The organism is Streptomyces sp. 7R007, from assembly GCF_054850255.1.
Genome location: NZ_JBTWMV010000030.1, coordinates 1 through 56,944, shown reverse-complemented (window position 1 = coordinate 56,944; position 56,944 = coordinate 1). Strand labels below are relative to the sequence as shown.

General features: G+C 72.6%; 45 protein-coding genes and 2 pseudogenes (1 of these 47 cut by a window edge). 27 read left to right on the top strand and 20 right to left on the bottom strand.

All coding sequences use genetic code 11. The annotated features are described in order from the left end of the window. Positions 1–295, top strand: a pseudogene (locus ACYF6T_RS31015) (PIN domain-containing protein); its annotated part reaches 146 nt to the left of the window's first position; the annotation flags it as partial. A gap of 330 nt (positions 296–625) precedes the next feature. Here the strand turns inward: ACYF6T_RS31015 and ACYF6T_RS31010 are convergent. After that, entirely contained in the window at positions 626–2,062 is a 1,437-nt protein-coding gene (locus tag ACYF6T_RS31010) for an endo-1,4-beta-xylanase (RefSeq protein WP_461700591.1), read from the bottom strand. A gap of 637 nt (positions 2,063–2,699) precedes the next feature. Between ACYF6T_RS31010 and ACYF6T_RS31005 the strand changes: the two genes are divergently transcribed. Continuing rightward, positions 2,700–4,127, top strand: a complete 1,428-nt coding sequence (locus tag ACYF6T_RS31005) for a non-reducing end alpha-L-arabinofuranosidase family hydrolase (RefSeq protein ID WP_461700590.1) — start codon at positions 2,700–2,702, stop codon at positions 4,125–4,127. 171 nt (positions 4,128–4,298) lie between these two features. On the opposite strand, the gene ACYF6T_RS31000 is transcribed toward ACYF6T_RS31005, so the two are convergent. Continuing rightward, complete coding sequence (locus ACYF6T_RS31000; protein WP_461700589.1) at positions 4,299–4,991, bottom strand: GNAT family N-acetyltransferase; 693 nt, start codon at positions 4,989–4,991, stop codon at positions 4,299–4,301. 208 nt (positions 4,992–5,199) lie between these two features. Here ACYF6T_RS31000 and ACYF6T_RS30995 point away from each other — a divergent pair, with 208 nt between their 5' ends. Then, the gene (locus tag ACYF6T_RS30995; protein WP_461700588.1) at positions 5,200–5,994 is read left to right on the top strand and encodes a methyltransferase domain-containing protein; all 795 of its coding nucleotides are present in this window, start codon (positions 5,200–5,202) and stop codon (positions 5,992–5,994) included. A 4-nt stretch (positions 5,995–5,998) separates the two neighbouring features. Here the strand turns inward: ACYF6T_RS30995 and ACYF6T_RS30990 are convergent, their stop codons facing one another. The 4 genes from ACYF6T_RS30990 to ACYF6T_RS30975 form a co-directional block, all read right to left on the bottom strand. Continuing rightward, positions 5,999–7,375, bottom strand: coding sequence for a glycoside hydrolase family 43 protein (locus tag ACYF6T_RS30990; protein ID WP_461700587.1), 1,377 nt, complete (start codon positions 7,373–7,375; stop codon positions 5,999–6,001). A 168-nt stretch (positions 7,376–7,543) separates the two neighbouring features. Next, the gene (locus ACYF6T_RS30985) at positions 7,544–8,884 is read right to left on the bottom strand and encodes a jacalin-like lectin (protein WP_461700586.1); all 1,341 of its coding nucleotides are present in this window, start codon (positions 8,882–8,884) and stop codon (positions 7,544–7,546) included. A 152-nt stretch (positions 8,885–9,036) separates the two neighbouring features. Next, positions 9,037–10,629 carry an MFS transporter gene (locus ACYF6T_RS30980; RefSeq protein WP_461700584.1) on the bottom strand — a complete coding sequence of 531 codons (1,593 nt, stop codon included), beginning with the start codon at positions 10,627–10,629 and terminating at the stop codon, positions 9,037–9,039. An 87-nt stretch (positions 10,630–10,716) separates the two neighbouring features. Next, positions 10,717–11,199, bottom strand: a complete 483-nt coding sequence (locus ACYF6T_RS30975; RefSeq protein WP_461700583.1) for a MarR family winged helix-turn-helix transcriptional regulator — start codon at positions 11,197–11,199, stop codon at positions 10,717–10,719. 279 nt (positions 11,200–11,478) lie between these two features. Between ACYF6T_RS30975 and ACYF6T_RS30970 the strand changes: the two genes are divergently transcribed. Together ACYF6T_RS30970 and ACYF6T_RS30965 are read left to right on the top strand one after the other, a co-directional pair. Beyond that, the gene (locus ACYF6T_RS30970) at positions 11,479–15,504 is read left to right on the top strand and encodes a molybdopterin-dependent oxidoreductase (protein WP_461700643.1); all 4,026 of its coding nucleotides are present in this window, start codon (positions 11,479–11,481) and stop codon (positions 15,502–15,504) included. A gap of 13 nt (positions 15,505–15,517) precedes the next feature. Next, positions 15,518–16,447, top strand: coding sequence for an XdhC family protein (locus ACYF6T_RS30965; RefSeq protein WP_461700581.1), 930 nt, complete (start codon positions 15,518–15,520; stop codon positions 16,445–16,447). A 49-nt stretch (positions 16,448–16,496) separates the two neighbouring features. On the opposite strand, the gene ACYF6T_RS30960 is transcribed toward ACYF6T_RS30965, so the two are convergent. Continuing rightward, positions 16,497–19,628, bottom strand: coding sequence for an FAD-binding and (Fe-S)-binding domain-containing protein (locus tag ACYF6T_RS30960; RefSeq protein WP_461700580.1), 3,132 nt, complete (start codon positions 19,626–19,628; stop codon positions 16,497–16,499). 1,459 nt (positions 19,629–21,087) lie between these two features. Further along, positions 21,088–21,690, bottom strand: coding sequence for a MarR family winged helix-turn-helix transcriptional regulator (locus ACYF6T_RS30955; protein WP_461700579.1), 603 nt, complete (start codon positions 21,688–21,690; stop codon positions 21,088–21,090). A gap of 121 nt (positions 21,691–21,811) precedes the next feature. Between ACYF6T_RS30955 and ACYF6T_RS30950 the strand changes: the two genes are divergently transcribed. Then, entirely contained in the window at positions 21,812–22,327 is a 516-nt protein-coding gene (locus tag ACYF6T_RS30950) for a YceI family protein (RefSeq protein ID WP_461700578.1), read from the top strand. Between the two features lie 7 nt (positions 22,328–22,334). Here the strand turns inward: ACYF6T_RS30950 and ACYF6T_RS30945 are convergent, their stop codons facing one another. Further along, positions 22,335–24,065, bottom strand: coding sequence for a hypothetical protein (locus ACYF6T_RS30945; RefSeq protein ID WP_461700577.1), 1,731 nt, complete (start codon positions 24,063–24,065; stop codon positions 22,335–22,337). Positions 24,066–24,265: 200 nt separating this feature from the next. Here ACYF6T_RS30945 and ACYF6T_RS30940 point away from each other — a divergent pair, with 200 nt between their 5' ends. The 4 genes from ACYF6T_RS30940 to ACYF6T_RS30925 all read left to right on the top strand — a co-directional run bounded on the left by ACYF6T_RS30940 (position 24,266) and on the right by ACYF6T_RS30925 (position 26,902). Further along, positions 24,266–24,655 carry a cell division protein SepF gene (locus ACYF6T_RS30940; RefSeq protein WP_461700576.1) on the top strand — a complete coding sequence of 130 codons (390 nt, stop codon included), beginning with the start codon at positions 24,266–24,268 and terminating at the stop codon, positions 24,653–24,655. 73 nt (positions 24,656–24,728) lie between these two features. Continuing rightward, complete coding sequence (locus ACYF6T_RS30935; protein WP_461700574.1) at positions 24,729–25,892, top strand: AAA family ATPase; 1,164 nt, start codon at positions 24,729–24,731, stop codon at positions 25,890–25,892. After that, positions 25,889–26,215, top strand: a complete 327-nt coding sequence (locus ACYF6T_RS30930) for a nucleotide pyrophosphohydrolase (RefSeq protein ID WP_461700573.1) — start codon at positions 25,889–25,891, stop codon at positions 26,213–26,215. The genes ACYF6T_RS30935 and ACYF6T_RS30930 overlap by 4 nt, the downstream gene beginning before the upstream one ends. Positions 26,216–26,431: 216 nt before the next feature. Next, complete coding sequence (locus ACYF6T_RS30925; RefSeq protein WP_461700571.1) at positions 26,432–26,902, top strand: DUF6099 family protein; 471 nt, start codon at positions 26,432–26,434, stop codon at positions 26,900–26,902. A 492-nt stretch (positions 26,903–27,394) separates the two neighbouring features. Here ACYF6T_RS30925 and ACYF6T_RS30920 read toward each other — a convergent pair whose 3' ends face one another. Next, entirely contained in the window at positions 27,395–27,565 is a 171-nt protein-coding gene (locus tag ACYF6T_RS30920) for a hypothetical protein (protein ID WP_461700570.1), read from the bottom strand. A 239-nt stretch (positions 27,566–27,804) separates the two neighbouring features. Between ACYF6T_RS30920 and ACYF6T_RS30915 the strand changes: the two genes are divergently transcribed. Beyond that, positions 27,805–28,725 carry an LLM class F420-dependent oxidoreductase gene (locus ACYF6T_RS30915; RefSeq protein ID WP_461700568.1) on the top strand — a complete coding sequence of 307 codons (921 nt, stop codon included), beginning with the start codon at positions 27,805–27,807 and terminating at the stop codon, positions 28,723–28,725. Between the two features lie 78 nt (positions 28,726–28,803). On the opposite strand, the gene ACYF6T_RS30910 is transcribed toward ACYF6T_RS30915, so the two are convergent. Next, the gene (locus ACYF6T_RS30910) at positions 28,804–29,067 is read right to left on the bottom strand and encodes a GlsB/YeaQ/YmgE family stress response membrane protein (RefSeq protein WP_461700566.1); all 264 of its coding nucleotides are present in this window, start codon (positions 29,065–29,067) and stop codon (positions 28,804–28,806) included. Between the two features lie 120 nt (positions 29,068–29,187). Between ACYF6T_RS30910 and ACYF6T_RS30905 the strand changes: the two genes are divergently transcribed. From ACYF6T_RS30905 to ACYF6T_RS30865, 9 genes and pseudogenes are all read left to right on the top strand, one after another. Further along, positions 29,188–29,556, top strand: a complete 369-nt coding sequence (locus ACYF6T_RS30905) for a hypothetical protein (RefSeq protein ID WP_461700565.1) — start codon at positions 29,188–29,190, stop codon at positions 29,554–29,556. A 59-nt stretch (positions 29,557–29,615) separates the two neighbouring features. Further along, complete coding sequence (locus tag ACYF6T_RS30900; protein WP_461700564.1) at positions 29,616–29,996, top strand: ArsR/SmtB family transcription factor; 381 nt, start codon at positions 29,616–29,618, stop codon at positions 29,994–29,996. Next, positions 29,989–32,545, top strand: a pseudogene (mgtA, locus tag ACYF6T_RS30895) (magnesium-translocating P-type ATPase). Before ACYF6T_RS30900 ends, mgtA begins: the two are co-directional and overlap by 8 nt. A 114-nt stretch (positions 32,546–32,659) precedes the next feature. Next, positions 32,660–34,369, top strand: a complete 1,710-nt coding sequence (locus ACYF6T_RS30890; protein WP_461700562.1) for an LCP family protein — start codon at positions 32,660–32,662, stop codon at positions 34,367–34,369. Between the two features lie 79 nt (positions 34,370–34,448). Next, positions 34,449–34,667 (top strand): Sec-independent protein translocase subunit TatA, encoded by a 219-nt coding sequence (gene tatA, locus ACYF6T_RS30885; protein WP_461700561.1) that lies wholly within the window; start codon positions 34,449–34,451, stop codon positions 34,665–34,667. Between the two features lie 100 nt (positions 34,668–34,767). After that, on the top strand, positions 34,768–35,790 hold the full coding sequence (locus tag ACYF6T_RS30880; RefSeq protein WP_461700560.1) for a permease: 1,023 nt from the start codon (positions 34,768–34,770) through the stop codon (positions 35,788–35,790). Next, positions 35,787–36,527 (top strand): TIGR03943 family putative permease subunit, encoded by a 741-nt coding sequence (locus tag ACYF6T_RS30875; RefSeq protein WP_461700558.1) that lies wholly within the window; start codon positions 35,787–35,789, stop codon positions 36,525–36,527. The genes ACYF6T_RS30880 and ACYF6T_RS30875 overlap by 4 nt, the downstream gene beginning before the upstream one ends. A 120-nt stretch (positions 36,528–36,647) precedes the next feature. Beyond that, positions 36,648–38,132, top strand: a complete 1,485-nt coding sequence (locus ACYF6T_RS30870; RefSeq protein ID WP_461700557.1) for a 3' terminal RNA ribose 2'-O-methyltransferase Hen1 — start codon at positions 36,648–36,650, stop codon at positions 38,130–38,132. Then, complete coding sequence (locus ACYF6T_RS30865) at positions 38,129–40,675, top strand: polynucleotide kinase-phosphatase (protein ID WP_461700555.1); 2,547 nt, start codon at positions 38,129–38,131, stop codon at positions 40,673–40,675. The genes ACYF6T_RS30870 and ACYF6T_RS30865 overlap by 4 nt, the downstream gene beginning before the upstream one ends. 111 nt (positions 40,676–40,786) lie before the next feature. Here ACYF6T_RS30865 and ACYF6T_RS30860 read toward each other — a convergent pair whose 3' ends face one another. Both ACYF6T_RS30860 and ACYF6T_RS30855 read right to left on the bottom strand, forming a co-directional pair. After that, positions 40,787–41,680: a hypothetical protein gene (locus ACYF6T_RS30860; protein ID WP_461700554.1), complete on the bottom strand. Its 894-nt coding sequence runs from the start codon at positions 41,678–41,680 to the stop codon at positions 40,787–40,789. Then, positions 41,677–42,813, bottom strand: coding sequence for an SPFH domain-containing protein (locus ACYF6T_RS30855; RefSeq protein WP_461700553.1), 1,137 nt, complete (start codon positions 42,811–42,813; stop codon positions 41,677–41,679). Before ACYF6T_RS30855 ends, ACYF6T_RS30860 begins: the two co-directional genes overlap by 4 nt. A 132-nt stretch (positions 42,814–42,945) precedes the next feature. Between ACYF6T_RS30855 and ACYF6T_RS30850 the strand changes: the two genes are divergently transcribed. Both ACYF6T_RS30850 and argF read left to right on the top strand, forming a co-directional pair. Then, a complete protein-coding gene (locus ACYF6T_RS30850) occupies positions 42,946–44,169 on the top strand; it encodes an arginine deiminase (RefSeq protein WP_461700552.1) in 1,224 nt (407 codons plus the stop codon). Between the two features lie 139 nt (positions 44,170–44,308). Next, positions 44,309–45,316 (top strand): ornithine carbamoyltransferase, encoded by a 1,008-nt coding sequence (gene argF, locus ACYF6T_RS30845; RefSeq protein WP_461700551.1) that lies wholly within the window; start codon positions 44,309–44,311, stop codon positions 45,314–45,316. A gap of 13 nt (positions 45,317–45,329) precedes the next feature. Here the strand turns inward: argF and ACYF6T_RS30840 are convergent, their stop codons facing one another. Beyond that, positions 45,330–45,779: an ATP-binding protein gene (locus ACYF6T_RS30840; RefSeq protein ID WP_461700550.1), complete on the bottom strand. Its 450-nt coding sequence runs from the start codon at positions 45,777–45,779 to the stop codon at positions 45,330–45,332. 268 nt (positions 45,780–46,047) lie between these two features. Here ACYF6T_RS30840 and ACYF6T_RS30835 point away from each other — a divergent pair, with 268 nt between their 5' ends. After that, positions 46,048–46,875, top strand: coding sequence for an enoyl-CoA hydratase family protein (locus tag ACYF6T_RS30835; protein WP_461700549.1), 828 nt, complete (start codon positions 46,048–46,050; stop codon positions 46,873–46,875). Positions 46,876–46,877: 2 nt separating this feature from the next. Further along, on the top strand, positions 46,878–49,145 hold the full coding sequence (locus tag ACYF6T_RS30830) for a bifunctional salicylyl-CoA 5-hydroxylase/oxidoreductase (RefSeq protein WP_461700547.1): 2,268 nt from the start codon (positions 46,878–46,880) through the stop codon (positions 49,143–49,145). Here the strand turns inward: ACYF6T_RS30830 and ACYF6T_RS30825 are convergent. The 5 genes from ACYF6T_RS30825 to ACYF6T_RS30805 all read right to left on the bottom strand — a co-directional run bounded on the left by ACYF6T_RS30825 (position 49,129) and on the right by ACYF6T_RS30805 (position 54,441). After that, positions 49,129–50,343 (bottom strand): sulfate adenylyltransferase subunit 1, encoded by a 1,215-nt coding sequence (locus ACYF6T_RS30825; protein ID WP_461700546.1) that lies wholly within the window; start codon positions 50,341–50,343, stop codon positions 49,129–49,131. The genes ACYF6T_RS30830 and ACYF6T_RS30825 overlap by 17 nt on opposite strands. Continuing rightward, a complete protein-coding gene (cysD, locus tag ACYF6T_RS30820; protein ID WP_461700544.1) occupies positions 50,343–51,263 on the bottom strand; it encodes a sulfate adenylyltransferase subunit CysD in 921 nt (306 codons plus the stop codon). The genes ACYF6T_RS30825 and cysD overlap by 1 nt, the downstream gene beginning before the upstream one ends. Further along, complete coding sequence (gene cysC / locus ACYF6T_RS30815; protein ID WP_461700543.1) at positions 51,260–51,811, bottom strand: adenylyl-sulfate kinase; 552 nt, start codon at positions 51,809–51,811, stop codon at positions 51,260–51,262. Before cysC ends, cysD begins: the two co-directional genes overlap by 4 nt. Before the next feature lie 137 nt (positions 51,812–51,948). Further along, complete coding sequence (locus ACYF6T_RS30810) at positions 51,949–52,761, bottom strand: PaaX family transcriptional regulator (protein WP_461700542.1); 813 nt, start codon at positions 52,759–52,761, stop codon at positions 51,949–51,951. Between the two features lie 15 nt (positions 52,762–52,776). After that, positions 52,777–54,441: an AMP-binding protein gene (locus ACYF6T_RS30805; protein ID WP_461700642.1), complete on the bottom strand. Its 1,665-nt coding sequence runs from the start codon at positions 54,439–54,441 to the stop codon at positions 52,777–52,779. Between the two features lie 51 nt (positions 54,442–54,492). Between ACYF6T_RS30805 and ACYF6T_RS30800 the strand changes: the two genes are divergently transcribed. Further along, positions 54,493–55,620: an acyl-CoA dehydrogenase family protein gene (locus tag ACYF6T_RS30800; RefSeq protein WP_461700541.1), complete on the top strand. Its 1,128-nt coding sequence runs from the start codon at positions 54,493–54,495 to the stop codon at positions 55,618–55,620. Continuing rightward, the gene (locus ACYF6T_RS30795) at positions 55,617–56,015 is read left to right on the top strand and encodes a RidA family protein (protein WP_461700540.1); all 399 of its coding nucleotides are present in this window, start codon (positions 55,617–55,619) and stop codon (positions 56,013–56,015) included. The genes ACYF6T_RS30800 and ACYF6T_RS30795 overlap by 4 nt, the downstream gene beginning before the upstream one ends. 20 nt (positions 56,016–56,035) lie before the next feature. Here the strand turns inward: ACYF6T_RS30795 and ACYF6T_RS30790 are convergent, their stop codons facing one another. Continuing rightward, a complete protein-coding gene (locus ACYF6T_RS30790) occupies positions 56,036–56,230 on the bottom strand; it encodes a DUF5999 family protein (RefSeq protein WP_461700539.1) in 195 nt (64 codons plus the stop codon). A gap of 227 nt (positions 56,231–56,457) precedes the next feature. On the opposite strand from ACYF6T_RS30790, the gene ACYF6T_RS30785 reads away from it, so the two are divergent. Continuing rightward, a complete protein-coding gene (locus ACYF6T_RS30785) occupies positions 56,458–56,898 on the top strand; it encodes a DUF6299 family protein (protein ID WP_461700538.1) in 441 nt (146 codons plus the stop codon). The last annotated feature ends 46 nt before the right edge of the window (positions 56,899–56,944 follow it).

Sequence of the window (56,944 nt, the reverse complement as noted above, 5' to 3'; positions counted from 1 at the left end):
GACGCGCGAGCTCGGCAGGGAGGCTGCCGTCAGCGCGGTCGACGACCTTCGGCGCTGGATGAGCCGGGGTCGTGTCGTCCTGCCGGAGATCACGGAAGACCACCTGGGCGCCGCCCAGTCCGTTCGTGTCCGCCACCGCGCGCTGGACCTCGACCTCGCCGACGCGGTGAACGTGGCGCTTGCCGCCGACTACGACACGGACGCGATTCTCACCCTCGACCGACGGGACTTCCGGGCCGTACACCCGTTGGGCCGTTACAAGGCGTTCCGGGTACTCCCCGACGACCTCCCGCTCCGACGCAGGACCCTCGACGGTCAAGTGTCCGCTCCCACAAGCGGCTTGTGCCCTGCCCGGGCAGCAACGGCACCCCGATGGAAACAAGCCCCAGGCCACTGACCTGGGGCTTCAATAACGCCTTTAGGGGCACGCTATGGGCGCGGCCTGCGGGAAGGTCCGCCATTCGGAGACCGAGAAGGACTCGACAGCCCGGCATACCCTCGCCCATGGAGCCGACGACACGCACCCTCGCGGATGCACATTCCCACGCTGTCGATCGGCTCCCAGTGGGGAGAAGCCGCGCCGTGGGCTGTCGCGGCTTCCCCTCTTCGTTTGTGGCAGGTCCCCTCAGGTGCGGGTCCACCGTTGGTTGGTGCCGTTCGAGCAGGAGTAGAGCTGGATCAGGGTGCCGTTGGCGGTGCCGGCTCCGACGGCGTCGAGGCAGAGTCCGGACTGGACGCCGACGATGGAACCGTCGGAGTTCAGGCGCCACTTCTGGTTGTCGCCGCCCCAGCAGCTGTAGATCTGCACCTTGGTGCCGTTGCCCGTGCCGGCGGCGTCCAGGCACTTGTTGCCGTAGACCCTGAGTTCACCGGCGTCGGTGACCGTCCACTGCTGGTTGGTGGCGCTGTTGCAGTCCCACAGCTGGACCTGGGTGCCGTCGGTGGTACTGGCGTTGGGCACGTCCAGGCAGCGTCCCGAGCCGACGCCCTTGATCTGTCCGCCTCCCGTGGGGGGAGGCGTGGTGGTGGAGCCACCGTTGAGCGCGTTGAGGACGGCGGTGTAGGCGGGCTTCTTGCTGCCGTCGCCGTTGAACAGCAGCGGTGTGTCACCCGACCGCCAGGAGTCGCTGTCGCGCACGCCCCAGACGGTGATGCCGAGGCAGCGCGAGACGGCCAGGCAGTCGTTGGTCACGTTGGCGTAGGTCGTGGACGAGGCGCCCTGGATGTCGAGTTCGGTGATGGCCACGTCGACGCCGAGGGCGGCGAAGTTCTGCAGCGTGGTGCGGAAGTTGCTGTTGTAGGGGCTGCCGCTGTTGAAGTGCGACTGGAACCCGACGCAGTCGATCGGCACGCCGCGCTGCTTGAAGTCCCGGACCATGTTGTACACGCCCTGGGTCTTGGCCCAGGTCCAGTTCTCGATGTTGTAGTCGTTGTAGCAGAGCTTGGCCGCGGGATCGGCGGCGCGCGCGGTGCGGAAGGCGACCTCGATCCAGTCGTTGCCGGTGCGCTGGAGGTTGGAGTCCCGGCGGCCGCCCGAACCGTCGTCCGCGAAGGCCTCGTTGACGACGTCCCATTGGGCGATCTTGCCCTTGTAGTGGGCCATCACGCCGTTGATGTGGTCGATCATCGCCTGGCGCAGCGAGCTGCCGCTGAGGCTCTGCATCCAACCGGGCTGCTGGGAGTGCCAGGCCAGCGTGTGACCGCGCACCTTCTTGCCGTTCTGCACGGCCCAGTTGTAGACGCGGTCGCCGGCGGTGAAGTTGAACTGGCCCCGCTGTGGCTCGGTGGCGTCGATCTTCATCTCGTTCTCGGGCGTGACCATGTTGAACTCACGGTTCGCGATGGTCGTGTAGGCCGAGTCCCCCAGCCTGCCCGAGGCGATGGCGGTGCCGAAGTAGCGGCCGCTCTGTGCCGCCGCGGCGCCGAGCGTGCTCTCGGCGGCGTGCGCCTTCGGCGGCGCGACCAGTGCGGTGACCAGACCGAGGACGCCGACGACCAGGGCCAGGAGCAGGCCGCGGGTCTTCCGGCGGACAACGGATCTGGGAAGGGCGTACGAGCCCATGACAGTTCCTCCGAGGTAGGAATCGCTGATCAACTGAAGCGCAGGGGAGTGCGTCGTCGGCCGTCGGGCCCGACGTACGGCGGGCGGCGGGCGTGTTCCACGTCCCGACGGAACCTCACCGGAACGGAACGGGGTGGCGCAGATGACGTGGTGCGCGGGTCTGCCCTGGCAGCTGGTCGCTGACCTGCCGTGCGGCATGGATCGCCCGGGCCGGTACAGCCCGGAATCTCGAACCAGGGCCGGCTGTCCCAGACAGGAATCATTGAGGCCTGACCGTGGATCGTCAATACTCTTCGCTGAGAAGTTTCCGATTGGTGAACGAAACTTTCGGTCACAACAAGTGAACGGTGATCCGCCGGTGTCGGCTGAGTGTGGAAGTTCCGGCGCTACGGGCACGGGGGCGGGCTTGGCCGAGAGCGCTTGGCGGCGTGGCGCGCGCCGGCTGGCATGCAGGAGGGCGAATGTTTCGACGCGGAGGGCGATACATGCGAGAGGTATTGACGCCGTTCACCGGTTCCCTATCATTCCGGTTGCTCGACGCTTCGACGCTTGTTCGACATGACGAACACTCTGAGCTGCTCCATCGCACGACCGGAACCGCCTACTCAAGGTCTAGCTCAAGGTCTAGGGAGTATCCATGCGCAGAGGAAGTTCCAGCCGAAGGCATCCGTCTGTGGTGCTCGCCGCCATGGTCGCGGCCCTGGCGGCGCTGGCGGCGATACTTGTCGCCGCCCCGGCTCAGGCGGCTTCCAGCGGCGCCTTGCGCGGCGTCGGTTCCGGCCGGTGTCTCGATGTGCCGGGCGCCAGCCAGACCGACGGCACGTATCTGCAGATCTACGACTGCTGGGGCGGGACCAACCAGCAGTGGACGTTGACGGACAGCAACCAGCTCACCGTGTACGGCAACAAGTGCCTGGATGTTCCGGGCCACGCCACCGCGGCCGGTACCCGGGTGCAGATCTGGACCTGCTCCGGCGGTGCGAACCAGCAGTGGCGGGTGAACTCCGACGGCACGGTTGTCGGCGTGGAGTCCGGGCTGTGCCTGGACGTCACGGGCTCCGGTACGGCCAACGGCACGGCGGCGGAGATCTGGACGTGCAACGGGGGCAGCAACCAGAAGTGGACCGGCCTGTCCGGGACGACCTCGCCGGGGGACGGCACGTGTTCTCTGCCGTCGACATACCGGTGGACGTCGACGGGTGCGTTGGCGCAGCCGGCGAACGGGTGGGTCTCGCTGAAGGACTTCACCAACGTCGTCTACAACGGCCAGCACCTCGTCTACGGGTCCAACGTGTCGGGATCGTCGTACGGCTCGATGGCGTTCGCTCCCTTCACCAACTGGTCGGACATGGCATCGGCTCGCCAGACCGGGATGAACCAGGCCGCGGTGGCGCCCACGCTGTTCTACTTCGCGCCCAAGAACATCTGGGTGCTGGCCTACCAGTGGGGTTCATGGCCCTTCATCTACCGCACGTCGAGCGACCCGACCAACCCCAACGGCTGGTCCGCGCCGCAGCCGCTGTTCACCGGCAGCATCTCCGGCTCCGGCACCGGACCGATCGACCAGACACTGATCGCCGACGACCAGAACATGTACCTGTTCTTCGCCGGTGACAACGGCAAGATCTACCGGGCGAGCATGCCGATCGGGAACTTCCCGGGCAACTTCGGCTCCTCGTACACCACGGTCATGAGCGACTCGACGAACAACCTGTTCGAGGCGGTGCAGGTCTACAAGGTGCAGGGCCAGAACCAGTACCTCATGATCGTCGAGGCGATCGGCGCGAACGGGCGCTACTTCCGCTCGTTCACGGCCTCCAGCCTGAACGGCACGTGGACCCCGCAGGCCGCCAGTGAGAGCAACCCCTTCGCGGGGAAGGCGAACAGCGGCGCCACGTGGACCAACGACATCAGCCACGGCGACCTGGTCCGCAACAACCCCGACCAGACCATGACCATCGACCCCTGCAACCTGCAGTTCCTCTACCAGGGCAAGTCCCCCTCCGCGAGCGGTCCCTACGACCAACTGCCCTGGCGGCCCGCTGTCCTCACCCTGCAGCGCTGAACCTGCCTGTGTACCTCGCCGACGGCCGGCCTCACCCGGATCGGGGCCGGCCGTCGCCTTCGCCACCGTGAAGCAGCGCCGGGAAGCCGACGCATCACGTGGAGTGCGCGGCGGGTTCTGGAGCCTGCCGGAAAGGGACGCTGAAGCGGGGCCGTTGACGCGGGGCCGCTGTCACGGTGTGCGGAAGCCGCGGAAGGTCACTTGGGCGCGGGTGGTGAAGCCGAGGCGTTCGTAGAGGGTGATCGCCGCGGTGTTCGTCTCGGCGACGTGCAGGAACGGGCGTTCGTTCCGGGAGAGGACGCGGGCGGCGAGGGCCGTCACCAGGCGGGCGGCGTGGCCCCGGCCGCGCGCCTCGGGGGCCGTGCACACGGCGCTGATCTCGGTCCAGCCCGGAGGGCGCAGGCGTTCGCCGGCCATGGCGACCAGGCGGCCGTCGACGCGGACGCCGAGGTAGGTGCCGAGTTCGTGGGTGCGCGGCCAGAACGGTCCCGGTTCGGTGCGCGCGGCGAGGGCGAGCATCTCGGGCACGTCGGCCGCGCCCAGTTCGACCACGCCGCCGGTGTCGGCGCGGACGGGGCGGGCGCCGGGCCAGATCATCTGCCGGCCCTCCAGGGTGAAGACCGGCTCCCAGTCCGGCGGCGGGGTCGCCGGGCAGCTGAACATGTCGGCGAAGGCGCCGCTGCCGAGCAGGCGGGCGAGGTCAACCCAGTCGGCCGGGTCCGCGGTGGGGGAGAGCGCCGAGAAGGTCGCGACGTCCGGGAGGTAGGTGGCGGCGCGGCCGAGCCGGCGGGCGAGGGCCGCGTGAGCGCCGCGCAGGGACTCGCCCACCGGGTCGTCGAGGGGGGCGGTGTCCGCGCTCGTCATCGTGCCGGGCCTTTCGGGGGTCGGGTGCGGGCCGGGGCGGACCTCGCGTCGGTCCGTACGGATTCTCCCCGACGGTCTCCCTGACGGCTTCGCGGCCTCCACCGGAAGGTGGCGGTACCGGAGGTACCTCTCCGTCGTTGTCCCGGTGAGCGCATCATGTGAAGCGTTCCGCGCCCGACAGCGCCCCGCCCCGAGAGGAAGGAACGCCGTGGCCGACTACTCACTCGTCCTCAGTGACTCGGAGATCGAGCGGTACCGGCTCATGGCCGAGATCGCCGAGCGGCGCGAGCGGGACCTCTGGGCGGAGGCCGGAGCCGTTCCCGGGGCGCGGATCGCCGACGTGGGCTGCGGGCCCGGCGCGATCGCCGTACGGCTGGCCGCGCTCGCCGCCCCGGACGGTGCCGTATGGGCCGTGGACCGGGACGGCGACGCGGTGGCCGTCGCCGAGGCGCTCGCGGAGCGGGCCGGTGTGGACGTGCGGACCGCCGTCGCGGCGGCCGACGACACGGGGCTGCCCGCCGGCACCTTCGACCTGGTGATGCTCCGGCATGTCCTGGCCCACAACGGCGGCCGGGAGCAGGCGATCGTCGACCATCTCGGCACGCTGGTCCGGCCCGGCGGCGGCGCGGTGTACCTCGTCGACATCGACGTGACGTCGTCCGGACTGCGCGGGGCGCCGCCGGAGTTCGACGAGATGGACCGGTGCTACCGCGAGATGCACCGGCAGCGGGGCAACGACCTGACCGTGGGCAGGCGGCTCGACGAACTCCTCGTCGCCGCCGGTCTGGACGTCGTCGCCTACGAGGGACACATCAACGTCGTCACCCCGCCGCCCGGCATGCGCGGTCCCGCCTGGGCCGCCCGCGACACCCTGGTCGCCGAAGGCGTCGCCACGGCGGACGACGTCGCCCGCTGGGACGAGGCCTTCCGCCGTGCCGAACAGGACACCGGCCGGCTGCGCTTCTTCGCCTCGTCCTTCGTGGCGGTGGGGCGGCGCGCGTGAGGCGCTAGTAACCGACGTGGAACGTCGCGTCCTGCCGGTCCGTGGCCGTGGAGACCGGGTCGATGCGCAGGACGTAGTCGAAGTGGCGGATGTAGCGGGTGGGGTAGTTGTACGACCGGAACGACGACCAGGTCGACTGCGCCAGGCCCGCCGTACGGTAGAAGGTCGCGTCCGCGGCGAACGTCGACGTGCCGTCGTTGACGTCGAGTCGGAGCTGGTAGTCGTAGTGGCGCAGGTAGCGGGTCGGGTAGTTGACTGACTGGAAGGAGACGCCCGAGGAGTCCGCGAGGCCCGGGACCAGCTTCCACTCCGAGTCGGGGTACGGATCGATCGGATACTCGTCGATCCGGCCGACGAAGTCGCTGTGGCGGACGTAACGGGCCGGGTGGTTGTAGGACTTGAGGCGGTTCCAGGCCGGAGTCCCCCAGTACGCCAGCAGGTTGGAGTACTCCGTCGACGTGATCGAACGGATGCCGCAGTGCTTGGAGTTGACCGGCTGGGTGTAGGTCCTCTGGTCCAGGGCGGTCCAGGTGCCCGACGACAGGTCGGCGGACTGCCAGACGTAGAAGACGCCGTTGGGCGTGTACGTGTCGCCGTAGAGGTACCAGGTGTTCGAGGTGAGGGACTTCACCAGTTCCGGGGCCTCGGTGCCGCCGTGCGAGACGGCCGTGCCGAACTCCGTGAAGCTGCCCGGGTCGAGTGAGGTGGAGCGGGCGCCCACGAGGGTCTGGTCCTTCTTGAAATAGAGGTAGTTGTAGCCGTTCATGCCCACGGCCATGTCGCCGTCGATGACGTCGTAGCCGGGGTCGAAGAAGACCTGCGGGTCGGAGGCGGTGAGGAAGTCGCTGGTGTAATTCACCATGATGACGTTGTGGCCGCTGTCGTCGACGGCCGAGTAGATCACCGCGTACCGGCCCCGGCTCGCGTCCCAGAACGCCTCCGGCGCCCAGGCGTGGGTGTCCATGTCGTGCAGCTTCAGCCGGTGGTAGCCGGTGAAGGTGCGCAGGTCGGTGGAGAACCAGACGTGGATGTACTGGCTGACGTACGTCCAGTCGGTGCCCTTGAGGTCGGTGGCGATGACGACGAACGTGCCGTCCTGCTTGCGCAGGATGAACGGGTCGCGCAGGCCCAGGTCGCCCTCGGTGGGCGTGACGACCGGGTTGTTCTGGTTCAGCGGCGTCCACTCCAGCGCGTCCTGGCTGACGGCGAGGTGGAGACCGTAGTCGGTGCCGTCGCCCAGCGAGGTCGACTCGGTGAAGTAGCACATCACGTACGCCGAGTCGGCCGCGTGCGCGGTGCCCGCGCCGAGGCTCAGCGCGCCGGTCGCGGCCAGCGGAGTGGTGGCCGCGAGGCCGAGGAAATGACGGCGGGAGGGGGCCATGCGTGCTCCAAGGGGTGTGCGGGGGCCCTTAAGGACGGCAAGCGTTGGTCGATATTCTGAACAAGGTTCGGATGGTCGGTCAGAAGGTAGGGCGTGGCCATGTGCGCGTCAATCACCTCGGCCATCTTTGGTGATTCCTGTGCGCACCGGCCACGCCCGCCAACTCCCTTACCGCTGCGTGTAGATGAAGCCGATCTTGTCGACCTCGTCCCCGGCGCGGCCGTGGAACCCGGCGATCTGCCAGCCCGACGGCGCGGTACGGGTGACGCAGTCGGAGGTGGTGGTGCCGCCGGCCAGGGTGCGGCCCAGGTTGGTCGTGTACTTGGCGTAGAAGATCCGCGTGTGGCTGTTGTACTGGCCCTCGCAGAGGTACGCCGTGGTCACGTACTCCCCGCTGCCCAGCGTCAGCGACGACGCCGTGCCGCCCGTGCCGCCGTGGGTGAGCGTGGTGCCGCCGGCCAGGGTGAGGCCCATCTGGTCGACGCGGGAGCCGGAGCGCAGCGTGATCGCCGTGGCACGGGCGCCGGCCGGGACGCTGTCGATGTCGTTGAAGTAGTCGCCGTGCGGTCCGCCGAACTGGTCGCTGAGCTGGAATGCGGAGGTGCGCGACCAGGAGAAGTTCACCGTGATCGGGTCGTGGTCGGAGAGCATCAGCCCGCCGTCCGTCAGGAACTTGGCGTGCTCGTTGTTGTAGTAGGTCGCGTTGAGCGAGACCAGCTTGCTGCCGCGGTAGAGGACCTTGTCGACGACCTCGCAGGTGTTGGGCACGGTCGCCCCCGACTGGTCGCACACCAGCGCGTCGCTGCCCTTGGCCGGCGCCGAGCCGCCGCGGATCAGCTGGACCCAGGCGTCGGTGAGCCCGTTGGCCGAGGCGAACTCGGCGATGGTGTCGGCCGAGCGCGTGTAGCGGGTGTTGGTGTCGCCCATGACCACGACGGCGTTCCCGGCCGAGTGGGTGCTGATGAAGTCCGTGAGCTGGTTGAGGTTGTCGGCGCGGGATGCCTCGTCGCCGTCGTTCGTGCCCGCGTTGGTGTGCAGGTTGTAGAAGTCGACGTACACGCCCTCGGCGAGCCGCTCGCGCATGAACGTGAAGCCCTTGGGGGTCAGGCAGTCGCCGGAGTCGAGCTGGCAGGAGTTCCAGCCGACCCGCTCGAAGTCGTCCACGTCGTACGGGATCTTGGAGAGTGTGTTGAGGCCGTCGCCGATGCCCGCCCCGCCGCTGGTCGGCGTCCGGTAGGTGTGCGCGGTGTCGCCCGCGTAGAGGTAGGCGTGGTAGTTGAAGTCCTCCTCGACATGGACGACGTCGTACGGCGCGATCCGCTGGCCGATCGCCGTGCTGCTGGTGTCGCGGGGTGTCGAGGCGCTGGACAGGCCCTCGGGCAGCCCGGCCACGTTGTAGCTGAGGACGCTGAAGCTGCCCGAGTCGGCGGCGGCCGCGGACGGGGCGGTGGCGGTGAGCCCGCCGAGGGTCGCGGCCGCCGTCGCGAGGATGGCGAGGAGTCTTCGCATGAGGGTGTCCTCCTGGAGGGGGTAAGCGGTTGCGGTGGGGACCATCGCAGAAGTTACCGCCGGTTACCCTTCTTTCAGAAGGAGTTGGGGTTTCCTGTGCGGGACCGTTGGGTGTCCCCGCCCGTCGGCACCCGTCGGCCGGCGAGGGCCCGTCAGTGGCCCGCGGGTGCCTCGGAGCGCCGTACACCCGCCGCGGCCACCACCGCGCCCGCGACGCACAGCACCCCCGCGACCAGCACGCTGGCGTGCACGCCGTTCATGAACGCCTGGTGACTGCCTTCCGCGACCGCCGACTTGAGCCGCGCGGGCATCTCCCCGGAGACCGGGGCGACGCCCAGGGCGACCGCGTCCTTCGCCCCGGCCAGCCCGGCCGCCGTCGCCGCCGGCACCCCCGCCGACGTCAGCTCGCCGGTCAGCGTGGACCCGACCCGGCTGCCGATCAGCGAGACCAGCACCGACGTGCCCAGCGCGCCGCCGATCTGCAGCGCCGTCGCCTGCAGGCCGCCCGCGACACCGCCGTCCCGGACCGGCGCGTTGCCCACGATGGCGTCGGAGGAGGACGCCATCACCATGCCGACGCCCAGACCGAGGGCGATGAACGGCGGCCACATCGCCGTGTACGAGGAGTGCGCGCTCCAGCCGAGCATCGTGAAGCACGCGATCGCCTGGAGCGACATGCCCAGCGGCATGGTGAAGCGGGGTCCGAACCGTTCGGTGAGCGCGGCGCCCAGCGGGGAGGCCACCACCGACGCCAGGCTCAGCGGCAGGGTGCGCACCCCGGCCTCGACCGGGGTGAAGCCGCGCACGTTCTGCAGGTAGAGCATGACGAAGAAGATCACGCCGAGCAGGACGAAGAAGTTGAGTGCGGTGACGACCGCGCCGATCGTCAGCGCCGGGTTGCGGAACAGGCGCATGGGCAGCAACGGCGCGGCGTGCCGGGCCTCGTGGCGGCCGAAGACGACGACGAGGACGACACCCGCCGCGATCGCGCCCAGCGTGCCGCCCGAAGTCCAGCCCCACGTCTCGCCCTTGACGACGCCGAACACCACGGCGAGCAGCCCCAGGGCCAGCAGCACGACCCCGACGAGGTCGAACTTCTCGCCCGCGGCGGCCGAGTTGCGGCTCTGCGGCAGCACGACGGCGCTGAAGACCAGCGCGGCGACACCGATGGGGGCGTTGATGTAGAACACCGACTCCCAGTCGACGTGCTGCACGAGCAGGCCGCCGACGATGGGGCCGAGCGCGGTGGAGACCGAGGAGACCATGGCCCAGATGCCCACCGCCATGCCGAACTTGCGCGGCGGGAACACCGCCCGCAGCAGGCCGAGCGTGTTCGGCATCAGCAGCGCGCCGAAGAAGCCCTGCAGCGCGCGGAAGACGACGACGCCCGTGATGGACCCCGATAGGCCGATGGCGACCGACGAGAGGGTGAAGCCCACGACGCCGGTCAGGTAGAAGGTGCGGCGCCCGAACCGGTCGCCCAGCTTGCCGCCGAGGATCAGGGTGGCGGCGAGCGCGAGCAGGTAGGCGTTGGTGACCCACTGGAGGTCGGCGGTGGACGCGTTCAGGTCGCGGCCGATCTCGGGGTTGGCGATCGAGACGACGGAGCCGTCGAGGCCGACCATGAAGAGGCCGAAGGCGACGGCGACCAGTGTCAGCCAGGGGTTGGCCCGCAGGCCGTGCGGCTGCCCGGCGGGCGGGGCGTGGGTGGCGGGTGTGGTGGAGACGGGGGTGGCGGAGGGCATGCCGGTGCCTGTCCTTCGTACGTGGGTGTCGAGAGGTGCGCGCCGGCCGGAGAGCGGGCGCGGGGAACCGCCCGCCGGCCGGGGGGCTCAGCGGGCGGTGCGGTGAAGGTGCCGGTCGAGTGCCGTCAGGGCGCCCAGCGCGGAGCCGAGGGCGGCCAGTTCGCCCTCGGTCAGTTCGCGCAGCGCGTCCGCGACGTGGGTGCTCATGAGCGCGTTGACCGCGGCGAGCCGCGCCCGCGAGGTCGGGGTGAGGTGGAGGTGGGCGACCCGCTTGTCGGCGGGGTCGGGCCGGCGCTCCAGCAGTCCCTGCTCGGTCATCTGCGTGACCAGCGCGCTGACGTTGTTCGGCTTCATCAGCAGTGCCTCGGCCGCCTCGCGCACGGTCACGCCGTCCTGGGCCTCGACGTGCCGGAGCAGCGCGATCTGGGCCTCGGGGGGCTTGGGGTGCGGGAAGTCCTGGCCGACGCGCCGGTCGAGCACCCGGGCCAGCGCGGGCAGGCACGCCACGAGGCCGGCGGCCACGTGGTCGATGTCCTGGGCGTCCGGGGCGGACGCGGTGCGCTGGGGCATGTGCGCAGCGTACGTATGACCAGATACCTATGTCAACATAGGCAATCCGGGGACGGCAGCCCTCTCACATCGCACCGCTCACTCCTGTGCGTCCGGCGTAACCCCTGCCGACCGGCTCAGGAGACACCCGTGTAATGGGCATTTCGTACGGTCGCCACAGCTCCACCCGCACGGGACGATCAGGGAAGGCAGGGGGTGCCCGTGGCCGCGCCCGACTCGCGGAACGCCGACACGAGGAAGGTGCGGACGGTCTGCTCCTACTGCGGTGTGGGCTGCGGCATGGTCCTCGACATCGGCATGGGTCCGGACGGACGCCGTACGGTCCTGAAGGCGTCCGGCGACAAGGACCACCCCGCGAACCGCGGCCGGCTGTGCACCAAGGGCGCCACCACGGCCGACCTGCTCGCCGCGCCGGGACGGCTGGCCACGGCCCTGGTCCGCCCCGAGCGGGGCGAGGAACCGGTGCCGACCGGGACCGACGCGGCGGTCAGGGAGACCGCGCGGCGCCTGCGCGCCGTCATCGACGAGCACGGCCCCGACGCCGTCGCCTTCTACGTCTCCGGGCAGCTGAGCCTGGAGGCGCAGTACCTGGCGAACAAGCTGGCCAAGGGGTTCGTCCGCACCAACCAGATCGAGTCGAACTCCCGGCTGTGCATGGCGAGTGCCGGCACCGGCTACAAGCTCTCGCTCGGCGCCGACGGCCCCCCGGGCTCGTACCGGGATCTCGACCGCGCCGACCTCTTCCTCGTCATCGGCTCCAACATGGCCGACTGCCACCCCATCCTGTTCCTGCGCATGATGGACCGGGTGAAGTCGGCCGGCGCCAGGCTCGTCGTCGTCGACCCGCGCCGCACCGCCACCGCCGCGAAGGCCGACCTGTTCCTGCAGATCAGGCCCGGCACCGATCTCGCCCTGCTCAACGGCCTGTTGCACCTGCTGCACGAGAACGGGCACACCGACGCCGACTTCATCGCCCGGCACACCGAGGGCTGGGAGGAGATGCCGGCCTTCCTCGCCGACTACCCGCCCGCCGCCGTCGCCGAGATCACCGGCATCCCCGAGGCCGACCTCCGCGAGGCGGCCCGGCTGATCGGCGAGGCGGGGGAGTGGACCAGCTGCTGGACGATGGGGCTCAACCAGTCCACGCACGGCACCTGGAACACCAACGCCCTGATCAACCTGCACCTGGCCACCGGCGCCATCTGCCGTCCCGGCAGCGGGCCGTTCTCCCTCACCGGCCAGCCCAACGCCATGGGCGGCCGGGAGATGGGCTACATGGGCCCGGGGCTGCCCGGCCAGCGCTCGGTGCTGGTCGACGAAGAGCGGGCGTTCACCGAGGAGTTGTGGCGGCTGGAGCCCGGGACGCTGCGCGCCGACGGCGTCGGCAAGGGCACCGTGGAGATGTTCCGGAAGATGGCCGACGGGCAGATCAGAGCCTGCTGGATCATCTGCACCAACCCGGTCGCCTCCGTCGCCAACCGCAGGACGGTCATCGAGGGCCTGGAGGCCGCCGAGTTCGTCGTCACCCAGGACGTCTTCGCCGACACCGAGACCAACGCCTACGCCGACGTCGTGCTGCCCGCCGCGCTGTGGACCGAGACCGAGGGCGTCCTGGTCAACAGCGAGCGCAACCTCACCCTCGCCCGCCCGGCCGCCGATCCGCCGGGCGAGGCGACGGCCGACTGGCGGCTCATCGCGGCCGTCGCGCGGGAGATGGGCTACGCGGAGGGATTCTCGTACGAGAGCGCCGAGGAGATCTTCGAGGAGATCAAGCGGTTCTGGAACCCCAGGACCGGCTGGGACCTGCGCGGGGTGACGTACGAGCGGCTGCGCCGGACGCCCGTGCAGTGGCCGGCGGCGAGCGAGGAGGGCCCCGACCGCAATCCGGTGCGGTACGTGGACGAGGACGGCTCGCTCACCTTCCCCACCGCGAGCGGGCGTGCCGTCTTCTTCGCCCGTCCGCACATCCCGCCCGCCGAGATGCCCGACGACGACTACCCGTTCGTCCTCAACACCGGGCGCCTGCAGCACCAGTGGCACACGCTGACCAAGACGGCGAAGGTGCCCCAGCTGAACAAGCTCGACCCCGGGCCCTTCGCGGAAGTGCACCCGCGCGACGCCGCCGCGCTCGGCATCGCCGACGGCGACTCGGTGGAGGTCGCCTCGCGGCGCGGCCGGGCGGTGCTCCCCGCGGTGGTCACCGTCCGTGTGCAGCCGGGGAGTTGCTTCGCGCCGTTCCACTGGAACGACCTGTTCGGCGAGTACCTCAGCGTCAACGCGGTCACCAGCGACGCCGTCGACCCGCTGTCCTTCCAGCCCGAGTTGAAGGTGTGCGCGGTGTCGCTGACCAAAGCGGCCACGGCGGTCACGGTCCGCACACCGGCGACCGTGCGAACGCCCCTCGCCGACCCGGCGGTCGCCACCGCCGCCGCCGGTCCCTTCGGGCTCGAACCGGCTCCGCCGCCGGTGCTCACCGCACGGGAACGGCAGTACCTGGTGGGCTTCCTCGCCGGCATCCCCTCCGGTTCACCGGGCGTTCCGGTGCTGCCGCCGTCGGCGCCCTTCAGCCCCGAGCACGCCCTGTGGGTCAACGGCGTGCTGGCCGGCATGTACTCACGGGCCGCCGAGACCGTCGGAGCGGCGGCCGCCGTGCCGGGCCGTGAGGTCGTCGTCCTGTGGGCCTCCCAGACCGGCAACGCCGAGGACTTCGCCGCCACCGTCGCCGAGCGGCTGAAGACCGTCGGGCACGCCGCGTCCCTGCTCGGCATGGACGAGGCCGACCCCGCCGCGCTGCCGCCCGGCGCGGACCTGCTGCTGGTCACCAGCACCTTCGGCGACGGCGACGCCCCCGACAACGGCGCCGGCTTCTGGGAGACCCTGGCCGCGCCCGGCACCCCGCGCATGGAGGGGCGGCGCTACGCCGTCCTCGCCTTCGGCGACTCGTCGTACGACGACTTCTGCGGCCACGGCCGCCGCCTGGACCGGCGCCTGGACGAACTGGGCGCACTGCGCCTGGCCCCCCGCACCGACTGCGAACCGGACTTCGAGGACGCGGCGCACGCCTGGCTCGACCGGGTCCTCACGGCCCTGTCCGGCGCCCCGGAACCCGCCGCCGCCCCCGCCCCGGCCACCGCGCCGGCCGGGACACCGGCCGCCCCCGCCCCGCCCGCCCCGCGCCCGAGGAAACCGTCCCCCGTCACCGCCCGCCTCACCGGCAACCGCCTCCTCAGCCTCCCCGGCGCCGGCAAGGAGGTCCGCCGGTTCACCTTCGACACCCGCGACAGCGAGACCCCGCTGCTCTACGAGGCCGGCGACGCGCTCGGCGTCCAGCCGCTCAACTCCCCTGCCCTGGTGGCGGAGTGGCTGACCGTCGCCCGACTGGACGCCGGCAGCGCGGTGGAGGTGACCGGCGTGGGGGAAGTGCCCCTGTCCGAAGCCCTGTCACGGCACCTGGACATCACCCGGATCACCCCCGGCCTGCTCCGTTTCACCGCCGAACGCGCCCACGACCCGAGGGAGTTGAAGAAGCTCCTGCGGCCCGGCAACAAGGGCGAGCTGGCGAAGTGGTCCTGGGGCCGGCAGGCCGTCGACGTGGTCGCCGAGTACGGCGTACGGGCGTCCGCCCAGGAGTGGGCCGAGGTGCTCGGCCGGCTCCAGCCCCGCCTGTACTCCATATCGTCCAGCCCGCTGACCGACCCCCACCTGGTCTCCCTGACCGTGTCCGTCGTCCGCTACGAGAACCTGCACGGCCGCCCCCGCCACGGCGTCTGCTCCCCCTTCCTCGCCGACGCCGAACCCGGCACCCCGGTGCCCGTGCACGTCCAGCGCGCCGCGCACTTCCGGCCGCCCGCCGACGCCGCCACACCGATGGTCATGGTCGGCCCCGGCACCGGCGTCGCGCCCTTCCTCGGCTTCCTGGAACAGCGCCGCGCCCTCGGCCACCGGGGCCCCAACTGGCTGTTCTTCGGCGAACAGCACCGGGCCACCGACTTCTACTACGAGCAGGAGCTCACCGGCTTCCTCGCCGACGGCACCCTCGACCGCCTCGACACCGCCTTCTCCCGCGACCAGCGCGCCAAGGTCTACGTCCAGGACCGGATGCGCGAGCACGGCCCGCTGCTGTGGTCCTGGCTGCAGGACGGCGCCCACTTCTACGTCTGCGGGGACGCCTCCCGCATGGCCAAGGACGTCGACCAGGCGCTGCGGGACATCGCCGCCGTGCACGGCGGCCTCGACGAGGCGGGGGCGGCGGCCTACGTCAAGCAGCTGGCGGCCGACAAGAGGTACGTACGGGACGTGTACTGACTAGGCTGACGGCATGCGCGAACTGGCGGACACGGCACGACGGTGGGCGGCGGAGAGGCGTGAGGCCGTGCTGGCGCGGCCCGTCACCGAGCGGGGCTTCGGGCCCCGGCACCCCGCCGACGCGCTCCTGATCGACACGGACGGCGGCTGTCACGGCACGCTCTACCAGGGCGCCTTCGACGGGCGGCTGGCCGCCGAGGCCGCCGCGCTGCCCGCCGGGCACACGGCCCGGGTCTGCGCCGTCGCCGTGCACGACGAGGGCGTGACGCAGGCCGGGCTCACCTGCGGGGGACAGGCCGAGATCCTGCTCCAGCGGCTCGACGCCGTACCGGCCCGCTGGTGGGAGCTGCTCGCCGAGGGAGCTGACGCGGCCCTGCTCACCCGGCTGGACGAGGAGCGCACGCGGGCCGTCAGCGAGGTCGTCACCGCCGGCACGCGCTCCGAGGCCGCCGACCGGGCCCGCGCCCTGCTCGCCCGGCACCGCGCCGGCCGCGAGACGTCCGCCGCCGACGCCGGGCTCGTGCTCGTCGAGACCTGCCCCGCCGTCCCGCACCTCGTCATCGTCGGCGGCGGCGAACTCGCCGGACTCCTCACCGCGCAGGCGGACTTGCTGGGCTGGCAGGCCACCGTCACACCGGCCGCGCAGGAGGCCGCGAAGGCGCTCCGTGAGCGCCCCGGCGCCTGCCTGGTCCTGCTCAGCCACGAGCCCGACGTCGACGTCCCGACCCTGCACACGGCCCTGACCTCGGGCATCGCGTACGTCGGCGCCCTGGGCTCCCGGCACACGCAGGAGCGCCGCGCGGCGGGTCTGCGCGCGGCGGGCCTGTCCGACGAGCACCTCGCCCGCGTCCACGGCCCCATCGGCCTCGACATTGGCGCCCGGACCCCGGCGGAGACGGCGCTGGCGATCTGCGCGGAGGTGCTGGCGGCGCTGGGACGGTAGCCGCCACCGCGCTCGACGCCACACCCTCGTCACGGGACCGCGCGCCGCCTCACCGCCGAGCCGCGCGCATCACCCCGGCCACTCCCGCCACGCCGGCCGCCGCAAGGCCGGCCGCCCCCGCCAGGGCCGCCGTCCTGGCCCAGCGGCCCGGCGGGGTCGGGCGGGCCTCCGGCGCCGTGGCGTAGGCGCTGCCGTGGGCGGTGCCGGGGAGGGCGGAAGCGAGGAGTTCGGCCAGGTGGACACCCTCGTGGGCGCCGGAGTCGAACTCGTGGATCTGGGTGCGGCAGCTGAAGCCGTCGGCCAGGACCACCGTGCCGGCGTCCTCGGACCGCAGCCGGGGCAGCAGCACCCGTTCCGCGCACGCCTTGCTGACGTCCAGGTGGCCACGCTCAAAGCCGAAGTTGCCCGCCAGCCCGCAGCAGCCGGCCTCCAGGCGTTCCACGTCGACGCCGGCCCGCCGCAGCAGCTTCTGGTCGGCCTCCCAGCCGAGCACCGCGTGCTGGTGACAGTGCACCTGCGCCAGCGCCCGCGCCGACCGCTCCGGCACCTGCGGCGGCTCGTAGCCGGGGCTGTGCTCGGTGAGGAGTTCGGCGAACGTGACCGTCTGGTCGCGCAGCCGGCGCACGTCCCGGTCGCCGGGGAACAGCTCGCCCATGTCGGAGCGGAAGACGGTCGTACAGCTCGGCTCCAGCCCGACCACCAGCCCGCCGGCCCGCACATGCGGCGCGAGCCGGCGCACGGTACGGCTCAACACCCGCTCGGCGACGTCCAGTTGCCCGGTCGAGATCCAGGTCAGCCCGCAGCACAGCGGCTCCTGCGGCAGCTCCACCCGCCAGCCCGCGCGCTCCAGCACCTCCACGGCCGCCTGTCCGATGTGCGGGTGGAAGAAGTTGGTGAAGGTGTCCGGCCACAGCAGCACGCTGCCGCGCGCCCCGTCGCCGTACGGCTCCCGCCGTCCCGCGAACCACTGCTGCAGCGTCCGCGGCGCGAACAGCGGCACCTCCCGGTCCTCGACGCCCGCGAGCGCGACGGCCGCCCTGGACAGGGGCGGGGTGTGGGTGAGCGCGTTGACGACGGGGCCGAGACGGGCGCGGCCGACCGCCTGGGCGACGGCCGGCAGCCAGCCCATGGAGAAGTCGGAGCGCGGCCTGCGCCAGGGCCGTCCCTCGTAGTGGTGGGACAGGAACTCCGCCTTGTACGTGGCCATGTCGACGTCGGCCGGGCAGTCCTGCTTGCAGCCCTTGCACGCCAGACACAGATCGAGGGCGTCCCGGACCGCCTCCGAGCGCCAGCCGTCGCGGATCGCGCTGTCGCCGTGCCCGTCGAGCATCTCGAACAGCAGCCGCGCCCGGCCCCGTGTGGAGTGCTCCTCCTCCCGTGTGACCTGGTAGGACGGACACATCACGGACCCGCCCTTGTTGGTCAGCTGGCGGCACTTGCCCACGCCCACACACCTGTTGGCGGCCTCGGCGAACGAGTGCCCGTCGTCCGGGAAACGGAAGTGCAGGTCACGAGGGTCGTACGGGGCCCAGTCGCTGCCCAGGCGCAGATTCTCGTCCAGCTTGTACGGCGCCACGACCTTCCCGGGGTTCATCCGGTCCAGCGGGTCGAAGACGGCCTTCAACCGCCCGAAGGCCTCCACGAGTTCGTCCCCGAACATGCGCGGCAGCAGCTCGCCCCGGCTCTGCCCGTCGCCGTGCTCGCCGGAGAAGGACCCGCCGAACTCCACGACCAGGTCGGCGGCGCGCTCCATGAACCGCCGGTAGTGCGCGACCCCGTCCGCGCTGTACAGGTCGAAGGGGATCCGGGTGTGCACACAGCCCTGCCCGAAGTGGCCGTAGAGACTGGGCCCGGTGTCGGTCAGGTACCCGAACTCGTCGAACAGGGCGCGCAGTCGGCGCAGGTACTCGCCCAGCCGGTCGGGCGGCACCGCCGAGTCCTCCCAGCCCTCGAAGGTGTCGGGGTGGCCCGGGATGTGCGCGGTGGCGCCGAGCCCGGCCTCGCGCACCTGCCACAACTGGTCCTCGTGCGTGGGGTCGTCGAGGAAGGCGACCTCGGCGTCGTGCTCGGACTCGTTGAGCCCGGCCAGCATCCGGTGCGCCCGCTCGTCGGCCTCCTCGACCGTGTCGCCGCCGAACTGCACCATCAAGTAGGCGTTGCCGTCGGGGAGTTCGGCGAGCGCCTTCTCGTTGAGGTGCTTGATCCGCTCGTCCCTGATCAGCCGCGCGTCCACGCCCTCCAGCGCGATCGGCTCGTACGGCAGGATGGCCGGGACCGCGTCGGCGGCCACGGAGATCTCCGGGAAGCCGAGCACCACCAGCGTGCGTTCCCTGACCACCGGCACCAGCTCCAGCTCCGCCCGCAGCACGGTGACGAGCGTGGATTCGCTGCCCACCAGGAGTCCGGCGACGTCGAAGTCGTGCTCGGGCAGGAGGGAGTCCAGGTTGTAGCCGGAGACGCGGCGCGGGATGTCGGGGTAGCGGCGGCGGATCTCGTCGGCGTACCGGTCGCGCAGGGCGCGCAACTGCCGGTAGACGGCGGCCCGTAGATCGCCCTGCCGCTCGATCTCGGCGTACTCCTCGTCGCTGGTCTCGCCGCACCAGAAGCGCGTGCCGTCGTAGAGCAGCACCTCCAGGCGGGCGATGTTGTCGACGACCTTGCCGTGCGCCTGGGCGGTGGCGCCGCAGGAGTTGTTGCCGATCATGCCGCCGATGCAGCAGTTGGCGTGGGTGGCGGGTTCGGGACCGTAGCGCAGGCCGGTGGGGGCGAGCTGCCGGTTGAGGTCGTCGAGGACGATGCCGGGCTGCACGACGCAGGTGCGGGCCTGTTCGTCCACGGACTCGATGCGGTGGCAGTACTTCGACCAGTCGATCACCACGGCCGTGTTGCAGCACTGCCCGGCGAGGCTGGTCCCACCGCCCCGCGACAGCACGGGTGCGCCGTGCTCGCGCGCGACGGCGACGGCTTCGGCGGCCGCGTCGGGGGTACGGGGGACGACCACGCCGATCGGGGTCTGCCGGAAGTTCGAGGCGTCCGTGGCGTACGCCGCGCGGCTCCCGGCGTCGAACCGCACCTCGCCGTCGACGCGGTCACGCAGCGCGGCCTCCAGCCGGTCCGGGTCGACCGGGGGTGCGGTCCCGGTGCGGCGGACGACGGGTTCGGGCAGGTCCAGCGCGCCCATGGAGCCCTCCTGAAATCACCGACGCGACAACGACACGGGCCCTCCGAGTACCCACCCCCACGGGACCAACCCGCACGCACCGGGGGAGGGGCGGGGGACCAACGGACCGTTTGAGGAGGCGGGGAGACGACGGGAGCCGGGGTGGGGTGGGGGAGGGCTTGGGAGGGGCGGGTGGTGTGTGGGAGAGGGAGGGCTAAGGGAGGCGGGTGGTGTGGGGTGAGAGGAGGGCTGAGGGAGGCCGATGGTGCGTGGGTGGGAGGGAGGACTGTGGGCGGCTGGTGGTGCGTGGGTGGGAGAGCCCATGGGAGGCGGGTGGTGTGAGTGAGAGGAGGGCTGAGGGAGGCCGGGGGTGCGTGGTTGAGAGGGAGGACTGTGAGCGGCGAGTGGTGAGTAGGTGAGAGGAGGCTGCGGGAGGCGGGGGTGCGTGGGTGGGAGGGAGGACTGTGGGCGGCTGGTCGTGCGTGGGTGGGAGGGCCCATCGGAGGCGGGTGGTGGGTGGGTGAGTGGAGGGCTGCGGGAGAGGGCGTGCTGGGAGGCTGGTGGTGCGTCGGTGGGGGCGGCGGAGGGCTTCGGCAGGCCGGCGGAAGTGAAGTTCGGCGGCGGAAGTGAAGTTCGGTGGCGGTCGGGGCCTGCACCATGAAACTGACGGATTCCCTGACTGCGGTCGGCCGAGTCCGTCGGAAGGCCGGGAGGCGGACCCCTTTCGAGAGTGCGGGGGCGGCCTCTCCTAGGACGTGGGATGTCTGCCGAGGCTCGATGCTTCGGAGGCGCCCTGGGAGCTGGCGGGACGCGTCGGCGGTCACTCGGCCGCGTCGGCAGTCACTCGGACGGGCCGGGGGTCGCCTCCGCAGTACTCGGCGCCCCTTCCGCAGGTCCTCGCACCCCTTCTGCAGGGCCTTGAGCCCCTTCAGAGACCCCTGCCGTCTCCTACTCCTCCGCGATGCCCGCTGTCTCTCCGACAACCCCCGCTGTCTCCTCCGCGCCGCCAGGCACTCCCCTGGTCACGCCCCTGCCCCTTCGCCGCCGCCAGGCACCCCCGCACGCACACCCGGCACCCCCTCAGTCGCGCCCGACACCCCCTCGGTCCTGTCCGGCGCCCCTTCCGTGCTGCCCAGCACCCCCGCACGCACACCCGGGACCCCCCTCAGTCGCGCCCGACACCCCCTCGGTCCTGTCCGGCGCCCCTTCCGTGCTGCCCAGCACCCCCGCACGCACACCCGGCACCCCTGAGTCCCTCCCGGCACTCTCTTGGTCACGCCCCTGCGCCTTCGACGCCGCCCGGCACCCCCTTAGTTACGCCCGGCACCCCGTCAGTCCCGTCTGGCACTCCCTCGGTCCCGCCCGCCGCCTTCCGCGCCGCCCGGCACCTCCTCAGGCACGCCCGGTACCCCCTCACTCACGCCCGGCACCCCCTCGGTCCCGCCCGGCGCCCCCGCAGGCACACCCGGCACCCCGTCAGTCACACCCGGCGCTGCTCAGTCACGTCCGGTGCCCCCTCCGTGCCGTCCGTCGCTCCGTCCGCGGCGCCCCCGGCTCCCCCGGACAGGCCCGCTGGCTCCCCGGAAAGCGCCGCGCCCTCCCCGCCAAGTGACGGCAGCAAGCCGCACATTGCCTCGTGCTGGGCCGGTCCCATGACGTGGGTGAGGGCCTGCACGACCGTTTCCGAGAGGGCGCCGGAGGCCTCCGTCAGCAGGCCGCGGGCCTTGTCCGTGAGGGCGACCTCGATGCCGCGCTTGTCGCCGTGGACCGACTTGCGGGTGACCAGGCCCGCGTGCTGGAGGCAGGCGATCTGATACGTCAGCCGCGTCTTGGGACGGCCCAGGAGCTCAGCGACCCGCGTCATCCGCAGCCCCTCGGGCTCCTCGGCGAGCAGGCACAGGATCAGGAACTCGTCGTGGGAGACGTCCAGCCGCTCCTTCACCACCGGCCGCAGCCGCTGCTCCACCGCCCCCACGGCCGCCAGCATCACCATCCAGGCCCGCAACTCCTTGGGCAGCAGTCCGCCACCCCGCGCGGACGGGCATTCGGGCAGGTCGGCGGGGTGCTCCTCGGGGTCGGCCATAAACCGAGTGTACCTGTTGTCCAATTTTGGGAGAGATGGTTGTCCAGATTTGGATAATGAGCTAGCGTGCAGTCATCCAAATTTGAATCACACCGCCACCGCTCACCCACCTGGAGAACCCATGACCGTCGCCGTCGAAACCGGACTGTGGACCCTCGACGCCGCAGCCTCCACCGTCGCCCTGCGTCACAAGACGATGTGGGGCCTCGTCACCGTCAAGGGCGCCTTCACCACCGTCGGCGGACAGGGCGAGGTGCACCCCGACGGCTCCGCCGCCGGCACCCTGACGCTGGACGCCGCCTCGCTCGACACCGGGAACAAGAAGCGCGACGAGCACCTGCGCTCCGCCGACTTCTTCGACGTGGCGAACCACCCCGAGATCACCTTCGCCGTCCGCAGCGCCCACCTGCGCGCCGGCGACACCGTCGAGGTCTCCGGCCAGCTGACCGTACGCGGCATCAGCCGCCCCCAGTCCCTGACCGCCCGCCTGGCCGGCGCGGACGCCGACGCGCTCACGCTGGAGACGGAGTTCACGGTGGACCGCGCCGAATTCGGCCTCGGCTGGAACCAGATGGGCATGATCCGCGGCCTGACCACCGTCACCGCGACCCTCCGCTTCGTCCGCACCCCCGCCTGACGGACCGTCAACGGGCGCTCAGGTGCACGTCGGTGCTCGACAGCGTCTGCGGCGACCCCGTGTAGGCACGCAACCGGACCCGGGCGCTCGGCTTGCGGGGCAGGGTGTACCGGCCGGCGGCCGGGCGGATCTCCATCCGTACAGTGGCGTGCGCGGGCACCGTGACCGGACCCCGTACCACGGACCAGTACTTACTGGAGCCCTGGTTCTGGGTGAGCATGAAGTGGGGCGTCAGGGCGGTGCCGCCGGTGTTGGTCACCCGCAGGGTCAGCCGGGTGACGACGTCCGCGGAGGCCCTGCGCACGGCCGCCACCCGCATCCGCAGGGGCGGCGTCCCCGAGACCGCCAGGGCCGCGCCGACCAGCGCCGGGCACAGGGCGAGCACGGCCACCGCGGCCAGCACCGGGCGGCGCCGCGGCCCCGACAGCGGGCGCGGCCGGGGCTGCCAGGCGCCGGCGAACTCCGCGGCGGGGGCGGTCACCGCGGCGGCCAGCCACAGCGGGGTCATCATCAGGTAGTAGCCGTCCTGGGAGCGGGTCGCCAGGAAGAAGGCGCACCACGGCAGGACGGTCGCCGCCGGTCCCAGCCGGCGCACGAACAGCACCGTCAGCACGAGCAGCCCCGCGGCCAGCAGCAGGCTCGCGTGCGCGTACCAGTCGAGCCGGTCGCTGCCGTTCGTGAGATACAGGGAGACGTCCACCAGACCCTGGCCGTGTATGGTCGCGCCCTGCGTCAGCGGCAGCGCGATGCCCCGGATCCAGGTGCCCGGCTCGCTCACGATGAAGTACGTGTTGACCAGCAGCCACAGGGTGGCCGCCGCACCCACGAACCGCAGCACCACCAGCCCGGCGGCCCGCCCGCCCAGCTCGCCCCGGCGCACCGCGTAGAGCCCGGCCAGCAGGAACGGCGTGAGGAACCAGGGGAGTTGCTGCGTCGCGCAGGCCGCGCCCAGACACGCGGCCCGGGCCAGTCCGGCCGCCCCGAGCCGTCCGCCGCGCCCGATGCGCGGCCAGCGCACCACCACCGGGATCAGCAGCGCCAGCGCCGTGATCGCCGGATAGCCGAGGCGGGCGTAGGTCGGCAGGAATCCGAAGCCCAGGCACACCATCGTCGCCGCCGGCCGCCACGGCGCCGGCAGCATCCGCCACAGCACGACCGTGCCGAGGAGCAGCGCGCCCATGCTCACCGCCGTCGCCGGGGCGCCGCCGTGGCCCAGCCACAGCAGCGGGGCGGTCAGCAGCGGGGCCAGCGGCGGGTAGCCGTACGTGAGGTCGTAGCCGCCGTTCATCGTCGGGGTGAGGGCGACGCCGGGGCTGCCGAAGAGCCAGGGCCAGGGCTGTCCGTAGACCGGGTGCCCGGCGACGATCTCGCGGGCGGCCTGGGTGGTCAGCAGGGACTCGTCGGAGCCGCGGTGGTACATCACCCAGGTGCACAGCGCGAGCGTCAGCGCGGTCGCCAGCACGCACAGGTCCAGGCGGGCCAGCGAGCGGGCGCGGCGCACCGCCAGGGCCAGTACCCCGCAGACCAGGATCGAGGCGTAGCAGACGGAGATGACGGCGGCCACGGGCAGCCGGTGGCTGGCCGCCGACGTCCACACCGACCGGGTGCCGATGAAGAGGCTGATGTCGGCGAGCAGGGTCAGCACGCGATGCCACTGGGCGGGCGGTTCGGGGGCGGCGGGCGGTGCCGACCGGGTCCACCGACCGGGCCTCACCTGCGGGGTCTCTGCCAAGTGCACGACATCGGACGCTAGACCGGCCCGGTGAGCGGGCTGTGCGCGGAGGTGAAGAGTCCGGTGTGAGGCCAGTAAGACCTGAAAGGTCCCCCCGCGCGCGGCCGACTCGGTCGCGGACCGTGTCGCTGTTGGGCCGAACGGGTGACTTGGCGTAAGAATTGGCTGGTGCAGGCAACGAGTGCGAGTCAGGTCGGGGGGAGCCGGTGAACAGCCACGACGTCACCGATGAACAGTGGGAAGGGCTCGCCCAGGTCGTGCCGCTGCGCGGACGCGACGCGTGGCCGTCCGCGGTGGACCACCGCGCGATGCCGGAGGCGGTGACCGAACCGCGCCGCCGTTTCGTCGTCCTGCGGGTCAACGTCTTCGGCGACGCCCGCGAGGTCGCCGAGACCCTGATGGCGGGCGTCCCTGTCCTGCTCGACCTCAGCGGCGCGGAGACGGACGTCGCCAAGCGCGTCCTCGACTTCAGCACCGGAGTCGTCTTCGGCCTGGCCAGCGGCATGCACCGGGTCGACCGCAACGTCTTCCTGCTGACCCCGTCCGGCACGGAGGTCACCGGCCTCATGGAGAGCGCGGGCGCGACCGGCACCTGAGCCGGTCCCCCGATCGTAGGAAGGCCGTTGCGGCAAAACGGTTCCCCTGACGGCGGAGCCCTACGGTCCGGATATGACCGAGTCATCCGTGTCGTCGGCGACGGCACCACCCGCACCGCCCGGCCCGTCCCGGCCGTGCATCACCGAACTGCGGCTGTCCGCCTTCGGGCGGCATCGGGGTGCCGTGTTCGGGCTCGGGCCGGTGAGCGTCTTCGCCGGCGCCAGCGGCAGCGGCAAGACCAGTGCGCTACGGGCCTACGAGGCGCTCGCCCGGCTCGGCGGCGGGGCCGAGGTCGGTGCGGTGTTCGGCGATCCGGGGGCCTGCGTGCCGGAGCGGGCGCGGCCCGACGCGCAACGGCGGCGCGGGTTCCGTATCGGCTGCACGGCGGACGGGCCCGAGGGGCCGGTCCGGCTCGACGTCGCCGTACAGGCCGAGCCCGAACTGCGCATCGTGGGGGAGCGGTTGACGTCGGGCGGACTGGTCCTGCTGGAGACCGCGCTGCGCGACCCCGCGCGCCCCTGCGTACAGGCCGCCTGGCACACGGCCGGCGCCTCGCCCGTCACCCGCGCCCCGCTGCCCGACGACCGCCTCGGCACCGCCCTGCTGCCGCTGCGCGTGGCCGGCAAGACCGACGGACAGCGCCGGGTGCTGGCCGCCGCCGAACAGATGGTGGTCGCCCTGCGTTCCGTCTTCGCCTGCGACCCGCGCCCCGGCCGGATGCGCGCCCCCGTGCCGACCGGCTCCGGCCGCCTCCTCGCCGGCTGCGACAACCTCGCCGACGTCCTGTGGCGTACGCGGACCGAGTGCGGCCGGCGTCACGCGCAACTCGTCGCCGCGCTCGCCGCCGGGTGCGCCGGGCCGGTCGCCGACGTGCTGGCCGAGCCCCTCGGCGACGGGACGGTCCGGGCGGTGCTCGACCGCGGCGACGGCACCCGCACCGGCTTCGGCCGCCTCGGCGACGGCGAGTTGCGCTACGCCGCCCTCGCCCTGGTGCTGCTGACCGGGCCCGGCGTGCTGGCGGTGGACCCGGCCGGGGAGGTGCCCCCGGCGATGCAGACGCTCACCGTCCTCGCCGACCGCTTCGAACGCTGCCTTGATCCCCGCCAGCGGGCCGAACTGCTGCGGCTGGCCGCGCTGATGAGCCGGCGCGGACACATCCGTTTCGTCGCCGCGGTGAGCGACGCGGCCTTCGCCGCCTCGGCGGACGGCGTCACGGTGGTACACCTGGAGCCGTGACCGAACCTCTCGATGTGGCGAAACTGCAGCGCAGGCTGGCCGAGTTCGCGGCGGCGCGCAACTGGCAGCCGTACCACACCCCCAAGAACCTGGTGTCCGCGCTCAGCGTCGAGGCCTCCGAACTGGTCGAGATCTTCCAGTGGTTGACGCCGGAGGAGTCGACGCGGGTGATGGCCGACCCCGAGACGGCGCACCGGGTGACGGACGAGGTCGCCGACGTGCTCGCCTATCTGCTGCAGTTGTGCGAGGTGCTCGGCATCGATCCGCTCGCCGCGCTGGACGCGAAGATCGACCGCAACGAGCGGAGGTTCCCGGCGCCGTAAGGCGGGCCCCCGAGGGGACCACCGGTCCTGCCCTCACTGGGAGTTACCGCGTCCGTTTTCACTCTCCGCAGTCGATAACCTGCCATACACCAATTCGTTGTCCACAGATTTCCGGCTTCCTCTGGCTTTTCGTCCCGGATGAGCTCACTCTGGGTAGTGGACAGCGGGGTTCGGGCCGGGCGTGCGGGCAGCGCGTCGTGACAGACGGGGACAGCGATGGACGCCATGCGACTCATCGTGACGAGCAGACGAGCCCTGGCGGGGAGCGGGAGTCCGCCGGAGATCCTGACGGAGGTGTGGCAGGCGCAGGCCCTGGCCCAGGCGATAGGCAGCCGCCTCGCCGTCGCCGGACCACCCGAACTGCGGGGCGAGGCACTGGGGTTGACGGAGCTGGCGGGCCGCGGCTGCGGGGTGCTGGACGAACCGGACCTCGACCAGGAGGACCTGCGCGCGGCCCAGCTCACCGAACTGGGCGACGCCCGCCAGGCCCTGCTCTGCCTCGGCGGCCTGCTCGGCGAGGTCGGCATCGCCCTGGTGGGCCTCGCCTGCGCCGCCGACGACGAGGGCACCTACTGGCAGTGCATGGAGGCCATCGACGCGGCCGACGAATCCCGCGACCGCGTCCGCGAGATGCTGCGCAGACTGGCGGACCGCGAGGAGACCGTACCGGAACGGGAGGCGGGGTAGGGGGCGTCCGTGGCGGAATGGGAGGCGGGGTAGGGGGCGTCCGTGGCGGAATGGGAGGCGGGGTAGGGGGCGTCCGTGGCGGAATGGGAGGCGGGGTAAGGCGCGTCCGTGGCGGAATGGGAGGCGAGGTAAGGCGCGTCCGCGGCGGAACGGGAGGCGGCATGGGGGGCGTCCGCGGCGGGCGAGCGCCCCGTCCCGCGGCTCGCTCGGCGCACGGCTTGCCGGCACATGGTTCGCCTGGCACACCGCTTGCCCGGCACGTGGTTCACCTGGCGCGCGGCTCGCCCGGTGTACGGCTCGCCCGGTGCACGGCTCGCCTGGCGCACCGCTTGCCCGGCACGTGGTTCGCCTGGCGCACCGCTCACCCTGCGCACCGCTCACCTGCCCACCGCTCGCCTGCCCACCGTTCACAGTCGCCGTCGCGGTGGACCTGGACGCGGATGCCGTCCAGTTTCTCCTCCACCGCGCAGGCGCCCAGCGGCCCGAGCGGCCTCAGCCGGTCTCGCCTCCCGGCTCGGTGGGGACCCGGGTCGCGGACTGCAGGTCGGCGTCCAGGGCCGACAGGTCCGCGTTCAGCGCCGCCATCAGCTCCTCCATCTGCTGCAGCAGCCCCTTGGGCTGGCCCCCGCCCCCGACCTGCTGCGGCACGGATTCTTCGGACATGACGGCCTCCTCGGCCCCGGGCCCCACACGGAGGCCGACGCGGGTACGCCCCGGCGGCGACCGGCCGGTGCGGGCGCCGGGCGGTCCGGCTCCGCACCGGCAACGATCACCGCCGGAGCCGGGTCACTGGCCCGGGCAGCCGCTGTGCACCGGGTTGACGCGATTTCACCCGACCGGGGACGCCGGTGACCGGAGGGACCGGCGGGATGGACTCGTACGCGTGTGTGCAGGATGGATGTATGGATCTGCGCATCTTCACCGAGCCTCAGCAAGGGGCCACCTACGACACCCTGCTCACCGTGGCCAAGGCCACCGAAGACCTGGGTTTCGACGCCTTTTTCCGTTCTGACCATTATCTCCGCATGGGCAGCGTCGACGGCCTCCCCGGCCCCACCGACGCCTGGATCACCCTCGCCGGACTCGCCCGCGAGACCCGCCGCATCCGCCTGGGCACCCTCATGACCGCCGGCACCTTCCGCCTGCCCGGCGTCCTCGCCATCCAGGTCGCCCAGGTCGACCAGATGTCCGGCGGCCGTGTCGAACTCGGCCTGGGCGCGGGCTGGTTCGAGGAGGAGCACAAGGCGTACGGCATCCCCTTCCCGAAGGAGAAGTTCGCCCGCCTGGAGGAGCAGCTGGAGATCGTCACCGGCCTGTGGAAGACCGAGGTCGGCAAGACCTTCGACTTCCACGGCACCTACTACGACCTCACCGACTCGCCCGCGCTGCCCAAGCCCGCCCAGGAGAAGATCCCCGTCCTGATCGGCGGCCACGGCGCCACCCGCACCCCGCGGCTGGCCGCCCGCTACGCCGACGAGTTCAACATCCCCTTCGCCTCCGTCGAGGACAGCGAGCGCCAGTTCGCCCGCGTCCGCGCCGCCGCCGAAGAGGCCGGCCGCGGCCCCGGCGACCTCGTCTACTCCAACGCCCTCGTCGTCTGCGTCGGCAAGGACGACCAGGAGGTCGCCCGCCGTGCCGCCGCGATCGGCCGCGAGGTCGACGAGCTCAAGGCCAACGGCCTCGCCGGCACCCCCGCCGAGGTGGTCGACAAGATCGGCCGCTACGCCGCGATCGGCTCCCGGCGCCTGTACCTCCAGGTTCTCGACCTCGCCGACCTGGACCACCTGGAGCTGATCTCCTCCCAGGTCCAGTCCCAGCTTTAGTCGCAGGTGCCGTAAGGACCCGGACGTCGTAGCCGTAGCCCCCGGGGCCGTGCCCCGGGGGCTGTCTCGTGCCTGCCGTCAGCGGCGCAGCTTCACCTTGCTGAGCGCGGCCACGCCGAGCGCGGCCAGGGCGATCTGGATGAGCCATTCGATCCAGTCGACGCCCTTGGTGTCGGCGACGCCGAGTCCGGAGGCGATGCCCGTGCCGATGAACGCGGCGACGATACCGATCACGATGGTCCACAGGATGCCGATGCGCTGGCGACCGGGAACGACGAGCCGCCCGAGGACACCGATCACGATGCCGATGACGATCGCGCTGATGACGCCTGAAATCTCCATGCCCACCGGGTGCCCGGCGAAAGAGGCCGCACTCCCGCACTGTGCGGATTGCGCAAAGCCAGGACTATTAGACTCGCGACTCCGCCTTGGACGACCGGGGGATGAATGAACGGCAGGCGTTTGCGTGCGCCAACAGTGTTGTTTCCGGGACTGCTGGCAGTGGTGGGCCTGCTGTTCCTGCTGCCCGGCTTCGGTCTGCGTGACCTCGTCGGCCGTCCCTACCTCGGCGACGGGCTGATCACCGCCGGTCTGCTGCTCGGCGCGCCGGCCGTCGGAGCGGCGGTCGGCGACCTGATCTGGCTGCGGGTGACCCGGGCCCGCAGACTGTGCGAGACGGCCGACGAGACGCCCGACGAGACGCCCGGCAAGACGGCCGACGGGACGTCCGCCGAGCGCCCCGGCAGCCCGGCGACCACCCCCGAAGACGTGCTCCAAGACACCCCCGGAGACGCCTGTGAAGGCACCCCGCAGGGCCCGCCCGAGGCATGAGGCCCTGCACCTAGACTGTGTGTGCGCAGGTGAGTCGGCTGTGACGACGGTGGGACGGGATGGGGCGGGAGAGAACCGTGGCGGAGAGCGTCGGTGACTACGAGGACCCGTCCGCCCAGGTACTGGCCGAGGCGGCCGCCGCCTTCGGGCTGCTCGCCTCCTCCGCGCGGCTGCACATCATGTGGGCGCTGGCCCAGGGCGAGAGCGATGTCACACGCCTCGCCGACCGGGTCGGCGGCGCGCTGCCCGCGGTCAGCCAGCACCTGGCGAAGCTGAAGCTCGCCGGGCTGGTCCGCTCCCGCCGCGAGGGCCGGCGCCAGGTCTACTACGTCGACGATCCCGACATCGTGACCGTGGTGCGCGTGATGGTCGGTCAGCTGACCGCCCGCTCCGAGCAGGCCGCCGCGCCGGTGCGCCGGCTGCACGGAACCGGTGGCTGACACCACCGCGGCCTCGGGGCGGCAGGCGCCCCGGGCGCCCGTGCCGACCGTGCTGGAGGTGCTGCGCCGGCTGGACGCCGGGCCGCGCGGCCTGACGGAGGCGCAGGCCGCCGAACGCCAGGCCCGCTGGGGCGAGAACACGCTCCCGGCCCGCCGCGCGCCGTCCTGGACGCGGCTGTTCGTGTGTAGTCTGCGCGATCCGTTCACCGCCGTGCTGGCCTGCCTCGGCCTGGTCTCGGCGGCCGTGTTCGCCTGGGGCACCACCGCGGTGATCTTCCTGCTGGTGGTGGTCAGCTGCGTGCTCCGCGCCTCCGGTGAGCACCGGGCCGACCGCTCCACGGCCGCGCTGCGCGACCTGGTCGCCGGCACCGCGACCGTCCTGCGCCGAGCCGAGGGCACCGCGCCGCCGGCCACCCGCGAGGTCCCGGTCGAGGACCTGGTCCCCGGCGACGTGATCCGGCTCGGCCCGGGCGACCTGGTCCCGGCGGACGTACGCCTGCTGCGCGCCCACGGGCTGACCGTGCACCAGGCCGCGCTGACCGGCGAGTCGGCGCCCGTGGCGAAGTCGGCGGACGGCGACCCCGAGGACCCGGACGAGCCGCAGTGCTGCTTCCAGGGCAGCAGCGTCGCCGCCGGCAGCGCCACCGCGGTCGTCACCGCGACCGGCGCGCACACCCGGTTCGCGGCCGCACACGGTCCTGCGCCCGACCGCCGCCCGGAGGCGAGCGCGTTCGACCGCAGTGTGCACGGCGTCTCCTGGATCCTGATCCGGTTCATGCTGCTCACCCCGCCGCTGGTCCTGATGGCCAACGCGGCGCTGCGCGGACGCGGCCTGGAGACCCTGCCGTTCGCCGTCGCGGTGGCCGTCGGGCTGACCCCGGAGATGCTGCCGGTCCTCGTCACCGCCTGTCTGTCCCGGGGCGCCGCGCTGCTCGCCCGCGACCACGGCGTGATCGTCAGGCGGCTGCCCGCCCTGCACGACGTCGGCGCCATGGACGTGCTGTGCCTGGACAAGACCGGCACGCTGACCCAGGACCGCCCCGTCCTCGACCGCGCCCTCGGCCCCGACGGCCGCGCCGACCCCGCCGTCCTCGACTGGGCCGCCGTCAACGCCTGGTGGACCCTGCAACTCGCCGAACTGCCCGCCGCCGACGCCCTCGACGAGGCACTGCTGGCCGCGGCCGACGAGGAGACGCTCATGGCGTATGAGGGGACCGGCGCCGTCCCCTTCGACCCGCGCCGGCGCGTCGCCACCGCCGTCGTCCGCACGCCGGGCCGGCCGGGTCGGCAGACCCTCGTCGTCAAGGGCGATGTGGAGGCCGTCCTGGAGCGCTGCGCCGTGCCCCGGGACGAGCGCACGCGGCTGCGCGACCTCGCCGCCCGGCAGGCCGGTGACGGGCTGCGGGTGCTCGCGGTCGCCACCGCCGTACGCCCGGCACGTGCCCCCGGCCGGCCGCCGGCCGACGAACGCGGCCTGACCTTCCGGGGGTTCGTCACCTTCCGGGACGCGCTCGCGCCGAGCGCCGCCGACGCGCTGAAGGTCCTCACCGAGCAGGGCGTCACCGTCAGGGTCCTCACCGGCGACCACCCGGCGACCGCCGCCCCGCGCCTGCCGCGACCTCGGCATCCCCGTGCCGGAGGACGCCGTCGCCGTCGCCGGTGCCGAACCCGCCGGCCATGCGACCGTCCTCGCCCGCTGCACCCCCGACGACAAGGCCCGCGTCGTCCGGGACCTGCGTGCCGCCGGGCACACCGTCGGCTTCCTCGGCGACGGCGTCAACGACCTGCCCGCCCTGCGCGCCGCCGACGTCGGCATCGCGCCGCGCGGCGCGGCGGGCGTGGTCCGCGAGGGCGCCGACGTGGTGCTCGCCGACAAGGACCTCACCGCCGTCGCCCACGCCGTCCGGGCGGGCCGGCACGCGAGCGGCAACATCGCCACGTATCTGCGCGTCACGCTCTCCTCGAACCTCGGCAACGTGATCGCGATGCTCTCCGCGGGCCTGCTGCTGCCGTTCCTGCCGATGCTCCCGGCACAGGTCCTCGCGCAGAACCTGTGCTTCGACGCGGCCCAGCTCGCCTTCGCCCACGACCGCCCGCACCCCTCGGCGCTGCGCCGGCCGGCCCTGCTGCGCCCGCGCGACCTGCTCCGTTTCCTCACCGGGTTCGGCGCGCTCAACGCCGTCGCCGACCTCGCCACCTTCGGCGTCCTCGCGCTCGCCCTGCACGGCCCGGGCACGGGCGACGACGAGGCGGTGTTCCACTCCGGCTGGTTCACCGAGAACCTGCTCACCCAGGCCCTGGTGATGGTGCTGCTGCGGGTCGGCCGCTCCCGTGCCGAGGGACGGCGGCCCGGCCCGGTCGCCTGGTCCGCGGGCACGGTGGCCGTCATCGGCCTGCTGCTGCCGCCCTCGCCGCTCGGCCCGCCGCTCGGACTGACCGCCCTGCCCGCTCTCTACTACCTGCTGCTGCTCGCCGTCCTGGCGCTGTACGCGGTCGGCCTCCGGGCGGCCACGGTCCGTTACGAACGACGCCACCAGGCGGTTTCATGAGATCTCTCACCTGAGAATTACGTCAGGATCCGCGCTGTAAAGGCCGTGGCCTTGTTAGATTGCGCAACCAGGCAACCCAAGCCTGAGGGGTCCGACCGTTCATGGGAGTGGGAGATGAGTGACCCGTGGGACGGTCCGGTGGGGCGTGCCACGCGCGGCCGCACCGCCCAGGTGCCCCGACAGCGCGGGCCCGAACCGGACGGGGCACGCCCGCCCGGCGGCAGGGCGGCGGCGCGGCAGGCCGCGCGCAGGGGCGGCGGCAGGCGCGCGCGGCGCCGGGCCCGCCCGGTACGGCGCGGCAGGCGGGCGCTGAAGATATTCGGGATCGGCATGTCCGTCCTGATCCTGGTGGTCGCCGGGGCCGGCTACTGGTTCTACGAGCACCTCAACGGCAACATCAACAGCGTCGCGCTCGACGGCAAGGGCGGCACCGAGAAGGCCGACGCCTTCGGGCGCACCCCGATCAACATCCTGGTGATGGGCTCGGACGGGCGGACCAGCGCGGCGGACTGCAAACTCGGCGGCGGCTGCTCCAAGACGGGCGTGCAGACCGGCTACGGCAACGCGGACGTCGAGATGGTCGTGCACATATCCGCCGACCGCTCCAACGCCACCGTCATGAGCATCCCCCGTGACACCATGACGAACGTCCCCGCCTGCAAGGACACCGAGAACGGCACGTCGACGGCCGGGTACTACGGCCAGATCAACAGCGCCCTGCAGTACGGCCCCGCCTGCCAGGTGGCCACCGTCCACCAGCTCACCGGCATCCCCATCGACCACTTCGTGAAGCTGGACTTCTCCGGCGTGGTGAAGATGTCCGACGCGGTCGGCGGCGTGTCGGTGTGCGTCAGCGACAACGTGTACGACACCTACTCGCACCTGAAGCTCTCCAAGGGCACGCACACCCTCAAGGGCGAGGCCGCCCTGGAGTTCGTCCGCTCCCGGCACGGCTTCGGCGACGGCAGCGACCTCGGCCGTACGATCTCGCAGCACATCTTCCTCAGCGCGATGATCCGCAAGTTCAAGAGCGCGGGCACGCTCACCGACCCCACCGCCGTCTACAAGCTGGCCGACGCCGCGACCAAGGCACTGACCGTGGACGACGGCCTGGGCACCGTGAAGAAGCTGGTCGAGCTCGCCGCCGACGTGAACAAGGTCCCCACCAAGCGGATGACGTTCACGACGATGCAGACCGCGCCCGACCCGAGCAACAGCAACCGCGTGGTGCCCGCGACGGCCGCGAAGACCCTGTTCTCCACCATCGCCAACGACCAGTCCCTGACGACCGGTTCGGGCAAGAAGTCCGCGGCCGCCTCCGCCACCGCGAAGGCCACCGCCTCGGCCGTGCCCGCCGCGCAGATCGCCGTGACGGTGGAGAACGGCACCGAGATCACCGGCCGCGCCTCCGCGGTCGCCACCGCCCTGACCGACCAGGGCTTCAGCTCGGAGACGACCACGGCGAACGCCCCCAGCCAGGCGACCACGACCACCCTCACCTACGGCACCGGGCAGAAGGGCGAGGCGCAGACCGTGGCCAAGGCCCTGGGCCTGTCCTCCTCGCACCTCAAGCAGGGCACGGGCACCGGCCTGACCCTGGTGATCGGCAGCGACTGGCCGAGCGGCACCAGCTATCCGGGCGGAACCTCCTCGCCCGCGCCCGCCGACACCAAGGCGGCGGTGTCCGACGCCCACGCGTCGACGGCCGGGTCCAAGTCCTGTGCCACGGTCAGCCCGTACAAGACCGTCAGCCTCAACGGGGTGGCGATGACGCCGGCGCAGGCGTACGCGGCGGCGAGCGGCAAGCCCGACTCCGACGAGTGACGCCGGTGACCGCGCTCACCGCGATGTTGGTACAGTTGCGCAACACGGCAACTGTGGCGCGTAGAGAAGGGCGGGCGGCATGCTCCGCAACGGACTGGAACCCTGGCACCTGCTGATCGTCGCGATCGTCATCATCGTGCTGTTCGGCTCCAAGAAGCTCCCCGAGGCGGCCCGTGGGCTGGGCAAGTCCATGCGCATCCTCAAGAGCGAGGCCAAGGCCATGAAGGAGGACGACGCGACGCCGGGCGCCGCCTACGCGGTGGCCGACGGCACGGCGGAGGCCGACCCGGCCGCCTGACGCCCTTTCCGGCCGTCACCCGGGTGCGACGGCGTGGGGGCGGGGCGGGGGCCGGTTCCCCGGTTATCTTCGGCGGCAAAGTCGGATAATCGGGGTACATATGCAGAAAACGGATGAACGGCCCGTCGTCCCGCACGTCGTGGCCGCCCCTCCCGCCGGCCCGCCCGCGCTCCGCGCCCGCGTGTGGCCCTGGGCGGCCGGCGCCGCGATCGCCCTCGCCGTCGCCGGGGCCACGGCCGCCGGCTGGACGGACCGCCCGGCCGTCGCCGCCTGGCGGACGGTCTGTCTCGCCATCACCGTCCAGGCACTGCCCTTCCTGCTGCTGGGCACCGCCCTCTCCGGCGCGATCAACGCCTTCGTGCCGGCCGACCTGTTCACCCGGGTGCTGCCTCGCCGCCCCGCGCTCGCCGTGCCGGTGGCCGGTGCCGCCGGCGTCGTCCTGCCCGGCTGCGAGTGCGCCTCGGTGCCGGTGGCGAGCAGCCTCATCGGCCGTGGCGTCACCCCGGCCGCGGCCTTCGCCTTCCTGCTCTCCGCGCCCGCCGTCAACCCCATCGTGCTGACCGCCACCGCGGTCGCCTTCCCGGGCAACCCGGCCATGGTCGCCGCCCGCCTGCTCGCCTCCCTCGCCACCGCCGCCGTGATGGGCTGGCTGTGGCTCTGGCTGGGCCGCGAGGAGTGGCTGCGCCCGGCCGTACGGCACACCGGGCACCGGCCGGGCCACAGCCGCCTGCGGGAGTTCCGGCGCGGCTTCCAGTACGACTTCCTGCACGCCGGCGGCTTCCTGGTGCTCGGCGCCATGGCCGCGGCCACCTTCAACGTGGCCGTCCCCGGGTCCGTCCTGGACGCCTTCTCCGGCTCGCCCTGGCTCTCCGTGCTCTTCCTGGCCGCGCTCGCCGTCCTGCTCGCCGTCTGCTCGGAGGCCGACGCCTTCGTCGCCGCCTCGCTGACCGGGTTCTCGGCGACCGCCCGGCTGGCGTTCATGGTCGTCGGCCCGATGGTCGACCTGAAGCTGATCGCGCTCCAGGCCGGCACCTTCGGCCGGGCGTTCGCCCTGCGCTTCTCCACCGCGACCACCGTCGTCGCCGTGGCCTGCGCCGTCCTGACCGGAGGTGCGCTGCTGTGAGACGCCCGCTCCAGGTGCTCCTGCTGGTCCTGACCGGACTCGGCCTGCTGCACACCGCCCTGTTCACCGACCTCTACCTGCGCTACGTCAAGGAGGGCCTGCGCCCGCCGCTGATCGTCTCCGGCGCCCTGCTGGTGCTGCTGGGCGTGACGGCGGCCTTCGACCGCGACGGCGGGCACCACGGTCACGACGAGGATCACGGGCACGGTCACGGGCACGACCACTCCGCCGCCCCCCGCATCGCCTGGCTGCTGTTCCTCCCCGCGCTGAGCCTGGCGTTCTACGCCCCGCCCGCCCTCGGCGCGTACACCGCCTCCCGCGCCGGCACCAAGGCCACCACGGCACGGCACCGGTTCGACCCGCTGCCCGCGACCTCGCCCCTGCCGATGACCCTCACCGAGTTCATCACCCGCGTCCAGCAGGACCGGCAGGCCGCCGTCAGGGGCCGCAGCATCGGCATGACCGGCTTCGCCACCCCGGCTCCGAGCGGCGGCGGCTGGTACCTGACCCGCATCATCTTCACCTGCTGCGCGGCCGACTCCCAGACCGTCAAGGTCCGCATGTACGGCACCCCCGCCCCACCCCCCGACACCTGGCTCGCGGTCACGGGGACGTGGCACCCCAAGGGCACCCTCGGCACGCGATCCGCCGAGCCCGCCCTCGACGTCCACCGGGCCAGACGCGTCTCCCCGCCCCTCAACGCCTACACGGACGACCTGCCCCTGACGCCGTCCTGACCGGTCAGCGGGGGCGCCGAAAATCCCGGGTGGGCCGCGGACATTCCCCGTACGCTGGGCGCCACGCCGTGGCCATGGCGCGTATCCGCAGTTCAGAAGGCGTTTCGAGGTGTACCCACCGTGTTCCTGACCCTCACCACCACCGGCACACCCGACCGCCCCGCCACCGATCTCGGCTACCTGCTGCACAAGCATCCGGACAAGGCGCAGGCGTTCTCCACCTCCTACGGCACGGCGCACGTCGTCTACCCCGAGGCGGACGAACGGCGGTGCACGGCCGCGCTGTTGCTGGAGGTCGACGCGGTGGCGCTGGTGCGCCGGGGCAAGGGGAAGGGGCGCGGCGGCGCCCCCGACGCGGCGCTCGCGCAGTACGTCAACGACCGCCCGTACGCCGCCTCCTCGCTGCTCGCCGTCGCGCTGAGCAGCGTGTTCTCCAGCGCGATGAAGGGCACCTGCCACGCCCGGCCCGAACTGCCCGGGCAGCCGCGGCCGTTGCGTGTCGAGGTGCCCGCACTGCCCGCCCGCGGCGGCCCGGACCTGGTGCGCCGGCTGTTCGAGCCGCTGGGCTGGTGCGTGACCGCCGAACCGGTCGCGCTGGACGCCGAGTTCCCCGAGTGGGGCGACTCGCGGTACGTGCGGCTCGTGCTGGAGTCCTCGGCGCTCACCCTCGCCGAGGCCCTGCGCCACCTCTACGTCCTGCTCCCCGTCCTCGACGACGCCAAGCACTACTGGGTCGCCGCCGACGAGGTGGACAAGCTGCTGCGGGCCGGCGAGGGCTGGCTCGCGGAGCACCCGGAGCAGAAGCTGATCACCAGCCGTTATCTGTCGCGCCGTTGGTCGCTGACCCGGCAGGCCATGGAGCGGCTGGAGCTGGTGCGGCTCGCCGAGGCCGACGACAGCGAGGTCGAGGAGATCGACAACGCCGTCGAGGCGGAGAGCGAGACGGAGGAGCGGCCGACGCCGCTCGCCGTGCTGCGGCGCGACGCGATCATCGGGGCGCTGCGCGCCGCGGGCGCCGCCCGGGTGCTCGACCTCGGCTGCGGCCAGGGGCAGTTGGTGCAGGCGCTGCTGAAGGACGCGCGGTTCACCGAGATCGTCGGCGTCGACGTGTCGATGCGCGCCCTGACCATCGCCTCCCGGCGGCTGAAGCTGGACCGCATGGGGGAGCGGCAGGCCGCGCGCGTCCGGCTCCTGCAGGGCTCGCTGGCCTACACCGACAAGCGGCTCAAGGGGTACGACGCCGCCGTGCTCAGCGAGGTGATCGAACACCTCGACCTGCCCCGGCTGCCCGCCCTGGAGTACGCGGTGTTCGGCGCGGCCCGCCCGCGGACCGTCCTGGTGACGACCCCCAACGTCGAGTACAACGTCCGCTGGGAGTCCCTCCCGGCCGGCCACGTCCGGCACGGCGACCACCGCTTCGAGTGGACCCGCGAGGAGTTCCGGGCCTGGGCGGCGTCGGTGGCCGAACGGCACGGGTACACCGTGGAGTTCGCGCCCGTGGGCCCCGACGACCCGGAGGTGGGCCCGCCCACGCAGATGGCCGTCTTCGAACGGAACACGGCCACGACCCCCACGACAAACGAGAAGGAGGCGAACGCGGCATGACCGAGACGACACAGCACAAGGGGCGCGTCCTGCCCGTCACCGACCTCTCCCTCGTCGTCCTCGTCGGCGCCTCCGGCTCCGGCAAGTCGACCTTCGCCCGCCGCCACTTCAAGCCGACCGAGGTGATCTCCTCCGACTTCTGCCGCGGCCTGGTCAGCGACGACGAGAACGACCAGAGCGCCACCAAGGACGCCTTCGACGTCCTGCACTACATCGCCGGCAAGCGCCTGGCCGCCGGCCGCCGCACGGTCGTCGACGCGACGAGCGTGCAGCAGGACTCCCGGCGGCAGCTGGTCGAACTGGCCAGGCGGCACGACGTGCTGCCCATCGCCATCGTGCTCGACGTCCCGGAGGAGGTGTGCGCCGAGCGCAACGCGGCCCGCACCGACCGCGCCGACATGCCGCGCCGGGTCATCCAGCGGCACATCCGCGAACTGCGCCGCTCCGTACGGCACCTGGAGCGCGAGGGCTTCCGCAAGGTGCACGTCCTGCGCGGCGTGGCGGACATCGAGCAGGCCACCGTCGTCACCGAGAAGCGCTTCAACGACCTGGCCCACCTCGCCGGTCCCTTCGACATCATCGGCGACGTCCACGGCTGCGCGAGCGAACTGGAGGCGCTGCTGCACAAGTTGGGCTACACCGACGGCGTGCACCCGGAGGGCCGCACGGCCGTCTTCGTCGGCGACCTGGTCGACCGCGGCCCGGACAGCCCGGGCGTGCTGCGGCGCGTGATGTCGATGGTCAAGTCGGGCAACGCCCTGTGCGTGCCGGGCAACCACGAGAACAAGTACGGCCGGTACCTCAAGGGCCGCAAGGTCCAGCACACCCACGGGCTCGCCGAGACCGTCGAGCAGATGGCGGGCGAGAGCGAGGAGTTCGTCGCCGAGGTACGGGAGTTCATCGACGGGCTCGTCAGCCACTACGTCCTCGACGGCGGCCGGCTGGTGGTCTGCCACGCCGGCCTGCCCGAGCGGTACCACGGCCGCACCTCCGGCCGGGTCCGCTCGCACGCCCTGTACGGCGACACCACCGGCGAGACCGACGAGTTCGGGCTGCCGGTGCGCTACCCGTGGGCGGAGGACTACCGGGGCCGGGCGGCGGTCGTCTACGGCCACACGCCCGTGCCCGAGGCCACCTGGCTGAACAACACCATCTGCCTGGACACCGGCGCCGTCTTCGGCGGCAAGCTCACCGCGCTGCGCTGGCCGGAGCGGGAGCTGGTCGACGTACCGGCCGAGCGGGTGTGGTACGAGCCGGCCCGGCCGCTGCGCACCGAGGCGCCCGGCGGCCAGGACGGACGGCCGCTCGACCTCGACGACGTGCACGGCCGCCGGATCGTCGAGACCCGGCACCAGGGGCGCGTCTCGGTCCGCGAGGAGAACGCGGCCGCGGCCCTGGAGGTCATGAGCCGCTTCGCCGTGGACCCGCGGCTGCTGCCCTACCTGCCGCCGACCATGGCGCCGACGGCCACCAGCCGCGTGGAGGGGTTCTTGGAGCACCCGGCCGAGGCTTTCGCGCAGTATCGGCAGGACGGCGTCGCGCGGGTCGTGTGCGAGGAGAAGCACATGGGCTCGCGGGCGGTGGCACTGGTGTGCCGGGACGGAGAGGCGGCCCGGAAGAGGTTCGGGGTGGATGGTCCGACGGGTTCCCTCTACACCCGTACCGGACGGCCGTTCTTCGACGACGCGTCGGTGACGGAGGAGATCCTCGGCCGCATACGCACCGCGGTGACCGGCGCCGGCCTGTGGGACGAACTCGCCACCGACTGGCTCCTGCTGGACGCCGAGCTGATGCCGTGGTCGCTGAAGGCCTCGGGTCTGCTGCGGTCCCAGTACGCGGCGGTCGGCGCCGCCTCCGGCGCGGTGTTCCCGGGCGCGCTCGCCGCGCTGGAGGGCGCCGCGGCGCGGGGCGTCGACGTCACCGGCCTGCTGGCCAGGCAGCGTGAACGCGCGGCGGACGCGGTAGCGTTCACGCAGGCGTACCGCCGCTACTGCTGGACCACCGACGGCCTCGACGGCGTACGGCTGGCCCCGTTCCAGCTCCTCGCCGTCCAGGGCCGCAGCCTCGCCGCCCTGCCGCACGACGAGCAACTCGCCCTGCTGGACCGGCTGGTGGAGCACGACACCAGCGGCCTGCTGCAGACGACCCGACGGCTCCACGTCGACACCGGCGACGCGGAGTCGGTGCGGGCGGGCGTGGACTGGTGGCTGGAGATGACCGGCCGCGGCGGCGAGGGCATGGTCGTCAAGCCGCTGGGCGCGCTGGTCCGCGACGGCGAGGGCCGGCTGGTGCAGCCCGGCGTCAAGTGCCGGGGCCGGGAGTACCTGCGGATCATCTACGGTCCCGAGTACACCCGCCCCGACCACCTGGCCCGGCTGCGCGCCCGGTCCCTGGGCCACAAGCGGTCGCTGGCGATCCGCGAGTACGCCCTGGGCCTGGAGGCGCTGGACCGGCTGGCGGAGGGGGAGCCGCTGTGGCGGGTGCACGAGGCCGTGTTCGGGGTGCTGGCGCTGGAGTCGGAGCCGGTCGACCCACGGCTTTGAGCCGAGGGCGAGCCCTGCTCACCCAGGCGCTTGCGGGACGCCGCTGTGACGCCGACTGGTCACCCCCAAGGGCCTGCAGGGCCGGGTCACCGGCCCTGTGGGCGTCGGCCCTCAGCCGACCAGTCGCAACCGCCGCCCGCACACCCGGACTTGGACCGTCTGCCCCCAGGTGAGTTCGAGGGCGTCGCTCTCGACGCCGTCCCCGAAGGCGACCAGCCGCTCCGACTCGACGGTGACCGACAGGGCCGCCGGATCCGCCAGGTCACCCGCGACGAGAGACGTGCCCGTGACCGGCGACGGCCACGCCTCCCGCACGAACCACAGCAGCCGCCGCTCCGCCGGCCCCGGCAACCGCAGCCGCCCGCCCCGCTCCCGCCACACCGAGCGCAGCCAGCCGGTCGCCCCCGTGCCCGTGCCCACGAGCACCCCGGAGGAGGCCTGGGCCTCGACGGCACCCCCGTCGTCGTCGAGGCCCAGGCGGTAGCGGGCCGTCTGGTGTCCGGCGGCGCCCAGGTAGATCTCGTTCAGCGCGACCAGCCGCTGGGTGTCGTCGGCGACGGCCTCGACCATGGTGAGTTCCTCGACGCCGGCAGTGGGGGCCGCCGGGAGCAGGACGGCGGCGTCCCGCGGCCGGTGGCGCACCAGCACGCCCGGGTTGCGGCCCGGGTCGCTGTCGATGCCCACCACCGGCTGCCCGTCGAGGTACTTGGCGACGTTGGCCACCAGACCGTCCTGGCCGACCACGACCACCACGTCCTGCGGCGCGAACAGGAAACGGTCCAGGTCGGCCCGCTCGACCCGGGTCTGGCGCCAGGCCAGCGGAATCGCGGCGGTCACCTCGGCGAGCGCGCGCCGGGTGCGGTGGTGACGCTCGGCGAGCTCCGCGAGGTCCCGGCCGCGGGAGGCGAGGAAGAAGGCGGCCTGGCCGTGCGTGCCGTGGTGGGCCACCAACTCCTCGTACTCCGTGGTGCGGTGGACGAGGACGATCCGCGGGGCGAGGCTCACGCCCGCTCACCCTCGCCGAACCGGGCGAGCAGACCCGTCAGCACGTCCGGGGAGACGGTCACGCTGTCGATCCTCGGCAGGTTCTCCGCGAGCCGGGTCCCGGTCAGGGCGTGCAGGACCGCCACGTCGACGTCCGCGTGCACCCGCAGCCAGGCGGCCTGCGCCTCGGCCCGCGCCGCCCCGACCACCCGCGCCCCCTCGGCCTCGGCCCGCGCCAGCCGTACCGAACGCGCCGCCTCCGCCTCCGCGACCTTGACCGTCCGGGCGGCCTCCGCCTCGGCCATGCGCTCGGCACGCCGTGCCTCGGCCTCCGCCATCCGCTCGGTGCGCCGTGCCTCCGCCTCCGCGAGCTGCACCGCCCGCGCCGCCTCCGCCCCGGCCCTGACCGCGTCGGCCGCCGCGTGCTCCTCGGCCTCGAGGCGGGCGTTGGTGCCGCGCTGTTCGACCAACTGCTCCTGGCGCCGGGCCAGTTCGATCTGGCTGGCCAGCTCGTTCTCGGCGATGGCGCGCTCCCGCTCCACGGCCACGGCCCGGCGTTCGTAGGTGGCCCGGTCGGCCTCCTGCTGGATCTGCTCGCGGGCCGGGGTGCGCAGCGCCCGCTCCACCTCCGGCTCGGGGCGCAGCGCGACCACGCGCACCGTGACCACCTCGATGCCGGTCGCCGGCAGCCGCGGCTCCGCCGCCAGCCCCGCCGCGACCCGCTCCCGTACCGCCGTCACCCCGTCGACCAGCGCCGACGCCAGCGACGTACGGGCCAGCACGTCCAGCGCGTGCTGCTGGGCGGTCTCCGTCAGCAGCGTCCCCAGCTGCTCCAGCGGGGTGCCCCGCCACGCTCCGGTGTCGGGGTCGACGGAGAAGTCCAGCCGAGCGGCGGCGAGGGCCGGGTCGGCGATGCGGTAGGTCACCGTCGCCTGCACGCTCACGTCCTGGAAGTCGGCCGTACGGGCGTGGAAGGTCATCGCCAGCTCCCGGTCGTCGACCGGCACCTCGGACAGGGACGCGGTCAGCGCCCGGAACCAGAAGCTCAGCCCCGTGCCCTCGTGCAGCAGCCTGCCGCCCCGGTGGTGGCGGATGTGGGCCGTCGCGGTGCCGCGCAGATGATGCCGGCCCAGGCGCCGGGTGATGTCGGCCATCGAACCCCCCCTCGTTCTCGTCTCAATGACGATAAACGGGGCGGTCGCTTATCGTCAAGAGGACGAGAACAAGGAGCCGAAGAAACCGCCGAGCCGTGGGTCAACGCGCCACTCGATGGTCAGGATGGAGGCATGGGATTCCACGTCGACTCCGAGGCCGGGCGGCTGCGCCGCGTCATCCTGCACCGGCCGGATCTGGAGCTCAAAAGGCTCACCCCCAGCAACAAGGACGCCCTGCTCTTCGACGACGTGCTGTGGGTGCGCCGGGCGCGCGCCGAGCACGACGGCTTCGCCGACGTCCTGCGCGACCGCGGGGTCACCGTCCACCTCTTCGGCGACCTGCTCACCGAGGCCCTGGAGGTCCCGGCGGCCAGAACGCTCGTCCTGGACCGGGTCTTCGACGAGAAGGAGTACGGCGTCCTCGCCACCGACCACCTCAGAGCCGCCTTCGAGACCCTGCCCGCCCCCGAACTGGCCGAGGCCCTGGTCGGCGGCATGACCAAGCGCGAGTTCCTCGACGCCCACCCGGAGCCGACCTCGGTCCGCTTCCACGTCATGGACCTCGACGAGTTCCTGCTCGCCCCGCTGCCCAACCACCTCTTCACCCGCGACACCTCCGCCTGGATCTACGACGGCGTCGCCGTCAACGCCATGCGCTGGCCCGCCCGGCAGCGCGAGACGGTCCACTTCGAGGCGATCTACCGCCACCACCCCCTCTTCCGCGACGAGACCTTCCGCGTCTGGTCCGAGGGGCAGGCCGACTACCCCTCCACCATCGAGGGCGGGGACGTCCTGGTCATCGGCAACGGCGCGGTCCTGATCGGCATGAGCGAGCGGACCACCCCGCAGGCGGTCGAGATGCTCGCCCACAAGCTGTTCGCGGCCGGCTCCGCCCGCGCGATCGTAGCGCTGGACATGCCCAAGCGGCGCGCCTTCATGCACCTCGACACCGTGATGACGATGGTCGACGGCGACACGTTCACCCAGTACGCCGGGCTCGGCATGCTCCGCTCGTACACCATCGAACCGGGCGCGGGCGAGAAGGAGCTCAAGGTCACCGACCACCCGCCGGAGCACATGCACCGCGCGATCGCCGCCGCGCTCGGTCTGAGCGAGATCCGGGTGCTGACCGCGACCCAGGACGTGCACGCCGCCGAGCGGGAGCAGTGGGACGACGGCTGCAACGTCCTCGCGGTCGAGCCGGGCGTCGTCGTCGCCTACGAGCGCAACGCCACCACCAACACCCACCTGCGCAAGCAGGGCATCGAGGTCATCGAGATCCCCGGCAGCGAGCTGGGCCGGGGCCGGGGCGGGCCGCGCTGCATGAGCTGTCCGGTCGAACGGGCCGCCGTGTAGCCGAATGCCGTGTAGCCGGACGCCGTACCGCCGGACAGCCGTAGGGCCGTGGCCGCGGCCGGTCCGGCGTAGTGCATATAAATGCTGAATATCGTATAGACTTCCACGGCCCGTTGTTCCCGCATCCCTGGAGCGCCCCATGGCGACAGTTCCGACCGCCCTCGCCGGCCGCCACTTCCTCAAGGAGCTCGACTTCACCCGGGAGGAGTTCCTCGGTCTGGTCGAGCTGGCCGCCGAGCTGAAGGCCGCGAAGCGGGCCGGGACGGAGACGCGGTACCTGAGCGGGAAGAACATCGCGCTGATCTTCGAGAAGACCTCGACGCGCACCCGCTGCGCGTTCGAGGTCGCCGCGGCCGACCAGGGGGCTTCGACGACGTACCTGGACCCCTCGGGCTCGCAGATCGGCCACAAGGAGTCCGTGAAGGACACCGCGCGCGTGCTGGGCCGGATGTACGACGGCATCGAGTACCGCGGCGACAGCCAGGAGAAGGTGGAGGAGCTCGCCGCTTACGCCGGCGTGCCCGTCTTCAACGGCCTCACCGACGACTGGCACCCCACCCAGATGCTCGCCGACGTGCTGACGATGACCGAGCACACCGCCAAGCCGGTGACCGGGACGACCCTCGCCTACCTCGGTGACGCCCGTTTCAACATGGGCAACTCCTACCTGGTCACCGGGGCCCTGCTCGGCATGGACGTCCGGATCGTCGCCCCGAAGACCTACTGGCCGGCCCAGCCGGTCGTCGACCGGGCGCACGAGCTGGCCGAGACCAGCGGCGCGCGCGTCACGCTCACCGAGTCCGTGGCCGAGGGCGTCCTCGGGGCCGACTTCGTCGCCACCGACGTCTGGGTCTCCATGGGCGAGCCCAAGGAGGTCTGGGACGAGCGCATCGCCGCCCTCGCGCCGTACGCCGTGACGATGGACGTCCTGCGCGCCACCGGGAACCCGGACGTGCGCTTCCTGCACTGCCTGCCGGCCTTCCACGACCTGGGCACCAAGGTCGGGCAGGAGATACACGACCGCCACGGCCTCGACTCCCTGGAGGTGACCGACGAGGTGTTCGAGTCGGCGCACTCCGTGGTCTTCGACGAGGCGGAGAACCGCCTGCACACGATCAAGGCGGTCCTCGTCGCGACGCTGGCCTGACCGCGGGCCCCGGCTAGGCCGGCCGCCGCTGCGGCGGCACCACCGGCAGCCGGAACCACACGGCCTTCCCGGCCCCCGTGGTCCGATGGCCGCAGGAGGAGCTGAGCGCGCGGATCAGCAGCAGCCCGCGCCCGTGCTCCTGCCAGGGGTCCGGCGCCGTGCGGTCCGGGCTCGTCAGATCGCCCGGCGGGGCCGGGTCCGGGTCGTGCACCTCGACCTGGCACCCGGTGGGCAGCAGCTCCACGACGAGCTCTATCGGCGCGTCGCCCGCGGTGTGCTCCACGGCGTTCGCGACCAGCTCCGCCGTGAGCAGCTCCGCGGTGTCGCAGTCGGCCCCGTGCTCCAGCTCGGCCAGCGCCGTGCGCACCAGCGCACGGGCCACGGGCACCGCCGCGGCGGAGTGCGGGAGCGCGACGCGCCAGGAGGCGGCGGAGGGGCGATCGTACAAGGCGGTTCCGTTCATGAGCAGGCTGTCCTGCTTTCGACCTTATGAAGGGTACGGCGCCGCCCGTCAGAGGCGTCCGACGGTCGCCGTTCGGGACCTTCGGCCCCGATACCGGGCGGCTTACCCCGCAGAACGCCCGGCCTCGCGCGGCTGCTCCCGCTGTTACCGGTCTATTGACGAGCGGTGACATGGCGACATCCCGCCTGTATTGCTCTCGTGACGACAGTCACGAATGAGTGATAACTTCGATACGTGTCCGCGCCACCGTCCGAGGAGGCCGCACGTCATGAGTCCGTTCACCGGCTCCGCCGCCCGCACCCCCCGCTGGGGCCACCTGCGCGTCGAGCTCGACGACGGCGTCGCCACCGTCACCCTCGCCCGTCCCGAAAAGCTCAACGCGCTCACCTTCGGCGCCTACGCCGACCTGCGCGACCTGCTCGCGGAACTGTCCCGCGAGCGGTCCGTGCGCGCCCTGGTCCTCGCCGGCGAGGGCCGCGGCTTCTGCTCCGGCGGCGACGTCGACGAGATCATCGGCGCCACCCTCGCCATGGACACCGCCCAGCTCCTCGACTTCAACCGCATGACCGGCCAGGTCGTGCGGGCCGTACGCGAGTGCCCGTTCCCGGTGATCGCGGCGGTGCACGGCGTGGCGGCCGGCGCGGGGGCGGTGCTGGCGCTCGCGGCGGACTTCCGGGTGGCCGACCCCTCGGCCCGGTTCGCGTTCCTGTTCACCCGGGTGGGCCTGTCCGGCGGCGACATGGGGGCGGCCTACCTGCTGCCGAGGGTCGTCGGCCTCGGCCACGCCACCCGGCTGCTGATGCTGGGCGAGCCCGTCCGCGCCCCCGAGGCCGAGCGGATCGGCCTGATCAGCGAGCTCATCGAGGAGGGCGGCGCCGACACGGCCGCCCTGGCCCTGGCCCGCCGCCTGGCCGACGGCCCGGCCCTGGCGTACGCCCAGACCAAGGCGCTGCTGACGGCGGAGCTGGACATGCCGCTGGCCGCCTCCGTCGAACTGGACGCCTCGACGCAGGCCCTGCTGATGAACGGCGAGGACTACGCCGAGTTCCACGCGGCGTTCACCGCGAAGCGGGCTCCCAAGTGGCGGGGGCGGTGACCATGAAGGTCGCCGTGATCGGTGGCGGGCCGGGCGGCCTCTACGCCGCCGCCCTGCTGAAACGCCTCGACCCCGCCCGCGAGGTCACCGTCTGGGAACGCAACGCCCCCGACGACACCTTCGGCTTCGGCGTGGTCCTCTCCGACGAGACCCTCGGCGGCATCGAACACGCCGACCCGGTGGTGTACGAGGCCATGTGCGCGGACTTCACCCGCTGGGACGACATCGACATCGTCCACAGAGGAGCACGCCACACATCCGGCGGACACGGCTTCGCGGCCCTGGGCCGCAAACGCCTCCTGGAGATCCTGCACCAGCGCTGCCGCAGCCTCGGCGTCGACCTCCGCTTCCGCTCCGAGGCCCCCTGCCCCGACCGGCTCGCCGAGACCCACGACCTGGTCATCGCCGCCGACGGTGTGCACAGCACCACCCGCGACGCCTACGCCCATGTGTTCCGCCCCCATGTGGCCACCCACCACTGCCGCTACATCTGGCTCGCCGCCGACTTCGCCTTCGACGCCTTCCGCTTCGAGATCGCCGAGACCGAACACGGGGTCATGCAACTGCACGGCTACCCCTATGCGTCCGGCGCCTCCACCGTGATCGTCGAGATGCACGAGGACGTCTGGCGCGCCGCCGGCTTCGACGAACTCGACACCCAGGAGTCGATCGAGCGCTGCGCCAAGATCTTCGCGGAACCGCTGCGCGGCCGGCCGCTGCGCTCCAACAAGTCCGCTTGGACCACCTTCCGCACGGTCGTCAACGAGCACTGGTCGCACCGCAACGTCGTCCTCCTCGGCGACGCCGCCCACACCGCCCACTTCTCCATCGGCTCCGGCACCAAGCTGGCCGTCGAGGACGCCCTCGCCCTCGCCGCCTGCCTTGAGGAACAGCCCACGCTCAAGCAGGCGCTCACGGCCTACGAGGAGGAGCGCAAGCCCGTCGTCGCCTCCACCCAGCGCGCCGCACGGGCCAGCCTGGAGTGGTTCGAGAACCTGGGCCTCTACCTCGACCAGCCGCCCCGCCAGTTCGCCTTCAACCTGCTCACCCGCAGCCGCCGCGTCACACACGACAACCTGCGCCTGCGCGACGCCGGCTTCACCGCCTCCGTGGAGCGCGAGTTCGGCTGCCCGCCCGGCACCCCGCCCATGTTCACGCCGCTGCGGCTGCGCGGCCTGACCCTGCGCAACCGGGTCGTCGTCTCGCCGATGGACATGTACTCGGCCACCGACGGCGTCCCCGGCGACTTCCACCTCGTCCACCTCGGCGCCCGCGCCCTCGGCGGCGCCGGACTCGTCATGACCGAGATGGTGTGCGTCAGCGCGGAGGGCCGCATCACCCCCGGCTGCGCCGGCCTCTACACCGGCCGGCAGGGCGAGGCGTGGAAGCGCGTCGTCGAGTTCGTGCACCGTCAGTCACCCGGCACCGCGATCGGCGTGCAGCTCGGGCACAGCGGCCGCAAGGGCTCGACCCGGCTGATGTGGGAGGGCATGGACGAACCGCTGCCCGACGGCAACTGGCCCCTGGTCGCCGCCTCCGCGCTGCCGTACAAGCCCGGCAGCCAGACCCCGCGCGAGCTGACCCGCGCCCAGCTCACCGACATCCGCGAGCAGTTCACGGCGGCCGCCTGGCGTGCCGCGCGCGCCGGGTTCGACCTCCTCGAACTGCACTGCGCGCACGGCTACCTGCTCTCCGGCTTCCTCTCCCCGCTCACCAACCGCCGCACCGACGCCTACGGCGGCTCGCTGGAGAAACGGCTCCGCTTCCCGCTGGAGGTCTTCGACGCCATCCGGGGCGTGTGGCCGGAGGAACGGCCCATGACGGTCCGCATCTCCGCCACCGACTGGGCGGACGGTGGAACCACGGCCGAGGACGCCGTGGAGATCGCCCGCGCCTTCGCCGCGCACGGCGTCGACGCGGTCGACGTCTCCACCGGGCAGGTCGTGGCCGAGGAGCGGCCGGAGTTCGGGCGGTCGTACCAGACGCCGTACGCCGACCGGATCCGGCACCAGGCCGGCGTCCCCGTCATCGCGGTGGGCGCGATCTCCTCCTGGGACGACGTCAACTCCCTGATCCTGGCGGGCCGTACGGACCTGTGCGCGCTCGCCCGCCCGCACCTGTACGACCCGCACTGGACGCTGCACGCGGCGGCCGAGCAGGGCTACGAGGGTCCGGGCGCCGTCTGGCCGGCGCCGTACCGGGCGGGCAGCCGCAGTCCGCAGACCGGGCGGACGGACGCCCCCAAACCCCGGCTCACACTGGGGCGGTGAGATCCGCCATGCCGGCGGTGAGCGTCGCGCCGTCGGCCGGGTCGATCAGGATGAACGCCCCCGTGCGGCGGGAGAGCGCGTAGTCGTCGAGCGCCAGCGGCTCGGCGGTGCGCAGGGCGATGCGGCCCAGGTCGTTCGCCGACAGCTCGGCGGCGCCCGCCAGGTCCTTGACGACCGCCTTGACGGTCCGGGTGGTGTGCCGCACGAGCACCCGGTCGCCGACCCGCAGCGGCCGGTCGGCCAGGTGGCACACGGCCGCCCGGACGTCCTGCGTGAGCGCCGGGACCTCGGGGCCCGCCGTGATCATGTCGCCGCGGGAGACGTCCCGCTGGTCGGCGAGGCGCACGCTGACGGACTGCGGCGCGTACGCCGCCTCGACCGGCGTGCCCAGCACGTCGATGCCGGTGATCGCGGACGTCGCGCCGGACGGGTGCACGGTGACGCGGTCGCCGACGCGCAGCGAGCCCGACACCAACTGCCCGGCGTAGTGCCGCTGTTCGCCGTGCCGGATCACGTACTGCACCGGGAAGCGGGCCGGGGCGTCGGTCGCCTCGGCGCCCACGGGGACGTTCTCCAGGAGCTCCAGCAGGGCCGGGCCGGCGTACCAGTCCATGTGCGCCGAGCGGTCCACGACGTTGTCGCCGGCCAGGGCCGAGACGGGGACCGGGGTGAAGCCGGGCAGGCCCAGCTCGGCCGCGTCGCCCGCGAAGTCCTCGACGATCCGCTCGAACACCTGCTCCTCGTAGCCGACCAGGTCCATCTTGTTGACGGCGAGGACCACGTGCGGAACCCGCAGCAGGGCGGCCACGGCCGCGTGCCTGCGGGTCTGCTCGACGACGCCGTTGCGGGCGTCGACCAGGATGATCGCGAGCTCGGCGGTGGAGGCGCCGGTGACCATGTTGCGGGTGTACTGCACATGGCCGGGGGTGTCGGCGAGGATGAACCGGCGCTTGGGCGTGGCGAAGTAGCGGTAGGCGACGTCGATGGTGATGCCCTGCTCGCGCTCGGCCCGCAGGCCGTCGGTCAGCAGCGCCAGGTCGGGCGCGTCCTGGCCGCGGCCGAGCGAGGCGCGCTCGACGGCCTCCAGCTGGTCGACCAGCACCGACTTGGAGTCGTGCAGCAGCCGGCCCACCAGCGTGGACTTGCCGTCGTCGACGGAACCGGCGGTGGCGAACCGCAGCGTGTCGATCGTCGTCACTAGAAGTACCCCTCGCGCTTGCGGTCTTCCATCGCGGCCTCGGAGAGCTTGTCGTCGGCCCGGGTGGCGCCGCGCTCGGTGAGCCGGGAGGCGGCGATCTCCGCGATCACCTTCTCGATGGTGTCGGCGTCGGAGTCCACCGCGCCGGTGCAGGACATGTCGCCGACGGTGCGGTAGCGCACGCGCCGCTTCTCGACGGTCTCGCCGTCCTTCGGGCCGCCCCACTCGCCGGCCGTCAGCCACATGCCGTGGCGGCGGAACACCTCGCGGTGGTGGGCGTAGTAGATGCCGGGCAGTTCGATCTCCTCGCGGGCGATGTACTGCCACACGTCCAGCTCGGTCCAGTTGGACAGCGGGAAGACGCGGACGTGCTCGCCGGGGGCGTGCCGGCCGTTGTAGAGGTTCCACAGCTCGGGGCGCTGACGGCGCGGGTCCCACTGCGAGAACTCGTCCCGCAGGCTGAACACCCGCTCCTTGGCCCGCGCCTTCTCCTCGTCCCGGCGTCCCCCGCCGAAGACCGCGTCGAACCGTTCGCTCTGGATCTTCTCCGTCAGCGGCAGCGTCTGCAGCGGGTTGCGGGTGCCGTCGGGACGTTCGCGCAGCACACCCCGGTCGATGTAGTCCTGTACGGAGGCCACATGGAGCCGCAGCCCGTGCGCGGCCACCGTGCGGTCGCGGTACTCCAGGACCTCGGGGAAGTTGTGCCCGGTGTCGACGTGCAGCAGCGAGAACGGCACCGGCGCCGGGGCGAACGCCTTCAGCGCCAGGTGCAGCATGACGATGGAGTCCTTGCCGCCGGAGAACAGGATCACCGGCCGCTCGAACTCGCCCGCCACCTCGCGGAAGATGTGCACCGCCTCGGACTCCAGCGCGTCCAGGTGCGAGAGGGCGAAGCCCTTGTCGTGGGTCGCCGTGCTCACACCAGCCCCCGCTCCGCCAGCACCGCGTACACGGCGTCGGCCGACTCCTGCGGGGTCTGCGTCTGGGTCGGCAGCACCAGGTCCGGGTCGGCCGGCGGCTCGTACGGGTCGTCGACCCCGGTGAGCCCCTTGAGGTGACCGGCGGCCTGCCGGGCGTACAGGCCCTTCACGTCCCGCTCGCTGCACACCTCGACCGGCGTGGCCACGTGCACCTCGATGTACGGCGTCGAGCTGGCGTCGTGCCGTTTGCGGACGGCCTCGCGGCTGTCGGCGTAGGGCGCGATCACGGGGACGACGGACAGCACGCCGTTGCGCGCGAGGACCTCGGAGACCAGCCCGATGCGCTGGACGTTGGTGTTGCGGTCCTCGCGGCTGAAGCCGAGGCCCGCCGACAGGAAGCGGCGTATCTCGTCGCCGTCGAGTATCTCCACGCGGTGACCCTCGGCCTTGAGGCGTTCGCCGAGATGGCGGGCGATGGTCGTCTTGCCCGCGCTCGGCAGTCCGGTGAGCCAGACGGTGGCTCCCTGAGCCCTTGCCGTGATGGTCATGCGCAACAGTCCTCTTTCTCTGCCTGGCGGTCGGCTCGCCGAACGCTAGGTAAGAAACTTGAGAAGAGGTATAGAAGAACCTGAGGGTTGCGTGAGTGACGGAAGGTGTGGCCGGGGTCACACGAGGGTCACATCGGTCATACGCCCACGAACGCCGCCCCCGCGTCCCTCAGCCGCGCGTGCAGGCCCCGGAAGACGGCGGTGGAACGGGCGCCGGGCCAGCCCTCGGGCAGCAGCCGGGCGGGCAGGCCGGGATCGGTGTAGGGGAGGTGGCGCCAGGAGTCCAGGGCGAGCAGGTAGTCGCGGTAGGCCTCCTCCGCGGGGGTGTCCGCCCGCCGCTCCCAGGCTTCCAGCACGCGCGCGTGGCGGTCGAGGAACGCCTCGTGCTCCTTGGCGATCGCCGCCAGGTCCCACCAGCGGGCGACCGCCTCGGCGGTGGCGGCGAAGCCGAGGTGCTCGCCGCGGAAGAAGTCGACGTACGCCTCCAGGCGCAGCCGCTGCAGGGTGTGCCGGGCCTCCTCGTACAGCCGCGCCGGCGCGATCCACACGCCGGGTGCCGCCGTGCCGAAGCCGAGGCCGGCCAGCCGGGAGCGCAGCACGTGCCGCTTCTGCCGCTCCGACTCCGGCACCGAGAACACCGCGAGCACCCAGCCCTCGTCCTCGGGCGGCGCCGTGGCGTACACGCGACGGTCACCGTCGTCGAGCAACTGGCGGGCGTCCGGCGAGAGTTCGTACCCGGCCGCGCCCTCGGCGGTGCGGGCCGGCAGCAGCAGTCCGCGCCGTTTGAGGCGGGAGACCGACGAGCGTACGGAGGGCGCGTCCACGCCGACCGCGGCCAGCAGCCGGATCAGCTCCGCGACGGGCACGGGACCCGGGACGAAGCGGCCGTAGGCGCCGTAGAGCGTGACGATGAGAGACCGTGGTGCATGCTGGTCGGACACGTTGATCATCTTAGGTCGTCGGGTTCACTGCCGGTCACCACGGGTGCGCAGTCTGAAGCGCTGCAGCTTGCCGGTCGCCGTGCGGGGCAGCGCGTCCAGGAAGACGATCTCGCGCGGGCACTTGTACGGCGCCAGTTCCGACTTCACGAAGGCGCGCAGCGCCTCGGCGTCGCCTTCGGCGCCCTCCTTGAGGACGGCGTAGGCGACGACCACCTGTCCGCGGGCCTCGTCGGGCCGCCCCACGACCGCCGCCTCGACCACGTCCGGGTGACGCAGCAGCGCCTCCTCCACCTCCGGCCCGGCGATGTTGTACCCGGCCGAGATGATCATGTCGTCGGCGCGGGCGACGTACCGGAAGTAGCCGTCCGGGTCGCGGACGTAGGTGTCCCCGGTGATGTTCCAGCCGTCGCGCACGTACTGCCGCTGGCGCGGATCGGCGAGGTAGCGGCAGCCGACGGGGCCCTGGACGGCGAGCAGCCCGGGCTCGCCGTCGGGCACGGGGGCGCCGTTGTCGTCCTGCACGCGCGCGTGCCATCCCGGCACCGGCACCCCGGTCGTGCCGGGTCTGATCTCCTCGTCGGCCGCGGAGATGAAGATGTGCAGCAGCTCGGTGGCGCCGATGCCGTTGATCAGGCGCAGGCCGGTGCGCTCGTGCCAGGCGTGCCAGGTGGCCGCGGGGAGGTTCTCGCCGGCGGAGACGCAGCGGCGCAGCGAGGAGACGTCGTGGGCGTCGAGGTCGTCGAGCATCGCGCGGTAGGCGGTCGGCGCGGTGAACAGCACGGAGACGCGGTGCTCGGCGATCGCGGGCGGCAGCTGCCTGGGCCCGGCCTGTTCCAGCAGCAGGGCGCTGGCGCCGGCCCGCAGCGGGAAGACCACCAGGCCGCCGAGGCCGAAGGTGAAGCCCAGGGGCGGGCTGCCGGCGAACACGTCGTCCCCCTGGGGGCGCAGCACATGGGCGGAGAAGGTGTCGGCTATGGCGAGCACGTCCCGGTGGAAGTGCATGCACCCCTTGGGGCGGCCGGTCGTCCCGGACGTGAACGCGATCAGCGCCACGTCGTCGGCCGCGGTGTCCACCGCCTCGTACGGCCCCTCGGGCGCCGGGCGCCGCAGCAGGTCGTCGGGGGCGTCGCCGCCGTAGGTCGCGATGCGCAGGCCCGGTATCTCGGCCTTGGCGAGGTCGTCGACGGCCCGGATGTCGCACAGCGCGTGTCCGACGCGGGCGATCTCGCACACCGTGGCCAGCTCGTGCGGCCGCTGCTGGGCCAGCACGGTCACGGCGATCCCGCCGGCCTTCAGCACCGCCAGCCAGCAGGCCGCGAGCCACGGCGTGGTCGGGCCGCGCAGCAGCACGCGGTTGCCGGGAACGACGCCGAGGTCCCGGGTGAGCAGGTGCGCGAGCCGGTCCACGCGGGCGCGGAGGTCGCCGTACGTCCACGAGGGGCCGTCCGGCGTGTGGAAGGCGGGGCGTGCCGGGTCGGGGCCGGTCAGCAGCTCGGCGGCGCAGTTCAGCCGATCGGGGTAGCGCAGCTCGGGCAGGTCGAAGCGGAGTACGGGCCACTCCTCCGGCGGCGGGAGGTGGTCGCGCGCGAAGGTGTCGACGTGGGCCGAGACGTTCATGGCCGTTCCCCCCTTGCCTGGTGGGCGTCGTGGTGGGGTCGCAGATCGAGCGTATCGTGTTCGTGACGACAGTCAACGGTGCGCGATATCGTGGTGGGGTCCTGGGCAGAGAGGGGACCGGCGATGCCCGCATTCTCGCTCGAACCATCACAGATCGCCTGGTGTGCCCAGTTGCGCGCCCAGGCCGCGGACCTGCTGCGCCCGCTCGCGGAGAAGGGCGAACGTGGTCACGTCAACCGTGCGCTGACCGCCGAACTCGGCCGGCTCGGCCTGCTTCGGCGGCTGTTCGCCTCCGGTGCGCTCGACCTCTGCCTGATGCGCGAGTCCCTCGCCCAGGCCTGCACGGAGGCCGAGACCGCGCTCGCCCTCCAGGGCCTGGGCGCCCACCCCGTCCACGCGTACGGCACCCCGGCCCAGCGCGACCGCTGGCTGCCGGGCGTGTGCGCGGGCACCACGGTGGCGGCCTTCGCGCTGAGCGAGCCGGGCGCAGGCTCGGACGCCGCGGCGCTGTCGCTGGCGGCCCGCCCGGACGGCGCCTCCCGCTGGCGCCTGACCGGCGAGAAGTGCTGGATCTCCAACGCCCCCGAGGCCGACTTCTACACCGTCTTCGCCCGCACCACCCCCGGCGCCGGCGCCCGCGGCGTCACCGCCTTCCTGGTCCCCGCCGACCGCCCCGGCCTCACCGGCAGCCCCCTCGACCTGCTCTCCCCGCACCCCGTCGGCGCCCTGCGCTTCGACGCCGTCCCGGTGACCGGCGACGACGTGCTCGGCGAGGCCGACCACGGCTTCCGCGTCGCCATGGGCACCCTCAACCTGTTCCGCCCCAGCGTCGGCGCCTTCGCCGTCGGCATGGCGCAGGCCGCCCTCGACGCGACCCTCGCGCACACGGCGCGACGTGAGGCGTTCGGCGGCAAGCTGAAGGACCTGCAGACGGTCGCCCACCAGGTCGCCGAGATGGCCCTGCGCACGGAGGCGGCCCGCCTCATGGTGTACGCGGCGGCGACGGCGTACGACGAAGGGGCCCCGGACGTCCCCCGGCGCGCGGCGATGGCGAAGCTGCTGGCCACCGAGACCGCGCAGTACGTCGTCGACACGGCGGTCCAGCTGCACGGGGCGCGGGCGCTGCAACGCGGCCACCTGCTGGAGCACCTGTACCGCGAGGTGCGGGCGCCGCGCATCTACGAAGGGGCGAGCGAGGTCCAACGGGCCGTCATCGCCAAGGAGTTGTACCGCCACCAGGAGGCGCGGTGAGCATCGAACGCGTCAACCCGCCCGAGCTGTCCCCGCCCACCGGCTTCTCGCACGCCGTCGTCGCCACCGGCTCCCGCGTGGTCTTCCTGGCCGGCCAGACCGCCCTCGACGCCGACGGCAAGATCGTCGGGGACACGCTGCCCGAGCAGTTCGGCACGGCCCTCGCCAACCTCCTCGCCGCCCTCGCGGCCGCCGGCGGCACCCCGGCCGACCTCGCCCGGGTCACCGTCTACGCCACGGACGTCGCCGCCTATCGCAGACATGCCGCCCAACTGGGGCGCCTGTGGCGGGAGCTGGCGGGCCGTGACTATCCGGCGATGGCGGTCGTCGAGGTCGTACGCCTGTGGGACGAGCGGGCGAGGGTGGAACTCGACGGCTTCGCGGTGCTGCCCTAGCCGGAGCCGGTCGCGCTGCTTCAGGCGGCGACGGCCAGGCGCTCGGCCGGCGCCCGGTGCGGGGCCACGATCCGGCCGTCGGCGGTAAGCTCACCGCTGTCGTCGAAGACGATCGCGCCGTCGCACAGCAGGCTCCAGCCCTGCTCGGGGTGGGCGGCCACGACGTGCGGGGCGGTGGTGTCGGAGGAAGGGCACGAGGTCCGGCGGTCGCACATGGCGCACCTCCACGTCGGTCGGGACCACCCGTGCGGGTCCCTCTGCCCAAGACGATGCTCCTGCCGTGAACCCGGCGGAACGGCTCACCGTGAAGCGTGACAACACGCGGACAACTCCCGGACGGTTCCACGACCCTCGGGGCCAACTCGCCACCGAAGGGGTGACGTATCCGCGTGCGGGCGCGCGGGTTCGGTACCAGTGGAGACCCCATCCCAGGAGGTTTCCCATGTCCTTGCGCCCCGCCCTGCGCCCCGCTCTCGGCGTCGCCGCCCTGCTGCTCGCCGCCGCCCCCGCCGCGCCCGCCGCCGCGGACCCGGTCACGCCGTACGAGACGGTCACCATCGACCCGACCGGCCGTATCGCCGCGGACGGCACCGTCACCCTCTCCGGCACCTACCGCTGCCTCGCCGGCACCGGGCCGGTCTTCGTCAGCTCCTCCGTCCGGCAGAGCACGTCGACCGTCCGGTACGGCATCGGCGGCACCCGCGCGGTGTGCGACGGCACGGACCACCGCTGGGAGAACACGGGCACGCCGTCCTCGGCCGGGCTCACCGCCGGCACGGTCGAGGTCGAGGCCACGATCATGGAGCTGCGCCAGCAGGGCCTCCTGCCGCTCCCGCACCTCCACGCGGCCGCACACCAGGACGTCACCCTGGTCCAGGGCTGAACCCCCTGGTCCAGGGCCGAACCCGGCCGACGGGCGGCCTGCTCCC

Excerpts from the sequence above, each read along its gene's own strand:
- ACYF6T_RS30800 (WP_461700541.1), top strand. The coding sequence starts at position 54,493 with ATGCCCGCATTCTCGCTCGAACCATCACAGATCGCCTGGTGTGCCCAG.
- ACYF6T_RS30850 (WP_461700552.1), top strand. The coding sequence starts at position 42,946 with ATGGGATTCCACGTCGACTCCGAGGCCGGGCGGCTGCGCCGCGTCATC.
- ACYF6T_RS30865 (WP_461700555.1), top strand. The coding sequence starts at position 38,129 with ATGACCGAGACGACACAGCACAAGGGGCGCGTCCTGCCCGTCACCGAC.
- ACYF6T_RS30835 (WP_461700549.1), top strand. The coding sequence starts at position 46,048 with ATGAGTCCGTTCACCGGCTCCGCCGCCCGCACCCCCCGCTGGGGCCAC.
- ACYF6T_RS30880 (WP_461700560.1), top strand. The coding sequence starts at position 34,768 with ATGCAGAAAACGGATGAACGGCCCGTCGTCCCGCACGTCGTGGCCGCC.
- ACYF6T_RS30840 (WP_461700550.1), bottom strand. The coding sequence starts at position 45,779 with ATGAACGGAACCGCCTTGTACGATCGCCCCTCCGCCGCCTCCTGGCGC.
- ACYF6T_RS30900 (WP_461700564.1), top strand. The coding sequence starts at position 29,616 with ATGGGGCGGGAGAGAACCGTGGCGGAGAGCGTCGGTGACTACGAGGAC.
- ACYF6T_RS30975 (WP_461700583.1), bottom strand. The coding sequence starts at position 11,199 with ATGCCCCAGCGCACCGCGTCCGCCCCGGACGCCCAGGACATCGACCAC.
- ACYF6T_RS31000 (WP_461700589.1), bottom strand. The coding sequence starts at position 4,991 with ATGACGAGCGCGGACACCGCCCCCCTCGACGACCCGGTGGGCGAGTCC.
- ACYF6T_RS30910 (WP_461700566.1), bottom strand. The coding sequence starts at position 29,067 with ATGGAGATTTCAGGCGTCATCAGCGCGATCGTCATCGGCATCGTGATC.
- ACYF6T_RS30890 (WP_461700562.1), top strand. The coding sequence starts at position 32,660 with ATGAGTGACCCGTGGGACGGTCCGGTGGGGCGTGCCACGCGCGGCCGC.
- ACYF6T_RS30785 (WP_461700538.1), top strand. The coding sequence starts at position 56,458 with ATGTCCTTGCGCCCCGCCCTGCGCCCCGCTCTCGGCGTCGCCGCCCTG.
- ACYF6T_RS30970 (WP_461700643.1), top strand. The coding sequence starts at position 11,479 with ATGGTCCTCGACATCGGCATGGGTCCGGACGGACGCCGTACGGTCCTG.
- tatA (WP_461700561.1), top strand. The coding sequence starts at position 34,449 with ATGCTCCGCAACGGACTGGAACCCTGGCACCTGCTGATCGTCGCGATC.
- ACYF6T_RS30915 (WP_461700568.1), top strand. The coding sequence starts at position 27,805 with ATGGATCTGCGCATCTTCACCGAGCCTCAGCAAGGGGCCACCTACGAC.
- ACYF6T_RS30920 (WP_461700570.1), bottom strand. The coding sequence starts at position 27,565 with ATGTCCGAAGAATCCGTGCCGCAGCAGGTCGGGGGCGGGGGCCAGCCC.
- ACYF6T_RS31010 (WP_461700591.1), bottom strand. The coding sequence starts at position 2,062 with ATGGGCTCGTACGCCCTTCCCAGATCCGTTGTCCGCCGGAAGACCCGC.
- ACYF6T_RS30830 (WP_461700547.1), top strand. The coding sequence starts at position 46,878 with ATGAAGGTCGCCGTGATCGGTGGCGGGCCGGGCGGCCTCTACGCCGCC.
- ACYF6T_RS30790 (WP_461700539.1), bottom strand. The coding sequence starts at position 56,230 with ATGTGCGACCGCCGGACCTCGTGCCCTTCCTCCGACACCACCGCCCCG.
- ACYF6T_RS30990 (WP_461700587.1), bottom strand. The coding sequence starts at position 7,375 with ATGGCCCCCTCCCGCCGTCATTTCCTCGGCCTCGCGGCCACCACTCCG.
- ACYF6T_RS30985 (WP_461700586.1), bottom strand. The coding sequence starts at position 8,884 with ATGCGAAGACTCCTCGCCATCCTCGCGACGGCGGCCGCGACCCTCGGC.
- ACYF6T_RS30925 (WP_461700571.1), top strand. The coding sequence starts at position 26,432 with ATGGACGCCATGCGACTCATCGTGACGAGCAGACGAGCCCTGGCGGGG.
- argF (WP_461700551.1), top strand. The coding sequence starts at position 44,309 with ATGGCGACAGTTCCGACCGCCCTCGCCGGCCGCCACTTCCTCAAGGAG.
- ACYF6T_RS30965 (WP_461700581.1), top strand. The coding sequence starts at position 15,518 with ATGCGCGAACTGGCGGACACGGCACGACGGTGGGCGGCGGAGAGGCGT.
- cysC (WP_461700543.1), bottom strand. The coding sequence starts at position 51,811 with ATGACCATCACGGCAAGGGCTCAGGGAGCCACCGTCTGGCTCACCGGA.
- ACYF6T_RS30810 (WP_461700542.1), bottom strand. The coding sequence starts at position 52,761 with ATGATCAACGTGTCCGACCAGCATGCACCACGGTCTCTCATCGTCACG.
- ACYF6T_RS31005 (WP_461700590.1), top strand. The coding sequence starts at position 2,700 with ATGCGCAGAGGAAGTTCCAGCCGAAGGCATCCGTCTGTGGTGCTCGCC.
- ACYF6T_RS30980 (WP_461700584.1), bottom strand. The coding sequence starts at position 10,629 with ATGCCCTCCGCCACCCCCGTCTCCACCACACCCGCCACCCACGCCCCG.
- ACYF6T_RS30960 (WP_461700580.1), bottom strand. The coding sequence starts at position 19,628 with ATGGGCGCGCTGGACCTGCCCGAACCCGTCGTCCGCCGCACCGGGACC.
- ACYF6T_RS30955 (WP_461700579.1), bottom strand. The coding sequence starts at position 21,690 with ATGGCCGACCCCGAGGAGCACCCCGCCGACCTGCCCGAATGCCCGTCC.
- ACYF6T_RS30935 (WP_461700574.1), top strand. The coding sequence starts at position 24,729 with ATGACCGAGTCATCCGTGTCGTCGGCGACGGCACCACCCGCACCGCCC.
- ACYF6T_RS30855 (WP_461700553.1), bottom strand. The coding sequence starts at position 42,813 with ATGGCCGACATCACCCGGCGCCTGGGCCGGCATCATCTGCGCGGCACC.
- ACYF6T_RS30950 (WP_461700578.1), top strand. The coding sequence starts at position 21,812 with ATGACCGTCGCCGTCGAAACCGGACTGTGGACCCTCGACGCCGCAGCC.